This is a genomic window from Cedecea sp. AS113 (assembly GCF_037152415.1).
GTDB lineage: Bacteria > Pseudomonadota > Gammaproteobacteria > Enterobacterales > Enterobacteriaceae > Cedecea.
The window spans coordinates 167,028-224,020 of the sequence record NZ_JBBCMI010000006.1; the positions used below are offsets into that span (position 1 = coordinate 167,028).

Annotated in this window: 53 protein-coding genes and 1 pseudogene (2 of these 54 cut by a window edge); 21 read left to right on the forward strand and 33 right to left on the reverse strand. The window is 56.6% G+C overall.

Translation table 11 applies throughout. From position 1 onward, the window contains the following. The 3 genes from WFN87_RS09465 to eptA form a co-directional block, all read right to left on the reverse strand. On the reverse strand, nt 1-489 hold the start of the coding sequence (locus tag WFN87_RS09465; protein ID WP_336982638.1) for an alkene reductase. 609 nt of this gene lie to the left of the window's left edge; only the first 489 of its 1,098 coding nucleotides appear in the window; its start codon is at nt 487-489; its stop codon lies beyond the left edge, outside the window. A 53-nt stretch (nt 490-542) separates the two neighbouring features. Beyond that, complete coding sequence (locus WFN87_RS09470) at nt 543-1,142, reverse strand: TetR/AcrR family transcriptional regulator (RefSeq protein WP_008456467.1); 600 nt, start codon at nt 1,140-1,142, stop codon at nt 543-545. 71 nt (nt 1,143-1,213) lie between these two features. Then, nucleotides 1,214-2,842: a phosphoethanolamine transferase EptA gene (gene eptA, locus WFN87_RS09475; RefSeq protein ID WP_336982640.1), complete on the reverse strand. Its 1,629-nt coding sequence runs from the start codon at nt 2,840-2,842 to the stop codon at nt 1,214-1,216. 167 nt (nt 2,843-3,009) lie between these two features. Here eptA and WFN87_RS09480 point away from each other — a divergent pair, with 167 nt between their 5' ends. Continuing rightward, complete coding sequence (locus WFN87_RS09480; RefSeq protein ID WP_008456463.1) at nt 3,010-3,249, forward strand: DUF1289 domain-containing protein; 240 nt, start codon at nt 3,010-3,012, stop codon at nt 3,247-3,249. A 57-nt stretch (nt 3,250-3,306) separates the two neighbouring features. Further along, nucleotides 3,307-4,203, forward strand: a complete 897-nt coding sequence (locus tag WFN87_RS09485) for an aldo/keto reductase (protein WP_008456461.1) — start codon at nt 3,307-3,309, stop codon at nt 4,201-4,203. A 3-nt stretch (nt 4,204-4,206) separates the two neighbouring features. Here WFN87_RS09485 and WFN87_RS09490 read toward each other — a convergent pair whose 3' ends face one another. From WFN87_RS09490 to WFN87_RS09500, 3 genes are read right to left on the reverse strand one after another with little or no spacing between them, the layout of a single operon-like run. Then, nucleotides 4,207-6,228, reverse strand: coding sequence for an FUSC family protein (locus WFN87_RS09490; RefSeq protein WP_336982643.1), 2,022 nt, complete (start codon nt 6,226-6,228; stop codon nt 4,207-4,209). Continuing rightward, nucleotides 6,228-7,085 carry an HlyD family secretion protein gene (locus WFN87_RS09495; protein ID WP_336982645.1) on the reverse strand — a complete coding sequence of 286 codons (858 nt, stop codon included), beginning with the start codon at nt 7,083-7,085 and terminating at the stop codon, nt 6,228-6,230. Before WFN87_RS09495 ends, WFN87_RS09490 begins: the two co-directional genes overlap by 1 nt. A gap of 4 nt (nt 7,086-7,089) precedes the next feature. Beyond that, nucleotides 7,090-7,326: a DUF1656 domain-containing protein gene (locus tag WFN87_RS09500; protein ID WP_008456455.1), complete on the reverse strand. Its 237-nt coding sequence runs from the start codon at nt 7,324-7,326 to the stop codon at nt 7,090-7,092. Between the two features lie 176 nt (nt 7,327-7,502). Between WFN87_RS09500 and slyA the strand changes: the two genes are divergently transcribed. From slyA to WFN87_RS09540, 8 genes and pseudogenes are all read left to right on the forward strand, one after another. Next, nucleotides 7,503-7,949: a transcriptional regulator SlyA gene (gene slyA / locus WFN87_RS09505; protein WP_034808293.1), complete on the forward strand. Its 447-nt coding sequence runs from the start codon at nt 7,503-7,505 to the stop codon at nt 7,947-7,949. Nucleotides 7,950-8,168: 219 nt separating this feature from the next. Further along, entirely contained in the window at nt 8,169-9,170 is a 1,002-nt protein-coding gene (locus tag WFN87_RS09510) for an LLM class flavin-dependent oxidoreductase (RefSeq protein WP_336709528.1), read from the forward strand. Next, entirely contained in the window at nt 9,167-10,288 is a 1,122-nt protein-coding gene (locus WFN87_RS09515; RefSeq protein WP_336709526.1) for an amidohydrolase, read from the forward strand. The genes WFN87_RS09510 and WFN87_RS09515 overlap by 4 nt, the downstream gene beginning before the upstream one ends. A 47-nt stretch (nt 10,289-10,335) precedes the next feature. Continuing rightward, nucleotides 10,336-12,602: pseudogene (locus WFN87_RS09520) on the forward strand (NtaA/DmoA family FMN-dependent monooxygenase). A gap of 10 nt (nt 12,603-12,612) precedes the next feature. Next, nucleotides 12,613-13,122 (forward strand): GNAT family N-acetyltransferase, encoded by a 510-nt coding sequence (locus WFN87_RS09525; RefSeq protein WP_166874724.1) that lies wholly within the window; start codon nt 12,613-12,615, stop codon nt 13,120-13,122. Nucleotides 13,123-13,131: 9 nt separating this feature from the next. Further along, nucleotides 13,132-14,058, forward strand: coding sequence for an amino acid ABC transporter permease (locus tag WFN87_RS09530; RefSeq protein ID WP_336709524.1), 927 nt, complete (start codon nt 13,132-13,134; stop codon nt 14,056-14,058). Then, nucleotides 14,042-14,815 carry an ATP-binding cassette domain-containing protein gene (locus tag WFN87_RS09535; protein WP_166994137.1) on the forward strand — a complete coding sequence of 258 codons (774 nt, stop codon included), beginning with the start codon at nt 14,042-14,044 and terminating at the stop codon, nt 14,813-14,815. The genes WFN87_RS09530 and WFN87_RS09535 overlap by 17 nt, the downstream gene beginning before the upstream one ends. 1 nt (nt 14,816) lies before the next feature. Then, on the forward strand, nt 14,817-15,710 hold the full coding sequence (locus WFN87_RS09540; protein WP_336982648.1) for a transporter substrate-binding domain-containing protein: 894 nt from the start codon (nt 14,817-14,819) through the stop codon (nt 15,708-15,710). 47 nt (nt 15,711-15,757) lie between these two features. Here WFN87_RS09540 and WFN87_RS09545 read toward each other — a convergent pair whose 3' ends face one another. Next, complete coding sequence (locus WFN87_RS09545) at nt 15,758-16,222, reverse strand: glycine zipper 2TM domain-containing protein (RefSeq protein ID WP_008456437.1); 465 nt, start codon at nt 16,220-16,222, stop codon at nt 15,758-15,760. A gap of 291 nt (nt 16,223-16,513) precedes the next feature. On the opposite strand from WFN87_RS09545, the gene anmK reads away from it, so the two are divergent. From anmK to pdxY, 5 genes are all read left to right on the forward strand, one after another. After that, nucleotides 16,514-17,638: an anhydro-N-acetylmuramic acid kinase gene (gene anmK / locus WFN87_RS09550; protein WP_336709520.1), complete on the forward strand. Its 1,125-nt coding sequence runs from the start codon at nt 16,514-16,516 to the stop codon at nt 17,636-17,638. Between the two features lie 91 nt (nt 17,639-17,729). Beyond that, on the forward strand, nt 17,730-18,053 hold the full coding sequence (mliC, locus tag WFN87_RS09555) for a C-type lysozyme inhibitor (RefSeq protein ID WP_336982649.1): 324 nt from the start codon (nt 17,730-17,732) through the stop codon (nt 18,051-18,053). A gap of 57 nt (nt 18,054-18,110) precedes the next feature. Further along, entirely contained in the window at nt 18,111-18,767 is a 657-nt protein-coding gene (gene pdxH / locus WFN87_RS09560) for a pyridoxamine 5'-phosphate oxidase (RefSeq protein WP_008456433.1), read from the forward strand. A gap of 140 nt (nt 18,768-18,907) precedes the next feature. Then, complete coding sequence (gene tyrS / locus WFN87_RS09565) at nt 18,908-20,182, forward strand: tyrosine--tRNA ligase (protein WP_008456432.1); 1,275 nt, start codon at nt 18,908-18,910, stop codon at nt 20,180-20,182. Nucleotides 20,183-20,260: 78 nt separating this feature from the next. Beyond that, complete coding sequence (gene pdxY, locus WFN87_RS09570; protein WP_008456431.1) at nt 20,261-21,121, forward strand: pyridoxal kinase PdxY; 861 nt, start codon at nt 20,261-20,263, stop codon at nt 21,119-21,121. 171 nt (nt 21,122-21,292) lie between these two features. Here pdxY and gstA read toward each other — a convergent pair whose 3' ends face one another. The 11 genes from gstA to ydgT all read right to left on the reverse strand — a co-directional run bounded on the left by gstA (nt 21,293) and on the right by ydgT (nt 31,280). Beyond that, the gene (gene gstA, locus WFN87_RS09575) at nt 21,293-21,895 is read right to left on the reverse strand and encodes a glutathione transferase GstA (protein ID WP_166874700.1); all 603 of its coding nucleotides are present in this window, start codon (nt 21,893-21,895) and stop codon (nt 21,293-21,295) included. Between the two features lie 109 nt (nt 21,896-22,004). Further along, a complete protein-coding gene (dtpA, locus tag WFN87_RS09580; protein ID WP_336709516.1) occupies nt 22,005-23,510 on the reverse strand; it encodes a dipeptide/tripeptide permease DtpA in 1,506 nt (501 codons plus the stop codon). Nucleotides 23,511-24,117: 607 nt separating this feature from the next. Continuing rightward, nucleotides 24,118-24,753, reverse strand: coding sequence for an endonuclease III (nth, locus tag WFN87_RS09585; RefSeq protein ID WP_008456428.1), 636 nt, complete (start codon nt 24,751-24,753; stop codon nt 24,118-24,120). Next, complete coding sequence (locus tag WFN87_RS09590) at nt 24,753-25,442, reverse strand: electron transport complex subunit E (protein ID WP_008456427.1); 690 nt, start codon at nt 25,440-25,442, stop codon at nt 24,753-24,755. The genes nth and WFN87_RS09590 overlap by 1 nt, the downstream gene beginning before the upstream one ends. Continuing rightward, nucleotides 25,439-26,065, reverse strand: a complete 627-nt coding sequence (gene rsxG, locus WFN87_RS09595; protein ID WP_039302429.1) for an electron transport complex subunit RsxG — start codon at nt 26,063-26,065, stop codon at nt 25,439-25,441. Before rsxG ends, WFN87_RS09590 begins: the two co-directional genes overlap by 4 nt. Before the next feature lie 9 nt (nt 26,066-26,074). Next, on the reverse strand, nt 26,075-27,127 hold the full coding sequence (rsxD, locus tag WFN87_RS09600) for an electron transport complex subunit RsxD (RefSeq protein ID WP_336982651.1): 1,053 nt from the start codon (nt 27,125-27,127) through the stop codon (nt 26,075-26,077). Continuing rightward, nucleotides 27,128-29,299, reverse strand: a complete 2,172-nt coding sequence (gene rsxC / locus WFN87_RS09605) for an electron transport complex subunit RsxC (protein ID WP_336982653.1) — start codon at nt 29,297-29,299, stop codon at nt 27,128-27,130. It abuts the gene before it with no gap. Continuing rightward, complete coding sequence (gene rsxB, locus WFN87_RS09610; RefSeq protein ID WP_008456423.1) at nt 29,292-29,870, reverse strand: electron transport complex subunit RsxB; 579 nt, start codon at nt 29,868-29,870, stop codon at nt 29,292-29,294. Before rsxB ends, rsxC begins: the two co-directional genes overlap by 8 nt. Then, complete coding sequence (rsxA, locus tag WFN87_RS09615) at nt 29,870-30,451, reverse strand: electron transport complex subunit RsxA (protein WP_008456422.1); 582 nt, start codon at nt 30,449-30,451, stop codon at nt 29,870-29,872. The genes rsxB and rsxA overlap by 1 nt, the downstream gene beginning before the upstream one ends. Before the next feature lie 77 nt (nt 30,452-30,528). After that, entirely contained in the window at nt 30,529-30,969 is a 441-nt protein-coding gene (locus tag WFN87_RS09620) for a DUF2569 family protein (RefSeq protein ID WP_008456421.1), read from the reverse strand. A 77-nt stretch (nt 30,970-31,046) separates the two neighbouring features. Beyond that, nucleotides 31,047-31,280: a transcription modulator YdgT gene (gene ydgT / locus WFN87_RS09625; protein ID WP_008456420.1), complete on the reverse strand. Its 234-nt coding sequence runs from the start codon at nt 31,278-31,280 to the stop codon at nt 31,047-31,049. A gap of 339 nt (nt 31,281-31,619) precedes the next feature. On the opposite strand from ydgT, the gene WFN87_RS09630 reads away from it, so the two are divergent. Beyond that, on the forward strand, nt 31,620-32,660 hold the full coding sequence (locus WFN87_RS09630; protein WP_008456419.1) for an oxidoreductase: 1,041 nt from the start codon (nt 31,620-31,622) through the stop codon (nt 32,658-32,660). Nucleotides 32,661-32,695: 35 nt separating this feature from the next. On the opposite strand, the gene WFN87_RS09635 is transcribed toward WFN87_RS09630, so the two are convergent. Together WFN87_RS09635 and WFN87_RS09640 are read right to left on the reverse strand one after the other, a co-directional pair. After that, nucleotides 32,696-34,411 (reverse strand): ShlB/FhaC/HecB family hemolysin secretion/activation protein, encoded by a 1,716-nt coding sequence (locus tag WFN87_RS09635; protein ID WP_336982656.1) that lies wholly within the window; start codon nt 34,409-34,411, stop codon nt 32,696-32,698. Nucleotides 34,412-34,500: 89 nt separating this feature from the next. Then, nucleotides 34,501-35,700, reverse strand: a complete 1,200-nt coding sequence (locus tag WFN87_RS09640) for a collagen-like triple helix repeat-containing protein (protein WP_336982658.1) — start codon at nt 35,698-35,700, stop codon at nt 34,501-34,503. Nucleotides 35,701-36,144: 444 nt separating this feature from the next. On the opposite strand from WFN87_RS09640, the gene WFN87_RS09645 reads away from it, so the two are divergent. Further along, nucleotides 36,145-37,143, forward strand: coding sequence for a bile acid:sodium symporter family protein (locus WFN87_RS09645; protein ID WP_166874683.1), 999 nt, complete (start codon nt 36,145-36,147; stop codon nt 37,141-37,143). Between the two features lie 18 nt (nt 37,144-37,161). On the opposite strand, the gene add is transcribed toward WFN87_RS09645, so the two are convergent. From add to malX, 11 genes are all read right to left on the reverse strand, one after another. After that, entirely contained in the window at nt 37,162-38,163 is a 1,002-nt protein-coding gene (gene add / locus WFN87_RS09650) for an adenosine deaminase (protein ID WP_336982661.1), read from the reverse strand. Between the two features lie 118 nt (nt 38,164-38,281). Then, on the reverse strand, nt 38,282-38,743 hold the full coding sequence (locus tag WFN87_RS09655; protein WP_166994163.1) for a GNAT family N-acetyltransferase: 462 nt from the start codon (nt 38,741-38,743) through the stop codon (nt 38,282-38,284). 128 nt (nt 38,744-38,871) lie between these two features. Further along, entirely contained in the window at nt 38,872-39,702 is an 831-nt protein-coding gene (locus WFN87_RS09660; RefSeq protein ID WP_336982663.1) for a class I SAM-dependent methyltransferase, read from the reverse strand. A gap of 281 nt (nt 39,703-39,983) precedes the next feature. Continuing rightward, nucleotides 39,984-40,139, reverse strand: coding sequence for a hypothetical protein (locus WFN87_RS09665; protein WP_336982664.1), 156 nt, complete (start codon nt 40,137-40,139; stop codon nt 39,984-39,986). 84 nt (nt 40,140-40,223) lie between these two features. After that, on the reverse strand, nt 40,224-41,045 hold the full coding sequence (locus WFN87_RS09670) for a terpene synthase family protein (protein WP_336982665.1): 822 nt from the start codon (nt 41,043-41,045) through the stop codon (nt 40,224-40,226). Further along, nucleotides 41,045-41,614: an isopentenyl-diphosphate Delta-isomerase gene (gene idi, locus WFN87_RS09675; RefSeq protein ID WP_336982666.1), complete on the reverse strand. Its 570-nt coding sequence runs from the start codon at nt 41,612-41,614 to the stop codon at nt 41,045-41,047. The genes WFN87_RS09670 and idi overlap by 1 nt, the downstream gene beginning before the upstream one ends. Nucleotides 41,615-41,664: 50 nt before the next feature. Continuing rightward, a complete protein-coding gene (locus tag WFN87_RS09680) occupies nt 41,665-42,732 on the reverse strand; it encodes a methyltransferase (RefSeq protein WP_166994171.1) in 1,068 nt (355 codons plus the stop codon). A gap of 379 nt (nt 42,733-43,111) precedes the next feature. Continuing rightward, on the reverse strand, nt 43,112-44,587 hold the full coding sequence (locus WFN87_RS09685; RefSeq protein WP_336982668.1) for a peptide MFS transporter: 1,476 nt from the start codon (nt 44,585-44,587) through the stop codon (nt 43,112-43,114). 190 nt (nt 44,588-44,777) lie between these two features. Further along, nucleotides 44,778-46,208, reverse strand: a complete 1,431-nt coding sequence (locus tag WFN87_RS09690; RefSeq protein WP_166994175.1) for a CehA/McbA family metallohydrolase — start codon at nt 46,206-46,208, stop codon at nt 44,778-44,780. 132 nt (nt 46,209-46,340) lie between these two features. Continuing rightward, on the reverse strand, nt 46,341-47,513 hold the full coding sequence (locus WFN87_RS09695) for a MalY/PatB family protein (protein ID WP_336982671.1): 1,173 nt from the start codon (nt 47,511-47,513) through the stop codon (nt 46,341-46,343). 90 nt (nt 47,514-47,603) lie between these two features. Further along, the gene (gene malX, locus WFN87_RS09700) at nt 47,604-49,193 is read right to left on the reverse strand and encodes a maltose/glucose-specific PTS transporter subunit IIBC (protein WP_008456400.1); all 1,590 of its coding nucleotides are present in this window, start codon (nt 49,191-49,193) and stop codon (nt 47,604-47,606) included. 186 nt (nt 49,194-49,379) lie between these two features. Here malX and WFN87_RS09705 point away from each other — a divergent pair, with 186 nt between their 5' ends. Beyond that, the gene (locus WFN87_RS09705) at nt 49,380-50,414 is read left to right on the forward strand and encodes a Mal regulon transcriptional regulator MalI (protein ID WP_008456398.1); all 1,035 of its coding nucleotides are present in this window, start codon (nt 49,380-49,382) and stop codon (nt 50,412-50,414) included. Nucleotides 50,415-50,430: 16 nt separating this feature from the next. Then, nucleotides 50,431-51,018, forward strand: coding sequence for a GNAT family N-acetyltransferase (locus tag WFN87_RS09710; RefSeq protein ID WP_336982673.1), 588 nt, complete (start codon nt 50,431-50,433; stop codon nt 51,016-51,018). A 32-nt stretch (nt 51,019-51,050) separates the two neighbouring features. Here WFN87_RS09710 and WFN87_RS09715 read toward each other — a convergent pair whose 3' ends face one another. Beyond that, nucleotides 51,051-52,634, reverse strand: coding sequence for a YdgA family protein (locus WFN87_RS09715; RefSeq protein ID WP_336982674.1), 1,584 nt, complete (start codon nt 52,632-52,634; stop codon nt 51,051-51,053). Nucleotides 52,635-52,765: 131 nt separating this feature from the next. Then, a complete protein-coding gene (gene manA, locus WFN87_RS09720; RefSeq protein WP_336982676.1) occupies nt 52,766-53,941 on the reverse strand; it encodes a mannose-6-phosphate isomerase in 1,176 nt (391 codons plus the stop codon). A 206-nt stretch (nt 53,942-54,147) separates the two neighbouring features. Here manA and fumA point away from each other — a divergent pair, with 206 nt between their 5' ends. Together fumA and fumC are read left to right on the forward strand one after the other, a co-directional pair. Beyond that, nucleotides 54,148-55,794, forward strand: a complete 1,647-nt coding sequence (gene fumA, locus WFN87_RS09725) for a class I fumarate hydratase FumA (RefSeq protein ID WP_336982677.1) — start codon at nt 54,148-54,150, stop codon at nt 55,792-55,794. 53 nt (nt 55,795-55,847) lie between these two features. After that, on the forward strand, nt 55,848-56,993 hold the 5' portion of the coding sequence (gene fumC, locus WFN87_RS09730; protein ID WP_008456388.1) for a class II fumarate hydratase. The gene runs 252 nt beyond the window's last position; 1,146 of the gene's 1,398 nt are visible here — the first part of the coding sequence; it begins with the start codon at nt 55,848-55,850; the stop codon falls past the right edge of the window.

Consider the following 56,993-nt stretch of genomic DNA (forward strand, 5'->3'; position numbering starts at 1 on the left):
GTCATCCACGATGCCCGGAATTTCGTTCAGTTCCAGCGCGCGAGGCATGGAAGTATCTTCGCGAACGGCGTTGCCGTTTTCGTCACGCAGGGAGGTACGGGTCCCGGCACTCAGCGCGGAAGGCGCGACCGGAGCCTGCTGGCCTGGCTGGAGGGTAAAGTGGGAAATACGGCCGGTGTGCCACAGCTGCACCGCCATGTGGCCTTTTTCAGCGTGCACGCCAGCGGTGATTTTTTTCCACGCGGCGATTTGCTCTTCGCTGTGCAGGCCCGGAGCGCCGGCGTAGCCTTTAGCCTGGGCGGACATCTGGGTTGCTTCGCTGATGATAAGCCCGGCGCTGGCGCGCTGGCGGTAATATTCGCCCATCAGCGGGGTTGGGATATCCCCTGGCTCAATACTGCGCAGGCGCGTCAGCGGAGCCATAAAGATACGGTTTGGTACGGTAATAGCGCCAACTTTGAGCGGCGTAAACAGTTTATCTGCTGACATGGTGTTTCCTCAAGTAGACCGGTCGTCTAGTAATTCAGTAAATAAAAAACCTGTCAGGCGACAGGTTCTGCCAATAGGATTCTTACGTGTGCCAGCGCGCTTTCCAGCGGCAGCGCGCTGCGGGAAATTTTTGCCTGCAGGCTGGCGCCTACCCACAGCGAGTACAGCACCATGGCCTGCTCGAGCGCTTCGCCTTCAAAGCGCAGGCTTTTTTCGCTGCGGCCTTTCTCCAGGGCATCAGCAAGCAGAGAGATTAGCTGTGAGCCGCCGTTATTCAGCGCGCCACGCATATCTTCCGAAAGATCACAGACTTCTGCTGAAAGTTTCACTATCAGGCAGTTACTCAGGTTTCCGCTCTGGCAGAAGTAGCTCAGCATATCCTGGTACCACTTCAGCAGGCGCTGGCGATAATTGCCTTCACCGTGCGAAAAGTGTTCCGCCACGCGCAGATTAGAAGCCTGGTAATAGCGCTCCAGCATTGCCACGCCAAACGCTTCTTTTGAGCGGAAGTAGTGGTAGAAAGAGCCTTTGGGCACTTCTGCGGTGCGCAACAATTCGCTTAACCCCATGCCGGTAAAGCCCCGGGCAAGGCACAGCCGCTCGCCAATGGCGAGGAGATGTTCGCGAGTGTCGTGTTCAGGATGTCGATTCATGCGCTCAAATGTAGTAGACCAGTCAGTCTAATGCAAGAGGGAGCGGCCACTTTTTTGTGATCGCCATCCCATTAGCGCCTGCGGCAGTCGGCAAGAATATCCGTATCTTTTTGATAAACCGAGGTATGAATATTCATCATACCGAGTAGGGTTGAGAACAAATTGTCCTGGGACACGGCGTCGCTGGCGGCCTTATTGGCCAGGCACTCGCTGTCCAGCGCAAAGCTTCGCTGGTAATCCTGTGACAGCCAGAACAGCAGCGGGATATGTGTCTGCTGCGAAGGCGCGAGCATATACGGCGTACCGTGCAGGTAAATCCCGCTTTCCCCGAGAGATTCCCCGTGATCGGCCAGGTAAACCAGCGCCGTATTCAGTTTATCCTGATGCTGTTTCAGCTTGTCGATAGTGCGGCTCAGCACGTCGTCGGTGTGCAGGATAGTATTGTCGTAGGTGTTAATCAGCGCCTGGCGGTCGCAGTCCTGAATTTGATTACTGTCGCAGGTGGGGGTGAAGCGGCGAAAGCTGGCCGGATAGCGCTGGTAATAAGCCGGCCCGTGGCTGCCCATCAGATGCAGCACCAGGACGGTATCCCGCTGCAGGCCGTCGAGAACATTGTCCAGGCGGTGGAGCAGCGCATCGTCAAAGCAGGCGCCGTCTTTGCAGTAAACGTCCAGCTTCCACTGGGTCATATCCGTATGCGGAACACGGTCGCAGGCGCCTTTGCAGCCGCCGTCGTTATCCCGCCACAGCACGTTCACGCCGCCGTGGGCTAATACGTCCAGCAGGCCTTCCTGGTGCCGGGCGAGATCCGCATCGTAGGTTTTACGCGGCATCACTGAGAACATACAGGGCACAGAAACCGCGGTTTCCGTCCCGCAGGACGAGGCATTCTGGAAGTAAATCACGCCCTGTTTTTTGAGCTGAGGATTGGTCTCACGCCCATAGCCGCCCAGCGAATAGTTCTCGGCTCTTGAGGCTTCACCGACGACCAACACCACCAGCGTTTTCTTCGGCTGCTGTTTAATCAGCGGGCCTCTTTGCGCGTCTTCGCCAATTTTAATCAGCGTCTGATCCCCGGCAAACCAGCGTTCTTTGCTGTAGCGGCTAATGGCACTGATGTAGTTTGCGGGCGTGACCATTTTCACCACGCTTTTATTGTTCCGGAACAGCGAAGCGTAGTCTTTGTAAAACACGGCGGCGATGAGGATTATCACCAGCAGTCCGGCGAGAATGCCGACCAGGCGAGTCAGCACGGTATGCCACCAGCGCGCCGGCTGAACCTTCACCAGGGAAAGCAACAGGGCGGGGATAATACCCAGCAAGGCCAGCCAGCTGACCAGCTGCGGCGTAACCAGCGCGGTGGCTTCCTGGGAATCTGTTTCAAACACGTTGGCCATCATGTTTTTATCAATGACGGCGCCGTAGGTGAACATAAAATAGTTGCTGGCAGCGCAGCCTATGACCAGCAGCACCAGCACGGGTTTGCGCAGCCAGGGCAGGTTCACCACGCTGAAAATCATTAGCCAGCCGCAGAACAGTACCACCGGCACCGAAGCGGCAAACAGCCAGCTATGGAGCGAGTCCGGGGCAATTAGCTGCCAGCTGCGGTGGATAAAAAGAGAATTGATCAGCGTAAAGAAAAATGCGCAGCAGAGGTTAAGTTGCGCATCGTTACACTGTAACTTTTTTAAAAGGTTCATATAAGCCGTGAATACAAAACTGAATATGCGCTATCCTGGAGAGAGAAGATTAGTTGAACCTTAATTTTCAGCCGCTTTCAGTCGAGAGGCGATTTTTTAGCCGCCCCGCTTGCATCCGGGACAGACTCAGGCTTCAATTGATGCAAAGTCGTTAATGAGGCGGGTTAGTGTCTGAGCAGCTAGAGTTCTTCCCCATTCAAAGCCCCTGCCGCGGGATCTGCCAGTCGGATGAACGCGGCTTTTGCCGTGGCTGTATGCGCAGCCGGGACGAGCGTTTCCAGTGGCAGCAAATGAGCGACGCCCAAAAGCAGGACGTGCTGCGCCTCTGCCGCCAGCGCTTATTGCGCAAGTTACGAGCAAACAAGCCAAATTCTCCTGAAGAACCTGAGCAGCCCTCACTGTTTTAATCATTCACCGCCGTTATACTCGGGGAAGATTTTTTCCTTTTTTGAGGTGATTTTTTTATGGTACAGCGTATTACGATTGCCCCGCAGGGCCCGGAGTTTTCACGCCTGGTGATGGGCTACTGGCGTTTGATGGAATGGAACATGTCCCCGCGCGAGCTGGCGAGCTTTATTGAAGAGCACGTTGAGATGGGGATCACCACGGCGGATCACGCCGATATTTACGGCGGGTACGCTTGTGAAGCGGCCTTTGGCGAAGCGATGCGTCTGGTGCCACATCTGCGCGGTAAAATGGAGATTGTCACCAAGTGCGGTATCGCCACCACCGCGAAGCCAGAAAATGCTCTTGGCCACTACATTACCGATCGCGATTACATCATCAGCAGTGCAGAAAGCTCGCTGAAAAAACTGGCCACCGACTATCTGGATTTGCTGCTGATCCACCGCCCGGACCCGCTGATGGACGCCGACGAAGTGGCGGAAGCCTTCACCGCGCTGCATCACAGCGGCAAGGTGCGCCATTTCGGCGTGTCTAACTTTACCCCGGCGCAGTTCTCCCTGCTGCAGTCTCGCCTGCCGTTCACCCTGGCAACAAACCAGGTTGAGCTTTCACCGGTGCACCAGCCGTTGCTGCTGGACGGCACGCTCGACCAGCTCCAGCAGCTGCGCATTCGTCCGATGGCGTGGTCCTGCCTTGGGGGCGGCCGTCTGTTTAACGACGATGAATTCCAGCCGCTGCGCGCCGAACTGCAGAAAGTGGCGGAAGAACTTGGGGCCGACACCATCGAACAGGTGGTTTATGCCTGGGTGATGCGCCTGCCATCTTCCCCGCTGCCGATCATCGGGTCTGGCAAAATCGAACGTGTGCGCTCTGCCATTCACTCTCTGTCTCTGGAGATGACTCGCCAGCAGTGGTTCCGCATTCGTAAGGCCGCGCTCGGCTACGACGTGCCTTGATCGTTACTGACCGCCTGCCAGAGTTCCGGCAGGCGGTGCCTGTTCCAGCTGGGACAGCGAGCAGTAAAGCCGCCAGATAATGCCCGCCAGTTCCCGCGCCGCGGGGTCGTGATGATGCGACAGCGTGTCGCACATTCTTTGCAGTTCTTTCAGTGATTCCGCCAGCGGCCTTTGCAGTACACCCCGTTCACTCATCACATCCCGCAGCGTGTGCAGGCAAACGTCCCTGACCATCGACAGCGGGTCGGAGCGTGTTTCCCAGCCGCGCAGCTGCCAGACTACGTGCGAGCAGTTGAGCAGCACCACGCCCCAGCGCAGAAGCCAGCGGCGGGCCGCCTCTTCTTTGCTACTGCTAAGCTGGCTGATGTGGTGGTACACCAGCGATTCAAACTGACTCTCGCTGTGCTGCGGTTTGCGGCTGAGCTGGTCGATAAACCCGCGCCGCAGCGCCCGGATATGGCGGCGGCTCCTGCGGGTGTCGGAGCTGGGGCGCAGTACCGAAAAAGCCAGCCATGAAATGCCCACGCCGAGGACTTTGGCGAGGTTGTCATTCATAAACCCGGCAAAGTCGTACACCGGCGGGTTGCTGACCGACAGAAACGATCCCATAAAGACAATGAGCTGCCCCCAAAGCGCGGCGCGCTTTGCCTGCTGGAGTTTCAGTAACTGCATGGTGAGCAGCAGCGGCAGCAGGAAAATAAGGAACTGCCACAGCTGGGTGACCTGAATCATCAGGCCAAATTTCACCAGGAAACTGAACAGCGACAGCCAAAGCAAGGTCCGCATCAGCAGCGTGAGCGAGCCGAGCGGCGAGGCGACTGAAGAGTAGAGCACACAGCTAATGGCGGCGAGGGACAGCGCGCCGCCGCCGGACTCCCACTGGGTACCGATACACCAGGCGCCGGTCAGGACGATCGTTGCAAAAGTGCGCACGGCACTCCACAGCGCTTCGGCATTGTCGGTATGGCGCGCCAGCGGCGGGGCTTCGGGCGGCGTAATTACTGATACCGGCGTGGCGTTTTCCAGCTCTCTTAGCCAGCGGCTGCTGTTGAGATAGAGCCAGCAGAAATAGCGCAGGCGGTGCCAGAATGCCTGATGGCGATAATCGTCCTGAGAATGAGGGGCGATGTGTTGCAGCAGCCGGGCAACGGTGTATTTATCGGCGTTGGGCTTGGCCAGCTCCCGCAGCAGGCTGTCCAGCACCGACCAGATATTGGCGGGTGCCTCCGGCCAGTTGAGCAGCATCCGACGCAGACTGGATATCACGCTGGTCAGGCGCAATTGCTGGTGAAGCAGGTAGTTCAGCAGGTTGTTCTGGCGGCGGAAGCGATAGTGGCTCCAGAAAGCCTGAATACGCAGCAGATTCATGGTCAGGATCTGGCCGATAATCCCTTCATGCGCGGTGCGAATGGCGTCGGTGGTTTCCGGCTGCCAGAGCAGGCTGGCGTGTTCGAGCAGCCGGGCGTGCATGTTTTTCAGGGCGCTAACCAGAGCGCTGCCGTCCGAGGTGCTGGGCAGCACCATCATCATAAAGCCGCCGCACAATATCCCGACCACCACCTCGCACACGCGTGCCTGGGCGATATCCCACAGCTCCGTTGATTCCACGGTATTGATCATCGGGAAGGCAATAATGGCGGCGGTGTACCCGGCGAGCATGAAGGCGTAGGCCACGTTATTCTGAAAATGACTGGAGGCCCAAGTACAAAGCGCCAGCCAGCTTGCCATGGCGAAGGTGAACAGCCAGGGATCGTTCAGCGCGTTGCCGGCAATCATTAACGAGGCTGCCGCGCCGATGAAACTGCCCGCAATCCGCCCCAGACTTTTGCTTATCACGCCGCCAACGGTGGGGAAGCTCACTACGGCGGCGGAGGTCATCGCCCAATAAGGCTCATCCAGATTCAGGCCGTAGGCAATGGCCAGCGCCATGCCCATGGCAATGGCGTTACGCAGCGCATAGCACCATTGCCCGCCAGTGGCTTTTCCCCACGGCGTGTTATGCCACGCCAGAAAACTGAGATTCATCAGGGCTGAACGCTAACGGTGCAGGTGGTGCCTGACACCAGCGTCACGCCATCAGGAATGGCATCCAGGCTAATGCGCACCGGCACGCGCTGCGCAAGGCGAACCCACGGCACGTTCGGCTTAATGTCCGGGACCAGGTCGCTGTCGCTTTCGATGCTTTGGTCGTAGATCGCGCGGCCAATACTTTCTACTTTGCCGCTCAGCTTTTGGTTGCCGTTGTACAGCACGATCTGCACGGCATTACCCGGCTGAATGCGGCGCAGCTTGGTCTCTTCGAAATAGCCCACCACGTAAAACGAGTGGCTGTCCACCAGCGCGAAGACCGGCATGCCTTCGCTGGCGTAGTTCCCGACGCGGGAGGTCAGGTTGGTGACCCAGCCGTCTACCGGGGCAGTGACTGTAGTTTGCGAAAGCTGCCACTGCGCCTGCTCCAGCGTGGCCTGGGCGACTTTCACTGCCGCCTGCATCGCTTTAACGTTAATGTTGGCGGTGTCCATGTCTTCGGCAGAAATATAGTTGCGCGGCAGATTCTGGCGGCGGTTCGCCTCGTTGCTGGCTTTGGCCAGATCGGACTGGGCCTTCGCCAGCTGCGCCTCGGCGTTTAGCACCGCAATGTGGTAAGGCGTGGCGTCGAGGGTGAACAACGGAGTGCCTTTACTCACAAACTGGTTGTCTTTTACGTTCAGGGTCACGATGGTGCCGGACACCTGCGGCGTGATGCTCACCTGTTCGGCGCGCACTTTGCCGTCCCGCGTCCAGGGCGACTGCATGTAATAGTTCCATAACAGCCAGCCTGCCAGCAGCGCGGCGGCAAAAACGATGAGGGTGGAAAAATATTTTATTGTTTTGATATTCATTGCGTTACCACATCACCAAAAGAGCCATGCCGGCGCTGACGGACAGCGCGAAAAGGGATAAGTCCATTAACGTGGGATGCCAGATTTCGCCGGAATAAATCCAGTCGCGCAGCAAACGGTGGACGATCAGCCAGATAAAAAAGCCGACAAACACGGCCTTAAACAGCGGAGGGAAGTAGACCGATGCCCCGACCACAAGATCCTGAAGCGGGAAACCGGACGGGCTAAAAGTGAGACTCACGTAGTGATAATCCTTTAAAAAACGGGGGTGGCTGCCGTTTCCCCTCACTTAGATGTAGAATAAAAGTATAGCTGGTTGCATAACTTCAGTGAAAGTAAGGGATTTGTTTTTAACAATTAATGCCTGCACAATAGTCTAAAATCAGTATAATAAGTTAGCAAGCTAATTATAAGGAGATGAAATTGGAATCGCCATCGCCATTAGGTTCGGATCTGGCCCGCCTGGTACGCATCTGGCGTGCGCTGATTGACCATCGCCTGAAACCTCTGGAATTGACACAGACACACTGGGTAACGCTGCATAATATTCATCAGCTGCCGCCAGATCAGTCACAGATTCAGTTGGCTAAAGCGATCGGCATTGAGCAGCCATCACTGGTCCGTACGCTCGATCAACTCGAAGAGAAAGGGTTAATCTCACGCAAAACCTGTGCAAACGACCGCCGTGCAAAACGGATTAAATTGACCGAGCAGGCCGCGCCTATCATTGAAAAGATGGAAGGCGTAATAAACGAAACGCGGGGAGAAATCCTGTCGGGTATTACTCGCGAAGAGCAGGCGCTGTTAAGCAGCCTGATTAATCGGCTTGAGCAAAATATTATTGAACTGCAGGCCCGGGATTAATCTCCCCGGTTGAACCCAAGCCTCGCTGCTTATCCAGCGGGGCTTTTTTTTACCTGACGATCCCTTACCCGCAAAAATATTCGCCCGGTAGCAAAGAGTTGGGCAGGCGTGTGAGTTTGTTTATCTCTATTTCAGAAGTCTAAATGTAAATTAATTGTTTCTCACCGCCGTCTCCCGCTTTTAATAATGCAGGCATGTTTTTAACAATGAGCCTGCATTATGTCTTATCGCATCAGTATCCTGGATAAAAGCCCGCTTGCGCCCAACGACAGCGCGACGGATGCCCTGGCCCGTACGCTGCATCTCGCGCAGCAGGCAGAGACCTGGGGTTATCACCGCTTTTGGCTGGCCGAGCACCACAACACGCCCCAGCTTGCCAGCCCTTCGCCGGAAGTGCTGATTGCCTGGATTGCCGGGCAGACGCGCCGCATTCGCGTGGGCTCCGGCGGCGTGATGCTTCAGCATTACAGCCCTTACAAAGTGGCCGAAAACTTCAATCTGCTGTCGTCCCTTGCGCCTGGCCGCATCGATCTCGGCGTCGGTAAAGCGCCGGGGGGCTTGCCGCTCTCGACGCAGGCGCTGCAGCACGGGCAATCGCCGTCGGTAAAAGGCAGCTTCGATGAACAGCTCACGCAGCTCGACGACTGGCTCTCGCGACGTGAACCCGCGACGGACGAAAGCGTTCGCGCCACGCCGCTACCGGCCCAGCGCCCGGAAGGTTTTTTATTAGGCGCCAGCCTGCAAAGCGCCAGGCTGGCGGCCAGCCTGGACTGGAACTTTGTTTTTGCCGCCCATTTAAACGGCGATAAAACACTGCTGCGCGACGTAGTGACTGACTGGAAAAAGAACAGCCGCCGCGATGTGCTGGTGGCCGTACAGGCTATCGTGGCACGGGATGCAGGCCGCGCGGAAGAGCTTGCCCGACAGGTGGAAATCTGGGGCGTGGAGCTTGAAAACGGCCAGCGCGTGAGCGTGGCAAGCGAAGAGCAGGCCCACAGCTTTGCCCGCCAGTCCGGCAGCACGCTGCGAAGCCTGACGCGAAGAGAACCTTCGCTGTTCAAAGGCACGCCTGAAGCGGTGCGGGAAGCGCTGCAGGCGCTGCACGAAGAGTACGGCATTGATGAATTTATTATTGATACGCCGGTGGCAGAAGGAGCAGAACGTCTGGCTTCGCTGCAGCTGCTGGCCGAGGCCCATGCGGCTGCGGAGGTGGCTGTATGACGTTTGCTCAGCAACTGATCGACTGGCGTCGCGAGCTGCACCGGTTCCCGGAATTATCCCTTGAAGAAGTGGCAACCACCTCGCGCATCCGCGACTGGCTGCAAAGCGCGGGTATCCGCCTGCTGCCGTATTCGCTACACACCGGCGTAGTGGCGGAAATTGGCGAAGGCGAGAACGCGATTGCGCTGCGGGCTGATATCGACGCGCTGCCCATTGAAGAAGCCAGCGGCGTGGCCTTTAGTTCGCAGAATCCGGGTGTAATGCACGCCTGCGGGCATGACGTTCACAGCAGCGTGATGCTGGGCGCGGCGCTGTTGCTTAAACAGAACGAAGCGCAGCTTAACGGCCGGGTTCGCATCCTGTTTCAGCCCGCAGAGGAGCGTTTTGGTGGGGCCAGCACGCTGGTCAAGGCCGGCGTGCTGGAGGGGATCTCCGCCATTTTTGGCATGCACAATGAGCCAGGCCTGCCTGTCGGGGCGTTTGCCACACGCGGCGGCCCGTTCTATGCCAACGTTGACCGGCTGGTCATTCAGGTGCGGGGCAAAGGCGCGCATGCGGCGCGCCCGCATGAAGGCAAAGACGCGATATTGCTTGCCAGCCAATTAGTTACCCTGCTGCAAAGTATCACCAGCCGGGAGGTCAACACGCTGGATTCAGCCGTATTGAGTATTACCCGTATTGCGGGCGGTAACACCTGGAACGTGCTGCCGGAAAGCGTTGAACTGGAAGGTACGCTGCGCACCCACAGCGCCAGCGTGCGAGAGGCGGTTAAAGCTCGCGTTATTGAGATTGCGGCCGGTCTTGCCAGCGCCTTTGGGGCGGAAATTGACGTCACCTGGCATTTGGGGCCTGACGCGCTGGTTAACGATGAGCGCTGGGCAGCCTTTGCCAGTGAAGTTGCCGCCGCGGAAGGTTACGCCACGCATCATGCCGATCTGCATCTGGGCGGCGAGGATTTTGCGGTTTATCTCCAGCATATTCCCGGCGCGTTTGTCAGCATCGGCAGCGACAGCCGCTATGGGCTTCATCATCCGGCCTTCGATCCCGATGAAAGACTGATTGAACCCGCAGCCCGTTATTTCGCCCGGTTAGCCCAATCGGCGCTACAACAACTTTAACTCTAATCAGCGACGGCGGATTTTAACGATCCGCATAAGGATAAGGCATGTCTGCAACACGACAATTAAGACTGGGTACGATATTACATGGCGCGTCGGGAAATATGTCGGCCTGGCGCCATCCTGCTGCGGTAGCCGATGCCAGTATCAATTTTGAGTTCGTCAAACAAACGGCATTCAAGGCGGAAGAGGGGAAGCTGGATTTTATCTTTGTGGCCGACGGACTTTATATTAACGAAAAATCTATCCCGCACTTTTTAAATCGCTTTGAGCCGCTGACGGTATTATCTGCCCTGGCGAGCGTGACGAAGCATTTGGGCCTGGTGGGGACATTGTCGACGTCGTATAGCGACCCTTTTACCACGGCGCGCCAGTTTGCGAGTCTCGATCATCTGAGCAACGGCCGTGCGGGCTGGAACGTGGTCACGTCTCCGCTGGAAGGATCGGCTAAAAACTTCTCCAGAACCCAGCATCCTGAACACGCGCTGCGCTATCGCATCGCCGATGAATACCTGGACGTCGTAAAAGGGCTCTGGGATTCATGGGAAGAAGATGCTTTTGTGCGCAATAAAGAAAGCGGGCAGTTCTTCGCCCCTGAAAAGCTGCACGCGCTCAATCATCAGGGGGATTTCTTCCAGGTCGTGGGGCCGCTGAACATTGGCCGCACGCCGCAGGGCAGACCAGTTTTGTTCCAGGCCGGCGCCTCGGAAGACGGCAAAAAGCTGGCGGCAAAACATGCCGATGCCATTTTTACTCACCATGAATCGCTCGATGAGGCAAAAGCCTTTTACCGGGATGTGAAAAACCAGCTGGAAGGGCAAGGCCGTGGGGCTGACTCGCTGCACATCTTCCAGGGCGTGAGCGTCATCGTTGGCACGGATGCCAAAGACGCTGAACGGCAGTACCAAACCACCGCCGCGCTGGTCTCCGTCAGCGATGCCCTGAATTACCTGGGCCGCTATTTCGAACACCATGACTTTAGCCAGTACCCGCTGGACGAGCCTTTTCCCGATATCGGCGATCTGGGCCAGAACAGCTTCCGCAGCACCACCGATGAGATCAAACGCAACGCCCGGGAGCGCGGGTTAACCCTGCGCCAGGTCGCGCTTGAAGCCGCCAGCCCAAGGCCGCGTTTTTCCGGTTCGCCGGAACAGGTGGCGGACGGCCTGCAACAGTGGTTTGACGAGCGAGCGGCAGACGGATTCATCATTCAGGGCGGCACCCCGGACACCTTCCCGCGTTTTGTGGAGCAGGTTGTGCCGGTCCTTCAGGCACGCGGCCTGTTCCGCACCGAATACCCCGGCATCACGCTGCGCGAAAGCTTTGACCTTGCGCAACCCGAAAATCGCTACGGCAAATAAAACAAATAAAGAGAAAAACGATGCAAAAAACATCCCTGCTGCTGGCGATTGCGCTGGCGTGGACGCCGCTTACCTGGGCGAACGACGTGACCATCAACGGCACCGGCGTCAGCCTGGAAGCCAACAAAGCGCCGATCAATACCGCTAAAAATCCGCAGGCCATCGCGCAGTTGCCTAAAGATTATCGATTTGCCGTTCCCGGTAAATTTACCGTGGCAGTGGCGGCGCTCAATTCGCCGCCGCTGACGGTTTTTTCTGATGACAATAAAACCCTGCTAGGCAGCGAAGTCGACATTGCCCGCCTGGTTGCCGACAGCCTTGGGCTGGAGCTGAACGTGGTCCCGACCTCCTGGGAGGACTGGCCGCTCGGCGTAGCTTCCGGGAAATATGATGCCGCGATCAGCAATATTACCGTCACCAAAGATCGCAAAGAGAAGTTCGATTTTGCCACCTACCGTAAAGACTCGCTGGGCTTTTATGTGAAGTCCAGCAGCCCGATTAAATCGCTCACCCACGCGGAAGATATCGCCGGGTTGCGCATCGTCGTTGGGTCCGGCACCAATCAAGAAGCGATCCTGCTGGCGTGGAATGCGGAAAACGAGAAAAAAGGGCTGAAGCCGTTTACGCCGGTGTACACCAAAGACGATGCCGCGCTCACGCTGGCGCTGCAGTCCGGGCGAGCCGATGCCTGGTTTGGGCCTAATGTCACCGGGGCATGGAAAGCGGCGCTCACCGGTAAAACAAAGCTGGTGGGCAGCGTGGACGGCGGCTGGCCAAAAGCGGCACATATTGCGGTGACGCTGAAAAAAGGCAGTGGCCTGGTGGAACCGGTGCAGACGGCGCTCAACGGCGCGATTCAGCAGGGGGACTACGACAAAGTTTTAAAGCGCTGGGGCGAAGGCGTGGAGCGTATTCCAGCCTCGGAAGTTAACCCCGCCGGTTTGGGCGATTGAGGAGGCGTATATGAGCGAATATTTTCGCGTTTTGTCCCCGGAAGCGCCAGAGCTGCAGCCAATCATTAGCGGCCTGTTTGGCGAGTATGCCGCCCGCTACGGGGATTTTTTCTCCCGTGATGCCGAAGTGGAGCTGACCGAATGGTATCTGCCGCCGCAGGGTATTTTTATCGTACTGGAGCGTGAGGGCGAAATTATTGCCACCGGGGCCTACAAGCCCTACGACCAGCAAACCGCCGAGATCAAACGTATCTGGACGAAAAGTACGCTGCGCAAGCAGGGTCTGGCCGGACGAGTGGTTCGCGAACTGGAGCGCCTGGCCCTTCAGGCTGGCTACAGCCGCATCTATCTCACCACCGGCTTTCGTCAACCGGAGGCCGTCAGGCTTTATCTGAGCGAGGGCTACGATCCGCAGTTCAGCCTGGAGGTTGACCCCGAAACGTTCAGCCTGCCGCCCTACGACGGGCGGCTACGGTTCACCAAAATCTTAGCGCTGGAAAGCCTGAGTAAAACGGCCTGAGGAGTGACGATGAAAACGTCTGAAACCATTAAAGTGGTGCCCGCGCGTTACCCGTTGCGCACCGTGGGGGCAGTGATTGCGCTGTTTGTGCTCGCGGTGGTGGTGCAATCCGTCGCGTTTAACCCTCGCTGGGAATGGGGCGTTTTTGCCCACTGGTTTTTTGATCCGGTCATTCTGGAGGGATTGGGGCAAACGCTGTTGTTAACGCTGCTGGGCACGGCGCTGAGCGTGGTGCTCGGGGGCTTACTCGCGCTGGCAAGACTCTCTTCTTCCTGGCTGTTGAGCAGCCTGGCCTGGAGTTACATCTGGCTGTTTCGCTCCCTGCCGCTGATTGTCGTGCTGATCGTGCTCTACAACTTCTCCTACCTGTACGACACGCTGTCGATTGGGGTGCCTTTCACCAGCATCGTCTGGGGCAGCTACGACACGATTAACGTGCTGGGGCAGTTTTCGACGGCAGTAGTGGGGCTGACGCTGGTGCAAAGCGCCTACACTGCAGAGATTGTTAGAGGTGGTTTTCTGGGGGTGGATCACGGGCAATACGAAGCCGCCGCAGCGTTAGGTTTGCCCGCGTGGCGGCGTACCGTGCGGATTATTTTGCCGCAGGCGCTGCGCACGATCCTGCCCGCCGGGTTCAACGAAATCATCAGCCTCGCTAAGGGCACGGCGATGGTTTACGTGCTGGCGATGCCGGAGCTGTTTTACACCATCCAGATGATCTACAACCGCACGCAGCAGGTGATCCCGCTGCTGATGGTGGCGGCCGTCTGGTATCTGGTGATCACCAGCGTACTGTCGGTGATTCAGTACCTGGTTGAACGCTCGCTGGCCCGCAGCGAACGCCGCTCCGCCATCAACCAAACGCGCACCGCCCGCAGCGCTGCGCCGTCCACAGCCCCCGTTGCCCAGGAGCCGGTCCATGCCAACCTCTCATAACGGCCATATTTCCATTACCGGCGTCAGCAAATATTTCGGTCGCCATAAGGCGCTGGATGATGTTTCGCTTGAGATCCCGCCTGGTACGGTGACGGTGATCCTCGGGCCATCCGGATCCGGTAAATCTACGCTGTTGCGCACCATCAACCACCTTGAGCGGGTGGACGAAGGCTACATCCAGATTGACGGCGATTACATTGGTTACCGTCTGAAAGGGGACAAACTGTACGAGCTGAAAGAAAAGGAGATCCTGCGCCAGCGGGCCAACGTGGGCTATGTCTTTCAGAACTTCAATCTGTTTCCCCACATGACGGTGCTGGAAAACCTGATTGAAGCACCGGTGGCTCATAAACAGCTGAGCCGCAAAGAGGCGATTGAGCGTGCGTATGATCTGCTGGACATCGTCGGGCTGCGCAATAAAGCCGATGCCTGGTCGCGGCACTTATCCGGCGGGCAGCAGCAGCGTATTGCCATTGCCCGCGCGCTGGCACTGAGCCCACGGGTGATGCTGTTTGATGAGCCAACGTCAGCGCTTGACCCTGAGCTGGTCGGCGAAGTGCTGGACGTGATTAAAAGACTGGCCCGTTCGGGCACGACGCTTGTAGTCGTCACGCATGAAATCGGCTTTGCACGGGAAGTGGCCGATCAGGTGGTGTTTATGGTCGACGGCAAAATTGTCGAGCAGGGAAGCAGCGACGAAGTGCTGAATCGCCCGCAGCACCCGCGCACCCGTCAATTTTTATCGAAGGTGCTGTGAGATGAAATATGGCTTTATCGCGCTGTTGATCTCTTTTTCCGCTTTGTCCGCGCAGACGAATATTGACCTTGTTGCCAATGAAAAGCCTTTGAGCGTGGCGCGGGATGAAAAGGCGATTGCCAAAATCACCGCAGGCTACAGGTTTGTCGAGCCCGGTACATTAACGGTGGCGATCTCCGCGCTTAACTCTCCGCCGCTGGCGCTGCTGGCCAGCGATAACCGCACGCGCATAGGCAGCGACCCGGACATAGCCCGCCTGCTGGCCGGTAGCCTTGGCCTGAAACTGAAGCTGGTGCCGACCGCGTGGGAAGACTGGCCGCTGGGCATCACCTCCGGGCGCTATGATGTGGCGCTGGTAAACATTGCCGTGACGGAGCAGCGGAAAGAGAAATTTGATTTTGCCACCTATCGCGTGGATTCGCTCTCTTTTGCGGTGAAGGCCAGCAGCCCGATTCAGTCTATCGCTAAGGCAGAAGATCTAGCCGGGCGGAAGGTTATCGTCGGGTCAGGCACAAATCAGGAGCGTATTTTGCTAGGCTGGAATGCAGAAAACGAAGGTGCCGGGCGCGAGCCCGCCTTGCCTGTGTATGTGACCGACGATGCCTCCGCCAACCTTTATATTCAGTCTGGCCGGGCCGACGTATTTTTTGGACCGCAGTCAATCACCGCCTATAAAGCCGCGTTAACCGGCACTACGCGTGTGGTTGGGCTGGGGCCGAAAAAGGCCTATGTGGCGACGACAACGAAAAAGGGCAACGGGCTGGTGTACGCGCTGCAGGCGGCGCTGGATGGCGCTATTCAGCGGGGAGAGTATCAGCAGGTGCTTGCGCGGTGGGGGGAGCAGGGGGAAGAAGTTGCCCAGTCGGAGGTGAATCCGCCCGGCATTACTTACTAACAGAAAAGGCCCGCTATGCGGGCCTTAATTCATTTGGCGATGTTGTCTTAGCGAGGAGCAACGGTGATGTTGTTGCCGCTGCCGGAGATGGCTACACGCTGGCCAACGGAGTAACGGGTGTCACCCTGTTTCTGCACGGCGATGATGGTCTGGCCGTCATCTTTACGGATTTCCAGCTCAACGCCTTTGCTGTTGCCCATTGCGCCGCCGACGGCATCACCCGCCAGGCCACCGGCTACGGCGCCGCCTGCGGTGGCCAGAGTACGTCCGGTGCCGCCGCCGACGGTGTTACCCAACAGGCCACCCAGTACCGCACCGCCGATAGCCCCGATAGTGCTATTGCTGTCGCTGCCTTTGATGGTCACCGCGCGAACGTGGGTAATGGTCCCGTAGGTCACGGTTCTTACCTGTTTAGCTTCAGACGCGTTGTACACATCGCCGGACAGCCCTTCGTTGGCGCAGCCAGCAAGGGTGAAAGCAACCAGTGAAACTGCCAAAATACGTGAAATCATTTGTACCTCTCCTGTGAACCATCAACGCTCGGTGAGCATCCGTTATGACTAAATTATATGGCAATTCCTGGCCATAGTTCATGTTTGTTCTACAACAATCCTGTAAAAATAGTAAATCAAATGTCTTTAACAACAATTAAACCGCCGCGCTGTGCGAGTTTGGCTTAAATGCCGTACTGCTTTCTGCCGCGACTGACACAGATTATTAATTAATATTATTAATAAATCATAATATTGCGTGCTAGTTTAACCACATTAATTTACCGCCCCGGCGAGAATAAGGAGTGACGGATGAAGTCAGGTCGTTATATAGGCGTGATGTCAGGCACCAGTCTGGATGGTATCGATGTGGTGCTGGCTGCTATCGACGAACATCTGGTCGTTCAGCAGGCGAGCTACAGCCACCCGATGCCGCTGGCCATCAAAAACGCGGTTCTTGCCGTTTGCCAGGGGCAGCAACTCACGCTGTCCCAGCTAGGCCAGTTGGACAACCGGCTGGGTAAATTGTTCGCCGAGGCGGTGCAAATCCTTATTAAGCGCGAAGGGCTGCGGCCTGAAGACGTCACGGCCATTGGCTGCCACGGGCAAACGGTGTGGCATGAGCCGCAGGGCGAGGCCGCCCACACTATGCAAATTGGCGACAACAACCATATTGCCGCGCTGACCGGTATTACCGTCGTCGGTGATTTTCGCCGCCGCGATATGGCGCTTGGCGGGCAGGGCGCGCCGCTGGTGCCGGCGTTTCACCAGGCGTTGCTCGCTCATCCGGTTGAGCGCCGAATGGTGCTCAACATCGGCGGCATTGCCAACCTCTCTTTGCTGATCCCAGACCAGCCGGTCAGAGGCTACGACACCGGGCCCGGTAATATGCTGATGGATGCGTGGATCTGGCGGCAGCGTGGAAAAGGCTATGATAAAGACGCCGAATGGGCGAGCCAGGGCAAAGTCGTTCTTCCTTTGTTGCAGCAAATGCTGAGCGATCCTTACTTCGCCTCACCTGCGCCCAAAAGTACGGGCCGCGAATACTTTAACTATGGCTGGCTTGAGCGCCAGCTTGCGATGTTCCCGGCGCTTGCCGGAGAAGATGTGCAGGCCACGCTGACTGAGCTGACGGCGACGACTATCGCCGAGCAGGTACTCCTGAGCGGCGGCTGTGAACGACTCATGGTGTGCGGCGGAGGCAGCCGTAACCCGCTTCTGATGGCGCGCCTCGCTGCGCTGCTGCCGGGTACGGAAGTGACGACGACCGATGAAGCCGGGATAAGCGGGGACGATATGGAAGCGCTGGCGTTTGCCTGGCTGGCCTACCGAACAATGTCCGGCCTGCCGGGCAACCTGCCTTCGGTAACCGGTGCCTCTGAGCCGACCATCCTCGGTGCCATTTATCCTGCTAATCCGCGTCATAATAAGAGTTAACTGAAATTATCTTCATCCCGCAGCCGCTAAACTGCTAGCGTTAAGGAGGGCGCATGCCCTCCAGGGATAACAAGATCTTCAGGATACTCAGATGAAAAAACTGCTCGTTGCCACCTTGCCAATACTGCTCGCCGGCTGTAGTTACTACAACGCTTTTCTCGAAAAAATGCATACCGATACGCTGGCGTATCAGTGCGATGAAAAACCGCTCACCGTGAAGCTGAATAACGACAAACAGCAGGTTAGCTTTGTCTACGATAACCAGATGCTGACCCTGACGCAGGGGCTTTCCGCGTCCGGCGCACGTTATACCGACGGCGTGTACGTCTTTTGGTCGAAGGGCGACAGCGCAACCGTCTATCGCAAAGACACAATCGTGCTGAATAATTGCCAGCTACAGACGGCCAAACGTTGAGATTTCTCAGGGTGGAGAGCACAATAGCTCCACCCGAGGATAGCCTGATGTAACGCCATGTCTGATAACGACTCTTTGCAACAGATTGCGCATTTGCGCCGCGAATACACCAAAGGTGGCCTCCGCCGCCACGATCTCACCGACACCCCGCTGCCGCTTTTTGAACGCTGGCTGGCTCAGGCCTGCGAAGCCAAACTTGCCGACCCGACTGCCATGGTCGTGGCCACGGTTGACGAAAACGGCCAGCCGTATCAACGCATCGTCCTGCTAAAGCATTTTGATGAAAAAGGGCTGGTGTTTTACACCAACCTGGGCTCCCGCAAGGCGCACCACATCGAACACAACCCCCGCGTTAGCCTGCATTTCCCGTGGCATATGCTGGAGCGCCAGGTGATGGTGCAGGGCACCGCCGAGCGGTTATCCACCCTCGAAGTGTTGAAATACTTCCACAGCCGCCCGAAGGACAGCCAGATAGGCGCCTGGGTATCGAAGCAATCGAGCCGCATATCCGCGCGCGGCGTGCTGGAAAGCAAATTCCTCGAGCTGAAACAGAAGTTTCAGCAGGGGGAAGTGCCGCTGCCGAGTTTTTGGGGCGGCTACCGCGTCAGCATCGACCAGATGGAGTTCTGGCAGGGGGGCGAACACCGTCTGCACGATCGCTTCCTCTACCAGCGCGACGGAACTGCCTGGAAAATAGACCGCCTCGCGCCGTAAAGTCAGGATTTTCACCTTAAGCGCTGGTGCTAACTGCGTCAGCCCTTTATTCTATGTCCCCTAAAAAATGAATTCTTTCGCCAGTGGGCGAAAAGCCGTGTACCGGCAAAGGTGCAGTCGTATTAGAGATGGAGAATTTGATGTCGAACATCAATTTGATCAAACAATTGCAAGAGCGGGGCCTGGTGGCCCAGGTGACGGATGAGGATGCGTTAGCAGAGCGACTGGCGCAAGGGCCAATTGCACTCTATTGCGGCTTCGATCCGACCGCCGACAGCTTGCATTTGGGCCATCTGGTTCCACTGCTGTGCCTGAAACGCTTTCAGGAAGCAGGCCATAAGCCGGTTGCCCTCGTGGGCGGCGCCACCGGTCTTATCGGCGACCCAAGCTTCAAAGCCGTTGAGCGTAAGCTGAACACCGAAGATACCGTGCAGGAGTGGGTGGAAAAAATCCGCCGTCAGGTTGCGCCGTTCCTCGACTTTAACTGCGGGGATAATTCTGCCGTCGCCGCAAACAACTACGACTGGTTCGGCAGCATGAACGTGCTGACCTTCCTGCGTGATATCGGCAAGCACTTCTCTGTTAACCAGATGATTAACAAAGAAGCGGTAAAACAGCGTCTGAACCGCGACGACGTGGGGATCTCTTTCACCGAGTTCTCTTACAACCTGCTGCAGGGTTACGACTTCGCCTGCCTGAACAAACTGCACGGCGTGGTGCTGCAGATTGGCGGTTCTGACCAGTGGGGCAACATCACCTCCGGTATCGATCTGACCCGCCGTCTGCATCAGCAGCAGGCTTTCGGCCTGACCGTGCCGCTGATCACTAAATCCGACGGCACCAAATTCGGAAAAACCGAAGGCGGCGCGGTCTGGCTTGATCCGAAGAAAACCAGCCCGTACAAGTTCTACCAGTTCTGGATCAACACCGCGGATGCCGATGTGTATCGCTTCCTGAAGTTCTTCACCTTTATGGACATTGCAGAGATCAATGCCCTGGAAGAAGAAGACAAAAACAGCGGGGCTGCACCTCGCGCCCAGTACGTGCTGGCCGAGCAGGTCACCCGTCTGGTGCACGGTGAAGAAGGTCTGACCGCGGCCAAGCGCATTACTGCCAGCCTGTTTAACGGCAACCTGAGTGAACTGAGCGAAGCCGACTTTGAGCAACTGGCTCAGGACGGCGTGCCGATGGTCGAAATGGATCGCGGTGCCGACCTGCAACAGGCGTTGGTGGATTCCGAGCTGCAGCCATCCCGTGGCCAGGCGCGTAAAACCATCTCGCAGAACGCAATCACCATCAACGGTGAAAAACAGTCTGACCCGGAATACTCCTTCACCGAAGGCGACATCCTGTTTAACCGTTACACCCTGCTGCGCCGCGGTAAAAAGAACTACTGCCTCGTCTGCTGGAAATAAGTTATCGGAATAGAAAAGCACGGCTTATGCCGTGCTTTTTTTTAGCAAGCACAACACCTGGCGATACCTGAGTCGAAAATGAAAAACATTCTTGCCATCCAGTCCCACGTGGTATTTGGTCACGCCGGTAACAGCGCCGCCGAATTCCCGATGCGCCGCCTGGGCGCCAACGTCTGGCCGTTGAACACGGTGCAGTTCTCCAACCACACGCAATACGGGCAATGGACCGGCACGGTGATGCCCGCCAGCCACCTGAGCGAGATTGTGCAGGGGATTGCGAATATCGGCCAACTGGAGCGCTGTGATGCGGTTCTTAGCGGATATCTGGGCTCGGCTGAGCAGGGCGAACATATTCTTTCCATTGTGCGTCAGGTAAAAGCGGCTAACCCGAAGGCAAAATACTTCTGTGACCCGGTGATGGGTCACCCGGAGAAAGGCTGTATCGTGGCGCCTGGCGTGGCGGAATACCACACGCGCTACGCCATGCCTGCCAGCGATATCATCGCGCCGAACCTGATTGAGCTGGAAATTCTCAGCGGCCACAGCGTAAACAACGTGGACGAAGCCGTGGCGACGGCCCGGGAGCTGATTGCTCAAGGGCCGGAAATTGTGCTGGTGAAGCACCTGGCGCGCGCAGGCTACCAGCAGGATCGTTTTGAAATGCTGCTGGTGACGGCGGACGAAGCCTGGCACATCCATCGCCCGCTGGTGGATTTTGGCGAGCGGCAGCCGGTTGGCGTGGGTGACGTGACCAGCGGCCTGCTGCTGGTTAAGCTGCTGCAGGGGGCAACGCTGCGTGAAGCGCTGGAGCACGTTACGGCGGCGGTGTACGACATTATGGTCGTCACCAAACGCATGGCCGAGTACGAACTGCAGCTGGTCGCGGCTCAGGACGGGATTGCCAAACCCGAACACTATTTCACCGCGGTGAAGCTCTGAAATAAAAAACGCCCTCAGCAGAGGGCGTTTAGTTTCTGACAAAGAGGAAAAAAACGTGGTTTTTCCCTCTTTGTAGTTATCAGCCGAAAATCAATGAATTGATTTTCCTATTCTTTTACCGAACTGACTGGTATCACTTCTCTCGCCGACGTTTTGCTATCCAGACCTGATTTAAATCCCTTCGGCGGTCAGCGCCGCAGACACAGCCGGGCGCGCCTTCATGCGCTCAACGTAGGCTTCGATGTTTGTCAGCCCGGCCAGATCCAGCTTCAGGCCATAGGCCCAGCGCAGCACGGTAAACAGGTAGGCGTCCACCACGGTGAAGCGGGTCCCCATCAGCCACTGCTTATCCTGCAGCGACTCGTTCACATAGTGGAATTTCTTCTCCATCTGCTTGCGAACCACGGCCTTGAACTCTTCAGGGGTTGCCGGGTTGAACAGCGGAGAAAAGCCTTTATGCAGCTCGGTTGCCACATAGTTCAGCCACTCCAGCGTGTGGTAGCGAGTCATGCTGCCTGCTGGGGCCAGCAGATGGCGATCGGGCACTTTATCCGCCAGGTATTGCACGATAGCCACGCCCTCGGTCAGCAGAGAGCCGTCATCCAGTACCAGAGCGGGCACCTGTCCTTTGGGGTTAATGGCGAGAAAATCGTCACCGTTTTCGGTGCGCTTGGTCGCGAGGTCAACTTTCACCAGCGAAAAGTCCAGGCCAGATTCACGCAGGATAATGTGTGGGGAGAGGGAACAGGCACCGGGCTTGAAATACAGTTTCATGACGAACTCCTTTAGGGCGCTAAGATAACTTATGTTAGTGCGGACACAGGGAAAAAAAAAGCCGCCAGCTGTGAGGCCGGCGGCTAAATAATCATTTTTCCTGGAGAAATTACGCGGTAGCGGTTTCGTTAACCTTTTCGGCTTTGTCTTCGCTCAGCGTCATGCGGTTCAGCTTCGGCGCGGTCAGCAGCATCAGCACGGCAATCACGCCGGTGACGATACCGATCTGCATGAAGACACGACCGTACACTTCCAGAGACTGCAGCGGGTCAGTCACGTTTTCCGGCACCGCCATTAGGCCTGCAACTTTACCGGCGATGATTGCTGCACCCGCAGTCGTCAGGAACCAGCTGCCCATGATGAAGCCCATCAGGCGCTGTGGTACCAGCTGTGCCACCATTGCGAGGCCCAGGCCGGAGATCATCAGCTCACCAATACTCTGCAGCGCATAGCTCAGAATCAGCCAGTTTACGGACACAATACCCGCTTCGTTAGCGAACTTCGCGCCAACCGGCAGAACCAGGAAGGCGAAGGAGCACAGCACCATCCCGATTGCGAACTTGTGCGGCATCGGCAGGCGGTCGCCCATTTTGTTGTAGATAGCGGCGAGAATCGGGCTACCGATCATGATCCAGAACGGGTTCAGCGCCTGGAACTGCTCGGCTTCGAAAGTGATGCCCAGAATTTCGTGGCCCACGTTGCGAATAGCGAAGAAGTTCAGGGAGGTTGGCATCTGGCTGTAAAGCACGAAGAAGACGATAGCTTCAACCATCAGGATGAAGGCCACGATCATCTTGCGGCGAGCCGCGCCTTTCATCGCAAAAGCTTCTTTCGCGAAGATAATAACGATACCCAGTGCAACGAAGCCCAGCACGGCGCGAGCAATGCCCTGGTTGTGCAGCAGCCAGGTTGCCACGGCAATAAGCACTACAACGCCTGCGATGGTTGCCATCAGCTTACCGAAGTGCACCGGTGCGAAGTCAGGCTTAGAGCCATAGTTCTTCACCCACCTCTTACAGAAGATGAAGTTCACCAGCGTAATCAGCATGCCCACGAAGCTCAGGGAGAACGCGGTGCTCCAGCCATACTGCGCCGCAAGCCATGGGGTGGCGAGCATAGAGAAGAAGGAGCCGATGTTGATGGACATGTAGTACATGGTGAATGCACCGTCCAGACGCGGGTCGTCTTTCTCATAGCAGGTTGACAGCAGCGCGGAAGGGTTAGCCTTGAACAGGCCGTTACCTACGGCGATGGTCGCCATCCCGATATACACCACGCTCACGTCGTGGCCGGAGTAAGCCACAAGGGCGTAACCGATAGCCAGTACGACGGTACCAAGCATGATAACGCGTTTGGTGCCGAGGACTTTATCGCCCAGCCAGCCGCCAATCGCGACCAGGCCATAAACAAGGGCGCTAAAGGAGGAGAACAGCGTGATGGAGTCCGCTTCGGACATGCCCAGCATTTTGACCAGGTAAACGGCCATGATGCCTTGCAGGCCGTAATAGCCGAAACGCTCCCAGAGTTCGATAGAGAAAATCAGGTAGAACGATTTAGGTTGCTTAAAGGCGTTTAGACTAACGCTTTCTGCTGGTTCTTTGTTTGCAGTCGACACATATACCTCTTTTTTTACATCCCGCTTTAATTAAGGGGCTTACTTATGTCTTACCGCATGGGTAAGCATTTTTCTTGTTATTAGGAAGGAAAAACGGGGGGTAATGTTCACTATCCAGGGGTTGCAGGCAAGGGGTTTGTAATATTCTGTTACATATATCCATGGCAAGATAATACGCCATCAGGTGAATTGTTATTCAGCGTTAAATTTTACCAATTCATTTATTAACGATTTTTTGTCTTTTTTCAAAGCGATTTTTTAACATTATAGTTATATATTCTGCTTATGAAGCTGTGACGCAGTGTTAATGACCACTATATTCAATATGTCTGGCCTATTGTATGGCCGTAGATCCATTATTGCTAACGATAGCAAGGCGTTAGTGGTGATTTCGTTACCTTTACGCAACCTCAGGTTATCAAAGTGATGCAGATCACAAATTTATAGAAATTTCTTATCGCAAAAAAACGATTAACCTGGTGAGCCGATTATTGAGCGGACAATATAAAATCATCCCGCGTTATTTCTGGCATAAAAGTGTGCAAAAAGGGCGTTTATAAGGCAGGGAAGTACAGAGGAAGCCCGAGGCTGGCCCCGGGCGAGGCGATCAGGCGTCAACCTTCTCTTTAAATTCGCAGAGATCTTCGATAATGCATGAGCCACAGCGCGGCTTGCGCGCGATGCAGGTATAGCGGCCATGGAGGATCAGCCAGTGATGGCAGTCGACCTTAAATTCTGCCGGAACCACCTTCAGCAGTTTTTCCTCTACCTGCTCAACGTTTTTCCCGGCAGCAAACTGAGTGCGGTTACACACCCGGAAGATATGGGTATCGACGGCAATCGTTGGCCAGCCGAAGGCCGTGTTCAGCACGACGTTGGCAGTTTTACGGCCTACGCCCGGCAGCGCCTCAAGCGCCGCCCGGTCCTCAGGGACTTCGCCACCGTGCAGGTCAAGCAGCATGCGGCAGGTTTTGATCACATTCTCCGCTTTGCTGTTAAACAGGCCGATGGTTTTGATGTACTCCTTTACGCCGTCTACCCCAAGCGCCAGCATCGTCGCCGGGGTATTGGCGACAGGGTACAGCTTTGCCGTCGCCTTGTTGACGCTGACGTCGGTGGCCTGAGCGGACAGCAGAACCGCAATCAGCAGCTCAAAAGGGCTGCTGAAATTGAGTTCGGTTGTCGGATGAGGATTGTTGTCTCTCAGGCGGGTGAGGATCTCAACTCGCTTGCTGTTATTCATTAAGCCTTCTCTGCATTGCCTGCTACGGCGGCGGCGCTTTCGCGGGCGCGACGTGCCTTCATTTTTTCATCAATGAGGTATTTTATCGCCAACAGCATACCGAGGCCAATAAAGGCGCCCGGCGGCAGCATGGCGAGCAGGAAAGGCGTGTCGGTATGGAAGACTTCAATGCGCAGCACTTTCGCCCAGTTGCCAAGCAGACCGTCCGCGCCGTCAAACAGGGTGCCGTTACCAATAATCTCGCGAATCGAGCCTAAAACAAACATTGCGCTGGTCGCGCCCAGCCCGGTGGCAAACCCATCCAGCGCGGCATAAGGCACGCTGGCTTTTGCCGCGTAGGCTTCGGCTCGCCCGACGACGATACAGTTGGTGACGATGAGCGGGATAAAGATCCCCAGCGACTGGTAGAGCCCAAATGCATAAGCGTTGATCAGCATCTGCACGATACTGACCACCGAGGCGATGATCAGCACGTACACCGGAATACGAATCTCAGCGGGCACCCAGCGGCGCAGGGCGGAAATTGTCCCGTTGGTCAACGTCAGTACCAGCGTGGTTGCCAGCCCAAGCCCGAGGGCGTTGGTGGCGGTGGAGGTGACGGCCAGCAGCGGGCAAAGGCCCAGCAACTGAACCAGCGCCGAGTTATTTTTCCACAGCCCGTTTACCAGGACGCGTTTTGTTTCGCTCATTGTTGTTCTCCACAGGCCGGCAATTCGTTGAGCTGCGCGGGCAGGGTTTCTGCAAACAGGCCAGCGCGCTTAACGGCATTGACTACCGCGCGCGGGGTAATGGTTGCCCCGGTAAACTGCGTGAACTGCCCGCCGTCTTTTTGGACCGCCCAGCTCGGGTCATTGCTGCCCTGAATGCGTTTGTTAGCAAAGTGGGTGATCCAGTCGCTGAGACGCAGTTCTATTTTATCCCCAAGCCCCGGCGTTTCGTGGTGTTCGGTCACGCGGGTGCCGAGGATGGTGCCGTTAAAATCGGCGGCAACCAGAATCTGTATAGCACCAGAATAGCCGTCCGGCGCGGTGGCTTCCATGACAACGGCAACGGGCTTATCGCCTTTACGCGCCACATAAATATGTCGGGCGCCTTTGCCGAGCGGGGAGTCCTTCACCACCAGGCAGCTGTCTTGAATAGGGTTATCGTAGACGTCATCGGCAATCACCTGATCAAATAACATTTTTTGCTGCAGCGCCGATTGCTGGGCAATTGTCGGTTTGGTGAGTTCGTTGACCAGCGCCGTCAGCCCGGTAAACAGAGCGGCAAACAGCGCCAGGGCTACGCCATGCTTTTGCATTGTTTTAAACATAGCGTCTCCTTAGCGGTGGCCGTACGCGCGAGGGCGGGTGTAGTAGTCGATAAGCGGCACGGTAATATTACCAAGCAGCACGGCGAACGCCACGCCGTCCGGGTAGCCGCCGTAAGTGCGAATCAGCCAGACCAGCAGGCCAACCAGCATCCCGAAAATCAGTCGTCCACGGTTGGTCGTCGAGGCGGTGACCGGGTCAGTCAGGATAAAGAACGCGCCGAGCATGGTCGCACCGGAGAACAGATGCACCATCGGCGACAGGCATTTTTCCGGGGCAATAACCCAGCCGAGCGTGGAGCAGACGACCAAAGCTACCAGGAAGCCCGCCGGGATATGCCAGCGAATGGTGCCGCGCCACAGCAGGAACAGACCGCCCGCCAGATAAGCCAGGTTAACCCACTGCCAGCCGAGGCCCGCCAGCGCGCCGCCATAGATTGGCGCACTCAGAAGTTGCTCTGCGGAGTGCCCCGCGTGCAGACCGGTTTTGAAGGTGTCCAGCGGCGTGGCCTGGCTGATGCCGTCCACGCCCATGCGCAGCGTATCCATGGTACCGCCGGTGGCGGTTGCGCCGTGGAAAATCACCTGCAGGTTGTCAACAAAACCCGGTACGCTAGCGGCAATGGACTGCGGCGGCAGCCAGGAGGTCATCTGCACCGGGAAAGCAATCAGCAGCACAACGTAGCCAATCATCGCCGGGTTAAACGGGTTGTTGCCAAGGCCGCCATAGAGCTGCTTGGCAATGATGATGGCAAACACCATCCCGACAACCACCATCCACCATGGCGCGAGAGGCGGAATACTGATCCCCAGCAACAGGCCGGTGAGCAGCGCCGAGTTATCGGCAAGGTGGTTTTGTACGGATTTTTTGCGCAGACGCAGCACCAGCGCTTCGGCGACCATAGCGCTGACGATCCCCAGTACAACCTGAATCAGCGTTCCCCAGCCAAACCAGTACCACTGCATCGCGATGCCGGGCAGGGCTGCGAGACAAACCAGCATCATAATCCGCGCGGTGCTGCGCTGATTATGGGTAAACGGGGAGCTTGCGATTTTAAAAACCATTTATTCCTCTGGAGACATCTGAGCGGCTTTACGCGCCTGAACGCGGGCAATTGCCGCAGCCACTGCAGCTTTGCGTGGATCTTGTTCTTCTTGTGGGGCTGATTGTTCGCTTTCCGCTTTCTGCGCCGCTTTGCGAGCTTTGGCTCGGGCAATGGCAGCTTCAACGGCGGCTTTGCGCGGGTCAACGACTTCTGGCTCAACGACAGCTGGCTCAGGGCTTTCTGCGTTTTGCGCCGCTTTGCGAGCCTTGGCTCGGGCAATGGCGGCCTCAACGGCGGCCTTACGCGGGTCAACGGCTTCTGGCTCAACGACAGCTGGCTCAGGGCTTTCTGCGTATTGCGCCGCTTTGCGGGCCTTGGCTCGGGCAATGGCAGCTTCAACGGCGGCCTTACGCGGGTCAACGGCTTCTGGCTCAACGGCAACTGTCTCAGGGCTTTCTGCGTTTTGTGCGGCTTTGCGAGCCTTGGCACGGGCGATCGCGGCTTCAACGGCAGCCTTCCGCGGATCGGTTTCGGTGCTGCTCGCCGATTCTGCCTGTAGCGCTTTCTCTGCCTGGCGCGCGCGCGCTTCAGCTTTACGGGCTTCGCGGGCAGCAATCATTTCGCTATTGTCCGGCGTACTGCCGGCTTTCACCACTATAGGTTCGTCGCTTGCCTGCGCTTTTTTGCTTTTTACGCGGGCAAGTGCGGCCTGAATGGCATCGTTATCTTTTGCCGTCGGCTGAACCGCGGCATTTTTATGGCGCTCAAGGCGAGCAGCTTTCTCACGCTCCAGCCTTTCCTGCCGTGCCTCAAAGCGAGCCTTAGCCTCAACGGTGCGTTTGGCTTCCAGCTCAATCTCACGGATTTCGGCCTTTTCCTGGCGGAAGTACTGCACCAGCGGAATATTGCTCGGGCAAACGTAGGCGCAGGCCCCGCATTCGATACAGTCAGACAGGTTGTAGGCGGTGGCTTTGTCGTGCTGCTGGCCTTTGCTGAACCAGTACAGCTGCTGCGGCAGCAGATCGGCCGGGCAGGAGTCCGCGCAGGCGCTGCAGCGAATACAGCCTTGTTCTTCTTCCTGCTCGCCCATTTCAGCCGGAGACGGGGCCAACAGGCAGTTGGTAATTTTCACTACCGGCACATCAAGCCACGGCAGGGTGAAGCCCATCAGCGGCCCACCCATAATCACTTTCTGATCCTGTCCTGGGCGGAAGCCCGCAAAACTGAGCAGGTGGCTGACCGGCGTGCCCAGACGCGCCCAGACGTTGCCCGGCTGAGTTATGGATTCACCAGTTAAAGTGACGACACGCTCGGTCAGCGGTTCGCCGTCGATGACCGCACGTTTAATGGCATACGCGGTGCCGACGTTCTGCATCAGAATGCCAATGTCGGACGAACGGCCCCCGTGGGGCACCTGCTTGCCGGTTAAAATCTGCGTCAGCTGTTTGGCGCCGCCGGACGGGTATTTCGTCGGGATGACCCGCAGCTGCATATCGTGGCTATTAGCCAGCACCGCCCGCATCATGGAGATCGCCTGCGGCTTGTTGTCCTCAATGCCAATAAGAATGCGCTGTGGCTTTAGAATATGGGCCAGAATGCGCACGCCTTCGATAATTTGCGCGGCACAGTCCTGCATCAGGCGGTCGTCGGCGGTAATGTAGGGCTCGCATTCGGCGGCGTTCACGATCAGCGTGTCAATTTTATCGCCGCCGCCCTGCAGTTTGCTGCCGGTCGGGAACCCTGCGCCGCCCAGCCCGGCCACGCCGAACTGGTGAATGCGTTCAATAAGGGCTTCACGGCTCTGGCAGCGGTAGTCGCTCCAGCCGTCTCGTTCAATCCAGCGGTCCTCACCGTCAGCATCAAGAATGACGCTAAGTTCGGCGAGGGCAGAAGGATGCGCGGTTGAGTGCGGCTCAATAGCCTTAATGGTGCCGGAGGTTGGAGCGTGTACCGGCAGCATACGCCCGCGTCCACGGGTCAGAGGCTGGCCGCGCAGCACATAATCACCGGGTTTGACGCACAGTTCACCTTCCGCGCCGATGTGCTGCTTCAGCGGAATCACGAGCTGGGAGGGCAGCGGAACCTGGCGCAGCGGCGTGCCGTTGGACTGGGTTTTCATCTCCGGGGGATGAATGCCGCCGTCAAAGTCCCAAATTCTGTCTTTTTTAAAGCGATTGAAGATATTAAGCATGGTTATCCGCCGGGATCATACGCACCGGGATGGTCTGCAAATCCCATTTCCAGCTTTCGGTCGTCGGGCTGACGGGGATCAGGTCGATGCAGCGGGTAGGGCAAGGGTCGACGCAAAGGTTACAGCCTGTGCACTGGTCGCTGATCACGGTATGCATGGCGCGGGTCGCGCCTACAATCGCGTCAACGGGGCAGGCCTGAATGCATTTTGTGCAGCCGATGCAGTTTGCTTCGTCAATCACGGCGAGCATGCGCACCGGCTCTGCGGCGGTGGCATCGCCGTCAATCGGCTGGGGCTCCACGTTCAGGGCGCTGGCAATCTTCAGCATTACGGCTTCGCCGCCCGGCGCGCAAAGGTTGATTTTCGCGCCCTGGTTGCCAACGGCCTCTGCGTAAGGACGGCAGCCTGGGTAACCGCACTGGCCGCACTGGCTCTGGGGCAGCAGTTCGTCAATGCGGTCAACAATCGGATCTTCTTCTACTTCAAAGCGGCGAGAGGCATAGCCCAGGATCAGGCCGAACAGCAGCCCCATCAGCGTGACCGAAATAATGGCCATCCACAACGTTGTCATCAGAACTTCACCAGCCCGCTAAAGCCCATAAAGGCGAGGGCCATCAGGCCTGCGGTTACCAACGCGATAGCGTTGCCGCGAAACGGGGCTGGAATATCGGCTACAACCATACGCTCGCGAATGGCCGCGAACAGCACCATCACCAGCGAGAAGCCAAGCGCGGCGGAAAAGCCGTACACCGCCGACTGCAGGAAGTTATGGCCCAGATTGATGTTGAGCAATGCCACGCCGAGTACGGCGCAGTTGGTGGTGATCAGCGGCAGGAAGATCCCCAGCAGGCGATAAAGCGCGGGGCTGGTTTTACGCACCACCATTTCGGTGAACTGCACGACAACCGCGATAACCAGGATAAACGCCAGGGTGCGCAGGTAGATCAGGTCCAGCGGCACCAGGATAAGTTCGTCAATGATCCACGCAAAAATAGAGGCGAGCGTCATCACGAAGGTGGTCGCCAGCCCCATGCCGATGGCGCTTTCCAGTTTTTTGGAAACCCCCATAAACGGACACAGACCAAGGAACTTCACCAGCACGAAGTTATTGACCAGCACGGTACCCACAAAGAGCAGCAAATAATCTGACATGATTCGACCTGAAACAAAAAAAGCCGCCTATTATCGACGAATCGGCGGGCGGCGACAACGGGCTATCTATAGGGTTATTACGGGTTAATGAAGGTCTGCTTCACTCGCTTCGAACGCTTCAAATAAGGCACCAGTAATGCCGCTGCAAGCAGAGAAGGCAGCAGCAGTTGAACCGCGACCTTGTCGCTGACCGGCGAAAATGCGAAGGATTTAATCGCCAGCAGCACGGTGAGCAGCAGCCACAAAATATAATGACGGACCACATTCTGGCGGCGTTTAAAGAACGCGATAGTCAGCCAGAGGGTATAGGCCCACATTGCCATCGCACAGGCGACGGACAGGCTGAACAACAGCGTTGTTTTTGCGTCTGCGCTGCCCAGCGCCTCGCGGGCTGCCGGGGACAGAATCATCATCAGGAAACTTAACAGCGCCACCGAGCTGCTGAGCAACGACATCAGCAGCCAGGCCAAAGGGGCAAGGAGCCAGCCGGCAATGCGCGGGGGTTGGGGCGTCGTCATGTGTCCTCCCGATTTTAAATAAGGTGAATAAAGCGGGGGATTATAAGGGATTTTGCCGCTAATGCTACCGGCAGCGGCTATACAACGTAACGCCAGACCGTTTTCGGCACACATCCAAGGTCAAAAAGACGTCCGCCGGAGGCCAGTTCGGCCCTGCGGTGATCGGCCGCGCGGTACATATTCATGATTTCCTGGCTGTCGGTCAGGGTGTAATTCAAGTGATCAAAAAGCTTTTCCAGATTTTCCTGCGAGCTTATTTTGCGGAATTTCATCAGGTAGTCCAGGGCACTGAGAGGTGTTGCATTTTCCATGGCGGGTATCAATTAATCACGGTCGGCGGATTGAGAGGCGATGATAATCGCAAACTCGGTCGCGACTTAGCGCTATTATTACTCAACGGAACAATTAGGAGTTTTCTTTGCAATATCCAGGAATATCGCGTCCTGGACTACATAAAAATCTTCTTAATTTTAATTTACCCTGGCCGTTCGGGCTAAATGAAGACAGTTATTTAAAGCCATAATAACTGTCTGGATGATTAGCAATAATGGCGGTCTTATGCCTGGGCAATGCGCAATCCAGAAACTTGCTGTTGTCGCCCACCGGGGGATAAGGTGAAATGCCGGAGTTCATTAAAGAGAGGAAAACACATGAGTGATACCATCCGCGTCGGGCTTATCGGTTACGGTTATGCCAGCAAGACTTTTCATGCACCGCTGATTTCCGGTACGCCAGGAATGATCCTCGCCGCAGTTTCCAGTAGCGATGCTGAAAAAGTGCACGCTGACTGGCCGGGGATGACGGTCGTGTCCGATCCTCAGCACCTGTTTAAAGATCCCGCCATCGATCTGATTGTCATTCCTACCCCGAATGACACCCACTTCCCGCTGGCTAAAGCTGCGCTGGAAGCCGGAAAACATGTCGTCGTTGATAAGCCTTTCACCGTCACGCTATCCCAGGCGCGGGAGCTGGATGCGCTGGCTAAAAAGCTCGGCCTGCTGCTGTCCGTGTTCCACAACCGCCGTTGGGATAGCGACTTCCTGACGGTGAAAAATTTGCTGGCGGAAGGGACGCTCGGCGAAGTGGCCTATTTTGAATCCCACTTTGACCGCTACCGCCCGCAGGTACGTAACCGCTGGCGTGAACAGGCGGGCGTCGGCAGCGGTATTTGGTACGATCTTGGGCCGCATCTGCTTGATCAGGCCATCACTCTGTTTGGGCTGCCAGTCAGCCTGACCGTGGACCTCGCGCAGCTTCGCGCCGGGGCGCAGGCGACCGACTACTTCCACGCCGTGCTGGCTTATCCGCAGCGTCGTGTCGTGCTGCATGGCACGCTGCTGGCGGCGGCGGAAACGGCGCGTTACATCGTGCACGGCACGCGTGGGAGCTACATTAAATACGGCCTTGATCCGCAGGAAGATCGCCTGAAAGCGGGCGAACGACTGCCACAGGAAGACTGGGGTTACGACATGCGCGACGGCGTGCTGACCCTGGCACAGGGCGAGATAATGGACGAGCAGACGCTACTGACCGTGCCAGGTAACTATCCGGCTTATTATGCGGGAGTGCGTGATGCTCTGGCCGGTAAAGGTGAGAACCCTGTCCCGGCAGCCCAGGCGATTCAGGTCATGGAACTGATTGAGTTGGGCATCGAGTCCGCGAAAAAGCGCGCGACGCTGAACCTTGTCTGAGAATGCCCCTCACCGTGCCCGGTGAGGGTTAACCGTTAATGCAGATTGTTAAAGTTGTAGGTGAAGGTCAGGCTGAAGCGGACATCGCGGCGGCTGCTGTCGCTGGGTAAATCAGCCAGTGGCCTCGCCGCCTCAACGGAGACAGTATAGTGGCGGCTGTCGCCCACCGTTACCCCGGTTGCAATCGAGGCCAGACGCTGATGACGGAAGCCCGGCTGATTGAACCAGGTCTGGGCGGTATCTGCCACGACATAGGGCTGCACCGTGTTAATCCACACGCCCTGATCGAGACTATGGAGATAGCGCATTTCAACCTGCCCGCCGTAGCCGTAATCTCCGCTGGCCTCGCCATCAGGATATCCCCGGCCAAAACGCTGCGCCCCGAAGCTTACTCGCTCAGCTTCGGGCAAATTATTGTTTGACCAGTCCCCCTCCAGCGACGTACTCAATCGCCATTTAGGCGCGACCAGCCAGGCGGCATCGACGTTGCCCTTCCAGCGCGTAAAGTTGAGATTAGTGTTTAATCCCGGCGTGACGCTGGCCCCAAAGGCATCAATACCCTTACGCAGGGTCAGGCGTGCGCTCCAGTTGGCGGTGTCGTACTCGCGGTAGCCCCAGGCCGAAAACTCTGCCGCCGGGTAGCGAGCGCGCTGGCTGACGCCGGGCAAATCAATGGTATTGCCGAAGCCGCTGGCGCGCAGCGCATAATCGTCGCGCTTATCGACATAATCCAGCCCGCCGCTGACCGAAAACTGCTTCTTGCGCTCAAGCAGCAGCGGGTAGCTGAAGGCTATTCCCCCGGTGTACTGGGTGGTTTTTTCCTTTGCATCGATAGAAATGTTCTGCGGCAAATAAAGCAGCGGCGTGAAGTCGCTGGGGTTTTCACGATAGAAGCTGCCTTTCAACTGCATCAGCAGGCCGTTATCGGTGAGGTATTGCTGATAGTTGGCCCCAAAGTAGGTTTTTTTCGTGCTGCTATCCAGCGGCACCAGCGTGGCAAGCCCCAGCTGATCGCCGTGGCTGGTGAGGTTGCTGAGCGTGCCGTTAATCAGCGCCAGGTTTGAGCCTTTGCGCGTGTCTATCGTGGAGGAAATATCCCAGATATGCGGCTGCGTGGCGTCGACTTTCATATCCGCCGCGCCATAAATGTTGTCAGGTAGCGCGGCATTGGCCTCCACTTTTGTCGCCGGCGTGCGCTGCATCAGCAGGCTGTAGCGGTCAAATGTGGCCTGACTGAGGGGTTTTTCATTCATCATTAGCGCCGACAAACGGCTTAAGCGTTCGCCCGTATTAGCGTTATCGCTTTTGATGTTGCTGTGCGCAATATAGCCTTCAACCAGCACAATACGCACCGTGCCATCATGGAAATTGTCGCTCGGCAGGTAAGCGTAGGACAGCGGCAGGCCATCCTGCTGATAGCGCTGGGTAATGTTATTGGTCAACGTTATCAACTGGGCCAGCGGGACTGTTTTGCCGACCAGCGGCATAAACGGCTGAACCAGCGAGTCGAGTTTATAGCGCGTGCCGCCAATAAACTGCAGATGTTTCACCGTAATCGGCGTCTGCGGGGTTAACTTCGGAACCGGCAGCGGGGTTTTTACTTCTGGCTGTTTTTGCGGTGCAGCAGGTATGGCAAGAGAACGAGCAGCTTTTGCGGGGTTATTAGGGTCGATAAGCGTGGGGGACATATCGGCATAGCTGATACTCAGCGTAGCGCCATAAAGCAACACGATACCCAGACGAGTGTCCATAGTGATCTCCCTTAACTGCGCAGCGAAGAAGATGCTGTGAAAAAAGTGCTCCCGCCGTTACCACGGGAGCACATGTGCCATAGTGAGCACTATTTGGTTTTCAAAAGACCGCTGACCGCGCCGGTAAGCCCGACTTGCTGGCCTGAACTTGTGCTACTGCCTGTCGCACTGGCGTTGACATTGGTGGTTAGCGAAGAGGTCAGGCCGCTCACTGTGGTGCCAAGGCCGGTCACCAGGCCATTGCTCCCCACGCCGAGCGAGCCAGAAGCCCCCGCTGAAACGGAGCCTGAGCTGCTGCCGGTTTGTACTGGTTTCACCAGCGCTCCGCTGTCAGTCACCACCTGCCCGGTATTCTGGACAACCTGCCCCACGCCGCTGAGAGAAGGGTTGCTGCCGCTTATATTGGTCCCCAGACCGCTGACGGCTCCCCCTGTGGTGGTCAGCAGGTTACTGACTGGCGTACCCAGCCCGGTAGCCCCGCCCACGGCCTGAGTGGCTTTCTGCGTATCTGAAAGGGTGGTGTTAACCAGCCCCGTAGCGCCAGTTGTCAGGTTGGACACGCCAGGGCTTTGTACCGTTTGAGTCAGGGCATTCCCTGTACCGGTCACGACTTGCCCCGCAGTATTGACCAGTCCACCTGCGGCCCCAGTTACCCCGCCGACTGGCGTATTGGCTGTGGAGCTTGCGAGATTAGTCCCGACTGCTGAAACGGTTGTCCCAAGGCCAGATACGGCATTGGTTGCACCGGTCACGGTGGTGCCCACCCCGTTAGGGTTGTTAGCATTGCCAAGGCCATTCACTACGCCGTTGCCGACGGTTGAAATGGCGCTGCCGGTGCCGTCCACGGCCACGGCAACCGTGGAGGTGACAGGATTATTCACCGGTAACTGAGAACCTACGCCGCTGACGGTACTGCCAACGCCGCTTACGACGCCGCCGGCATCGCCGATAATGTTATTACCTGCACTATTAGCGACGGTTGTTCCGCCTCCTGTGCCTCCACCAGTACCGCCACCGGTTCCACCTCCGCCCGAACCGCCACCTGTTCCAGTACCTGTTCCAGTACCTGTTCCAGTACTGCCACCCGAGCCGGTTCCTCCACCGGAACCGCTACTCCCCGAGCCGCTACCGCCATTGCTTGCGGTGTCTGTGCCCGTGGTGCCGGCAGACCCGGCTGTTTTCGCCGTATTGTGCGAACTCCCGCCGCCGCCGCTACAGGCCGACAGGGAGAAGGCAAGAAGTACCGCCATCGCAATAGCGCTGAGGCGGCCAAAGTTATTTGAGCGCATAGCAATACTCCACTATTAGCACGCCGGACGGCGTATTAATAAGTGTATGGCGTATTTGAATCACTGCCACATCACGGCTCATATAATATGAATTTAAATTTACAAATGAGATTTTTGTCGTATTTCTGCATTTTGAAATTGAATGGTTTTGATATTAAATTTTTAATTATCATTAGGTTATATTTTACCAAAAGGTAAAAAAAATTTTATGACAATTACCTTGATTTACGATGAAATGTCTTCTTTAAATAGCTATAAAATTAAGCCGTGCTGTATTCATATTTTAGTTTCAGTTTCGCTTAATCGATAACGTTTCGCTTTAAGATAAAGCGACATGAACCCACTGTGCATTTTTTGGAAGTTTGCATAATTGTTAACTCGCCAGCGCGGCCGATTTGTTGCAAAGTAACAGCCAAAATGATGTCTGGCAGGTAGAGGAACAGGATGGGTTGGCTACAAAAACTAAAAATTGATAATTTTTTACTGATAATGATTGGCGTGGTGATCGTGGCATCGCTGTTCCCGTGCGAGGGGATAGTGAAAACCGGGTTTGAATACCTGACGACGTTCGCCATCGCGCTGCTCTTCTTTATGCATGGAGCAAAACTCTCCCGCGATGCCATTGTGGCGGGCATGGGGCACTGGAAACTTCATTTAGTGGTGTTTCTCAGTACCTTTGCGCTGTTCCCGCTGCTGGGGCTGGCGATGGGCTTCCTCTCTCCGGCTATTCTGAGTCAGCCGCTGTATATGGGCTTCCTCTATCTTTGTGCGCTGCCCGCCACGGTGCAGTCAGCCATCGCCTTTACTTCGGTTGCCGGGGGTAACGTGGCGGCGGCGGTGTGTAGCGCTTCTGCATCCAGCATCCTGGGGATCTTCCTCTCGCCCGTTCTGGTCGGGGCGCTGATGCAGACTCAGGAAGGGACAACCGACACGCTGCATGCCATTGGCAAAATCATTATGCAGCTGATGGTGCCGTTTGTTATCGGGCATCTTTCCCGGCCGCTGATTGGCAAATGGGTGGATCGTCATAAAAAGCTGATTGGCCTGACCGACCGGTCGTCCATTTTGCTGGTCGTCTATGTGGCGTTTAGCGAAGCGGTAGTCGAAGGCATTTGGCATCAGGTCAACGGTTTCTCGCTGCTGATGGTGCTGGCCTGCTCGCTGGTGCTGCTGGCGATTGTGCTGGTGGTGAATACGCTGGCGGCGCGCCTGCTGGGCTTTAATACGGCTGACGAGATTACTATCGTGTTTTGCGGGTCGAAGAAAAGTCTGGCCAACGGCGTGCCGATGGCAAATGTGCTGTTCCCGGCAAGTGCGGTGGGGATGATGGTGCTGCCGCTGATGATTTTCCACCAAATCCAACTGATGGTTTGCGCCGTTCTGGCTCAGCGCTATGCCCGCAAAACGGCCGAACAAAAACGGCAGCTGGAATCCGCGTCCTGACGCCAGCCGCCGGTATTTTTACGCCGCCTTAACCTTAGCGATAAGCGCCTGTTTTTCGGCTTCGCTCAGGAACGCAATATTCAGTCCATTCTCCTGCGCGGTGCGAATGTGCGCCGCGCTGAGGCCGGCCTGAGGTGCCGCGACGTTATACTCATGAATAATATCGATGCCCTGAACCGCCGGGTCATCGGTATTGATCGTGGCCAAAACGCCGCGATCGAGGAAGGCGATCAGCGGGTGTTTGTCCAGGGCCCCAACGGTGCTGGTCTGAATATTCGACGTCAGGCAGGACTCAATCCCGATTTTATGTTCCGCCAGGAAATCCATCAGCGCCGGATCTTCAACTGCTTTTACGCCGTGACCGATACGCTCCGCGCCCAGCTCGCGGATAGCCTGCCAGATGCTCTCCGGCCCGGCAGCTTCGCCGGCATGCACGGTGATCCGCCAGCCAGCATCCCGCGCACGATTAAAGTGATTCAGGAACAGGCTGCCCGGGAAGCCAAGTTCGTCTCCGGCTAAGTCCAGCGCGGTAATGCTGTCGCGGTGGGCGAGCAGGGCGTTCAGTTCCGCTTCACAGGCGGCTTCACCAAAGGTTCGGCTCATAATGCCGATCAGGCGGGCTTCAACGCCAAAGTCGCGGCAGCCCTGGCGTACACCTTCAATTACGGCTTCAACCACGCCGGCCACCGGCAGGTTATGGCTCATCGCCATATAGCCTGGGGAGAAACGCAGCTCCACGTAGTGCAGGCCGTTGCGAGCGGCATCTTCAATATTTTCCCAGGCGACGCGGCGGCAGGCCTCGAGATCGCCCAGCACTTTTACGCCCCAGTCCAGCTTCTGCAGGAAACTGACCAGGTCCGGTGCAGTCTCAACGACCTGAACGTGTGGACGCAGGGTTTCGAGGGTGTTGGCAGGTAAAGATAAATTAAACTGGCGGCCGAGATCGAGGATAGTTTGCGCACGAATATTGCCATCAAGGTGGCGGTGCAAATCGGTTAACGGCAGGGTGGTATCAATCATGGTCGCACTCTTTTTTTGATTAAAGTGCGGCGTATTATAAAAAGAAATGGGGGGCAATTGCTACGGCTGTCAGCATTTTGTTGCGCAAACGTCCCTGTCGCGCTTTTGCCGAGAAAAATTACTGCAGCGTTAGCTTGTAGCCAAGATGGCTGGCCTCAAAACCAAGGTTGTCATAAAAGCGGTGCGCATCCGTCCGTGTTTTGTCCGTAGTGAGCTGTACGAGGTGACAGCCTCTTTCTTTGCACTGCTGGACGGCCCAATCCACCATCTGTTTGCCAAATCCCGTCCCTCTCTGTGAACGCGCAATGCGTACCGCTTCAATCTGGCCGCGCCACGCGCCTTTGCGCGCTAAGCCCTGAATAAAGGTCAGCTGTAACGTCCCGATGACCTCATCTCCGGATACGGCTACGGCAAGTAGCTGGTTTGGGTCGGCATCGATGGCATGAAAAGCCTCAATGTAGCGCTGATCTAAGGGAAGGCTGGGATCTTCTCTCAGGCGGCCCAGAATGTCGTCGGCTAACAGCGTGATAATGGCGGGAACATCGGCAAGCTGTGCTTTACGAAAAAGTATCTCGTTCATTGGCTGGTTTCCATCAGGGGAAAGAAGGCTTGTGCCGGCAAATGTTAGCACAGCCAGCTTTAGGGGCTGGCTGTTTTTGGGTTTTATAAAAAGTTGTTTGTAAGCATATTTAAATAAAAAAGATCTTTTTATTCGCCTGTTTCACTGACGGCTGCCAACCCATATTTAATCGCGCAGGTAGCTATAAACGTCGGCATAAACTGGTCAATCAAGAAACGCGGGTTGGGCTGCTTATCTTCATAAAAACCGGCCAGTGCGAAACCCGCTTCAAGCTGTCCGCCGATCTGCTCTTCCAGTGAATGGCCGAAGACGAACGCTTCTCCCCGAGCCTGTTTCGCGGCCAGCTCGTCGGCCGTGAGATCATTGACGTCAGAATAGGGCAGGCTGAATCTTGGACGGATAACGCCTTGTTCGGCATAGTTGGCTGCACGATCGCCGATGAAAACAACCGGATTAAAAAAGCTGGATAACAGCTTTCCGCCGCTTGCTAAAATCCGGTAACAGCCGTGCCAGATGGGGCGAATATCCGGCACGTACTGGTTAGATATCGGGTGGATAATGTAGTCAAAGCTTTTATCCGCGAAACGGGACAGATCGCGCATATCGCCCTGGACAAATGTCAGCTTCAGATTGTCCCGTTGCGCAACAAAGCGGTCTTTATTGAGCTGCTCCTGCGATAAATCATATACGGTGACTTCCGCCCCGGCGGCGGCGAGCACCGGTGCCTGCTGCCCCCCGGCAGACGCCAGGCAGAGAATGCGTTTTCCCTGCACGTTCGGTAGCCAGCTGGCAGGGAGCTTGCCTGGCGTTAAATGAATCTGCCACTCGCCGCGGCGGGCTTGTGCAATGATGTCGGCACCGACAGGCCGGGACCATTCGCACTGCTGGCGGGCAAGGGCATCCCATGCGGCGCGGTTGTGCTCGAGTAAGTCGGAAGAGTGGGTAAATGTATCAGGCATCTTATTTTCCTCTGGGGAGTGAAAAGCAGAGCCAGGGAATAGCGGCGAGATGTGCGGCATAAGCCGCAGCCGAAACTGCAATAATAAACAGCAATGCGTATTCACACTGGCATAAGTCAGGCAGAGCGCATTAGTTGTTCATTTCGTTGCAAACCTCGGGAGGGATTCAATAAAAAAACTGAGTCTAGTTTCGGCAGGCGGGACTGTCAACGGCCTTACGTGGGTAAAGCGTTTGGTTATTCCCGGTCGGGCTCAGGCACTTTTGCACCTGAGCCACCCCCTCAATCTTTCCGTAATGGCGCCTGGAACAGCTCGTGCTGCATGGCGCTTATATTCTCCAGCCAGCTGAGCGGTTTTCCCGCCCGGCTGTCTTCAATCTCGGCATACCGCGGCGTCGAGAGTGAAAAATCGAGGTTGGCCCGCATCCAGTGCGCCATCCCCTCAACGTACCGACGAATGCTTTCCCGCTGCGTCTGCGTCAGCGGCGTCTCTTCCAGCAGCGTTTCAAGCCGATGGCGTGTTTACATGAACAGGTTCTGTCGGTCGAGAACGAGACCATAAATGCGGGTCACGGCCTCTGCGCGGGAGCAGCCTGCGTTTTGCTCCAGGACCAATACCAGGTTATTCACATCCCCGCGTGATCGCTCTTTCTCGAAAGAGAAGAGGTCATTACTCATGCAAATCACGTCGATGGTGCAGTTTTTTAGCAACTGTAGCTCGAGGCTGTCGGCAATGATGGCCGGAATTTCATCATTGAGGCAGAACTCAATGATATCCAGCACGACCCTCACGGCACCGGTATCACGGCGTATCTCAACAAAAGTCAGCAAGCCCGGTAAGGCACTTTTATTTCTGGCCGTGACTTCCCAGCGCAGCGAGCTGAGATAGTTACGAATATTTTGGCTAAAGCGCCGCTGCTGTTCTGTACTCAGGCGCCGGGCATATTCCTGCCAGAGTGAAACAAAAGCGCGTTCAACCGGGCTTTGCGGCGAGAGTTTGCCTTCCGCGTTCGGCAGGGCAAGTCGCAGCAGACGGTCGAGGATCAGATCGGCCTGATCTTTCTGATGGCCCAGGCAGCACTCATCTAACTGATCGTCGAATAAAAATAGCCATACCAGCCAGTTAATCGCTACCTTCAGATCGTCTTGTGCGGCGTATGGATAAGCTTTGGCGGTAAGTTGTGAAAACCCTGAGCGATCAAGTCGCTCGATGGCCTGTTCCCCCTGGACTAAACCCATCTCGACTAACCAGCGGCGGGATTCCGCCCAGCTGTTATCGTGGCTGGGATTCATATGGGTGGTGAAAGGGCAATAGAATTCGGGGAGAGGAAGTGCGCTCATCATTATTTTTCCAAAAGTAAGTCTGAGTCAGCAGTCTGGAGCTGGTTATGCCAGTTTTCAGGGCGTAATGAACGGGACTTCTCCATGATGGTCATAAACCAGGCGGCAAACGTTTCTGGTCGCTGAGCCATCTGACGCTGAAGGTTTTCGAGCGTCAGCCATTGCCAGGCGTCGACTTCTACCGGATTAGCATGAGGCTGCCCGCTGAACAGCCCGATGAACAGATGATCAAATTCATGCTCCACCATCGTCGGGGAAACCTCGACTCTATAGGTAATGTTCCCAACGGAAAGCAGGGGGCAGTCAAACCCCATTTCCTCTTTTAGCCTACGCCGTGCGGCATTGACGTTCGTTTCGCCCGGGCGGGGGTGGCCACAGCAAGTGTTAGCCCATAGCCCGCCAGAATGGTATTTACTTTTCGCCCGCCGCTGGAGCAACAGCTCCCCCGTTGGGTTAAAGATAAAGATCGAAAAAGCACGATGCAGCTGTCCCTCAAGGTGCGTTTGTATCTTCTCGCCTTCACCCGTTGGCCTGTCGTGGCTGTCCACCAGAATCATTTTCTCTGTCGGCATTATTATATCTCCCTGTCGGAGCCTTTCGGCGCCCACACGATTGGCTGAGGTTACCGAGGCTTGACGATTAGCAGAGTATGGAAGCCTGGCGTTTTCACTAGCCGCTCAATGCGTAAATCTGCCTTTTCAAGCAAATGCCGGTACTCAGCCTCGCTGCGCTCTCTACCGTGCAGGAACGTTAACATGACCAGATCCAGAAACTTGGCGTAATCGGGCTGGTTATCGCCGGTAAGCAAATGTTCGAAGATCAACAGCTGTGCGCCCTCATGCATAGCCTGACGGCAGTTGCGCAGGATCTGCAGTGCCTGTTCGTCTGACCAGTCATGCAGGACATGCCGCAGAATGTAGGTGTCCGCCCCGGCAGGGATCTCATTGAAGAAGTTTCCGGCCTGCCAGGCCAGGCGAGGATTACGCTCGCTGGTTTGGTTTTCAATCTGAGCAATCACCTCAGGCAAATCAAACAGCGTGCCAGTCAGCTGCGGATTTGCATCGAGAATGCCGGACAGAAATTTACCTAATCCGCTGCCGATATCGAACAATCGGCCAGCGTGGCAGAAATCAAAGGCCGCCAGGGCATCGTCAATGCCCGAGGCCGAATAAGAGGTCATGGCGCGGGCAAAAATGTCTCTGGCTCCGGCGTCCTGGCCCAGATAGTCAAAAAAGGGCTGACCATAGATTTTATCAAATACGGGGCCGTCCTCCGTCAGGGCGACATCCAGCTGTTCAAAACAGCGGTTAACCTGCTCTGACCCCATAAAGCAGGCCCATCCGTGCAAAGAATCCGGTCGCTCGCTGTTCAGCATGGCACTCAGCGGCGTGTTGCGATACCCCTCTCCGGTTTCAAAAAAAATGCCGCAGCCCGCAAGGGCGCGCAGCAAACGTTTTAGCGCCTGAGGTTGGCAACCGCTTTGCCGAGCCAGCGCCTCCAGACCGAGGGTTTGATCTCCGAGAATATCTGCCAGCTTCAGCCGGGCTGCGGCCGTAATGGCATGCACCAGCAAAGACTGCATGCCCAACAGGGCCAGCAGATTATTACGTGGCGTGGCGGGGACCGGTGTGTTTTGCTGCTCTGGCGACGTGCTGTCGGCAGCAGAGGGGAAGGCAAGGGTTTGGCTCATACAGCAGTAACCTGAAAGAGTACAACAAACATTGGAAATGGCCCGCTAATGACAAAATGCATTAACCATGGCCGTCGTATCGGCTTATCCTTGCAGACTGAGGATCCTGAACGTATACCGCGTCGTGACAAAATAAAAAATCATTAAAAATAGAAGGTTAGGAACTTGTCAAACACGCGGTGACAAGCTACTTCAGGCCCTGTCGGGCAGGTAATAGCGTTTGTTTATGGCTTGAGGTGAGTCGCAAAATTGCGCGGTAAGTTCCGCTTAGATGAACATAAAACAGTCATCCACACGGGTTCAGGCAGGAACAACAACGGGTGAATCAGAAAATGGTGAGCAATAAAATCTGGCGCGAGTCACACCCGCGCCTTATGTGTTAAGCGTGCGGGGTACGTTTTTCTTCGATCAGGCGGCGCAGCAGCGGGATCAGCAGCAGTAAAATAACGCCGGTAGCGACGGAGCCCCAGCCCAGCTGGCTAAAGACTTTGCTGTAGCCCGGGTCGGTCAGTATCGGCGTGCTGCCGCTGTTTTGCGGCATGCGGCCCGAAACATAGCCCGCCAGCACGGAGGCCACGCCCGTGACCATCATCCAGCAGCCCATCATCAGGCCCTGCAGGTTGGCCGGGGCCAGTTTGCCGATCATCGAGTAGCCCACCGGGGAAATCAGCAGTTCGCCGATGCTTTGCAGAATGTAGCTCAGCACAATCCATTTCAGCGCCACCATGCCGTCCGCACCTGCCATGGCGATACCCAGCGGCAGCACCAGCATGCCAACGCCCATACAGAACAACGAAGAGGCAAACTGGGCGGGAATGTCGATGCGCACGCCGCGATCGCGCAGGCGTTTGAACAGCCAGGCCATCAGCGGGCCGCCGATCACGATGACGACAGTGTTGATGTTTTGCAGCCACTGCGGAGAGACTTCCCAGCCAAAAGCGTTCAGGGTGACGTTATGCTCGGCGAACAGCGTCAGCCCCATGGGTGCCAGCTGGTACAGCGACCAAAACACCAGCGAACCGGCGGCCAGCAGCAGGTAAGCTGCCATGCGGCGACGCTCGTGCTTGCGAGGGTGTCGGACGGTCATGACGCACAGTGCCAGGAAGACCAGCGCCCCCAGCACGATAACAAACGTGCTGCTGAATTCGGTATGGCCAAGCAGCAGGCGCAGGACAGGGACCAGAAGAATCAGGATCAGCAGCCCAAAAGCCATGCGCAGATAAAACCCTTTCCCCTTGATGTGCTGCAGCGGCGTGCTGATATCTGCCAGCACCGGCCAGCGGAGCAGGGTAATGACTACGGCGGCGACGTTTCCGAGGGTGGCAAACAGGAACAGCGCCCGGTAGCTTTCGGTCAACTGGTAGTAGCCCGCCACGGTAAAGCCGATAAAGAAGCCCAGGTTCATCCCGGCGTAGTTCCACAGGAAGGCGGCTTCACGGCGATCGTCGTCCGGCGCAAAACGCTGGGTCAGCATCATGTTCAGGCAGGTCACGTTCAGCCCGCTGCCGCTCAGGAACATCGCCAGCCCCCACCACAGGCCCGTCAGGCCCGCGTCGGCAATCAGATAACAGCCCGCGACCTGCAGCAGCATCCCCAGCACAAACAGGTTCCGGTTGCTCAGATAGCGGCCCCCGAGGCAGCCGCCAAACAGGTGCAGCCCGTAGTTGAATGCCCCGAAGATCCCCATCATGGCATCGGCCTGGCCTTCGCTAAAGCCCAGTCGCTTGGTGACGTACAGCACCAGCGTGGAGTAAAGCACCGCAAAGCCCAGGGTGGCGAACATCTGAATAAAGAACAACGCGCCTGAGCCGGGAGGAATGGCCTGATGCGAGGCGTGGCCGGAAGATAAACTCATATTGTCTCTCTCAACAACAAAAAGACCCGGGAAGCGCGGCGTCACCGGGTCTTAATTTCTATGACTATGATGAGGGAGCATTTTCGTCGCTTTTAGCGGTTTTATGCAAAGCAGAACGACTAAATATTCACATTAAATAATTTCAAAATTTTACAAACCAAAAAGATAACCAGACGAAAGTGCTTAAAAATCACTCCGAATCGGTGCTGCGGGGAAATTCAAGGTGGCCGGTCACCTCGCCCCAGGTGGCGCCGACAGGCGAGAGAAACAGCGGATGCTTAGCACAGTAAACCGGGTTGATCATGCCCTCCAGCGAGCCGTCCTCACGGCGGATATCCCAGCGAATCCACGCATGTTTTTTCATATCTGCGTGAATGTCTTGTGGTGTGTTTTCCAGGGGATATTCAGCCAGAATACCCGCTTCCGACACGACCTGGAGCGTGTAGCGCCGTTCGCTATCTTTTACCGCTACAGTCAATACGATCTGTTTGCCGTCAGCAGCGTCGCCCGGCAGCAGCGCGCCGTCATTCAGGCTGAATGTCAGGCCGCAGCGGCGCTCAAAGTAACAATGCCCGCTTTTGATGGCGGCAAGAATGGCCTCTCCGCTGAGCGCCTCGGCATAAACCCAGGTTGCCGGGTCGCCGTAAATAGACGGCTCTGTCGCCTGCGGATAGCGCTCGTGGGGCTGCATATGGCAGTCGCTGCCGCCGACGGCATAAATCCGGTGCCCCGCGTTCCACAGCGTGGTGAAGATCTCGACCACCTGCTCGTTCGCGGTGGTGGCGTTTTTCCAGGTTGGGTCGTTGAGCACTTCCAGTACGTCGATATCCGCCATCGGCATGTCGTTATAGAGCCAGCTCCACGGGTGCAGCATGGCGTGGTTTACGCTCAGTACGCTTTCTGGCCGCTTGAGCGCAATGCCCTGAGTGAGCAGACCGCGGCTACTGTAATCCGCATGGAACATATTCAGCGTGGCGGCGGGGCCGTGCACGTTCAGGTGGCCTTTGTCGGCGGTGACTTCAATGCTCGGCAGCAACAAAACGCTGTCGTGGCGTGGGAGACAGGCGTGGGACAAGTTGTGCTCGGTCAGGAAAAAGAAATCCAGCCCCTGCGAAGCCATGATATCCAGCGCTTCAGGCAGCGTGTTGTTGCCGTCGGACAGCGTGGTATGGCCGTGCAGGTCGCCGCGATACCAGCCGGGACGATCGCTGAGCGTGCGCTGGTAGTCAAAAATGACCTGGTGATCCGGGCGTAAAACGTCTTGTTTTTCAAAATCAACGGAGGCGGCCAGGGCGTCGAAAGTCACATCCAGCCGATAGCTCATGGGCTGCGGCGAACGGCTTTCACCGATGACGTTATAGATATGCAATTGCCATTCTCCGGCGGGGAGTTCGCCGGGGAGAGCACCGATGGAAGCCCAGTCCGCGCAGACTGTCAGCACCTTTTCCGGTTTTTGCAGCATCACCGAGGCTCTTAGCTGCCGGCGGCTGTCGTAAAGGTAGCAGTAGAGGTGTCCGGTACGCAGCGTCGTGCCGGTCAGGCTAATCGCCGGGGCATTGTCTGCTACAGAGAAGGTGTGGACGGCATGACCGAAGGGAATTTCACCGGTAAAAACGTGCATGATTTGCTCCTGTTCTTAATTGTCACGAGCTTAAGGGGAGCGAGTGAAGATTGTGTGTCGATTGGGTGTCGGAAACATGACGAAGTGATGAATGCCGCAGGAGAGGAAGGGGAGCTGGCTCCCCTTTACGGGCTATAACAGCGAATGGATCCCGGCAATAAGCCGCTCAACGCCAGCCTCAAGTTTGACGCGCGGGCACCCGGCGTTCAGGCGCACAAAACCGTTGCCTTCAGGGCCGTAGGTGTAGCCCGGCATGATGGCGACTTTCTGCTCTTCAATAAGCACTTGCTGCAGCGCTCTGTCGTCCAGCCCCAGCGGGCGTAAATCAATCCAGGCCAGGTAGGTTGACTGCGGCGGCTGCCAGTCCAGCTCCGGGAACGCCTGGTTCAGCCTGTCGGCCACGAACTGTAAATTGCTTTGCAGGTAGTCCCGCAGCGCGTCAAGCCAGGGTTGGCCCTCACGGTAGGCGGCAATATGAGCCACAATCGCCAGCACCGCCGGAGAGGAGAGGCCATCCTGCCCTTTGAGCACGTTCAGGTATTTTTGGCGGTCGTCTGCATGATTAATCAGCCCGTAAGCGCCGGTAAGTGCCGGGATGTTGAAGCTTTTCGAGCCGGATGTGAGCAGCGCCCAGCCGCCGAGGCCAACTTCGCACCACGGAATGTGACGGTTATTGCCCCACACCATATCCATATGAATCTCATCGCTGATAACCCGCACGCCGTGGCGTGCGCAGAGTTCAGCCATGGTGGTCAGCTCTTCCCGTGTCCAGACTTTGCCCGTTGGGTTATGCGGGCTGCAAAGCAGCATGATTTTACATTCAGGCCTGGCGAGCAGGGTTTCCAGCTCCGTCATATCACAGTGCCAGCCTTCCGCTGTTTTATGCAGCGGCGCGCTCAGAACCTGACGCTGGTTGCCTTCAATTGCTTTGTAGAACGCATCGTACGCGGGGGTATGAATCAGCACGCCGTCGCCCGGCTGCGACCACTGGCGTATAAGCTGCGAAACCATGTAAATCACCGAAGGACCGTAGACTACGCTCTCCGGATCGATGCTGTTGCCGAAACGCTGCAGGTACCAGTGGGCGATGGCGGAGAGAAAATCGTCGTTCTTCCAGCGGCTGTAGCCGAGTACGCCGTGGGCCAATCTTTTTTGCAGGGCAGCAAGAATGCAGGGCGCGGTAGAGAAGTCCATATCGGAAATGGTGAAGGGCAGCAGGTCAGCGGCGCCGAAGCGGTCGGCCACATAATCCCACTGGGTGCACCAGGTGCCGTGGCGGTCTACCGGAACAGAAAAATCAAACATAAAACCTCACAGCTTTTAACCACAAAGAGGGAAAACCGCACTTTCCCTCTTTGCATGATAATGAAGAGCGCCGAAGCGCTCCTGGGTGAATTAAGCCTCGACGGTACGCATCAGGCCGACCATCTCATCTTTTACCGACTGAACCTGTGGCCCGATAACCACCTGCAGGTTGTGCTCGTTGAGCTTCACTACGCCGATGGCGCGGTTGGCCTTCAGCGCCGCGGTATCCACCAGCGACATATCTTTAACCGACAGGCGCAGGCGGGTGATGCAGTTATCCAGCGTCGAAATGTTATCGCTGCCGCCCAGCGCCGCCAGAATCGCTGGTACGTTGTAGCCAGATTTGCCCGTGTGGCCGCCAACCGGTTTTTCTGCAGTGGTGGTTTCAATATCACGCCCTGGGGTTTTGATATTGAAGCGGGTAATGGCGAAGCGGAAGATGGCATAGTAGCCAGCAAACCATACCGCGGCCACAACCGGGACCATATACCATTTGGTGGACAGGCCGTGCAGCACGCCGAAGACGAAGAAGTCGATAATGTTGCCGTCGGTGTTGCCGATAGTCACGCCCAGCACGGACATCATGGTGAAGCCAATCCCGGTCAGCACGGCGTGAATCAGGTACAGCACCGGCGCGACGAACAGGAACAGGAACTCGATAGGTTCGGTGGTGCCGCCCACGACGCAGGCAATCACGCCAGAGATCAACAGCCCTTTAATTTTATGGCGGTTTTCCGGGCGAGCACAGTGGTACATCGCCAGCGCTGCACCTGGCAGGCCGCCGAGGAACGCCGGCATTTTACCCTGGGACAGGAACTGCGTTGCGCTTTCAGAGAAGCCGTGGGTGGTCGGGCAGCTCAGCTGCGCCTGGAAGATAGTCAGCGCGCCGCTCACGGTATGACCGCACACGTCCATGGTGCCGCCCGCTTCGGTGAAGCGAATCAGGGCCACCAGAATATGCTGCAGGCCGAACGGCAGCAGCAGACGTTCCCCGGTACCGAAGATCATTGGCCCAAAGATACCTGCGCTGTGGATCATGTAGCCCAGGGCGTTGATCCCGGCGGCAAAAATTGGCCAGATCAGCGGGATAACCAGGCCAACCAGGCCCATCACCAGGGTGGTAATAATGGGCACAAAGCGGGTGCCGCCGAAGAACGCTAATGCGTCCGGCAGGCGGATATTGTGAAAACGCTCGTGCAGCAGATAAACGATAATCCCGGCAATGACCGCGCCGAGAATACCGGTATCAATTGACTGCACGCCGAGCACGCTTTGAATGTTATTGGCTTTGAGGATTGCCGCATCGGTCGTTGGCAGGATGCCTTTGGCGGTCAGCCAGAAGTTAACCGCGAGGTTCATCACCATATAGCCGACAAAGCCGGCGAAGGCGGCCACGCCTTTATTTTCACGCGCCAGGCCCAGCGGGATGGCGATACAGAACATCACTGGCAGGAAGCTGAACGCGAATGAGCCCATTTTGCTCATCCAGGTAAAGATCAGCTGTAAGACCGGGTTGCCCAGCCACGGGATCTCGGTAACAACGTCATGGCTGCTCAGCGAACTGCCAATCCCCAGCATGATGCCGCAGAACGACAGCAGCGCCACCGGCAACATAAAAGTTTTGCCGAGGTTCTGGAAAAACTCCCAAAGCGATTTTTTTTGTGGTGTATTAGCCGCCATCACGACTCCTTGACCCGGTTAAAATGAAGTGTTGTGTAAGTAAAGTTTGAAAATGATAAAACGTTTTACCCAATTTTATCGTGAGGACGATCGCAGAATTACCGCGCATAATGACGTTGAATATGCCAGCATAAGTAAAACGTTTTATCTTTATATTTATCGATTCACGGAGGATCTGACTTAACGATGTCGACGCTGACCAAAAGAATCACTATCAACGAGGTTGCCGAGGCCGCAGGTGTCTCGGTGACCACGGTATCGCTGGTGCTTAGCGGTAAGGGGAGGATCTCCACCGCCACCGGTCAGCGGGTGAATGAGGCTATCGAAAAGTTAGGCTTTGTGCGTAATCGCCAGGCCGCTTCGCTGCGCGGTGGCCAGAGTGGGGTGATTGGCCTGATTGTCCGCGACCTCTGCAATCCTTTTTATGCGGAGTTAACCGCCGGGTTAACGGAAGCGCTGGAGCAACAGGGCCAGCTTCTGTTTCTCACCCAGAGCGGTAGCCAGGGGCAGCATATGCAGCGCTGTTTCGACACGCTGGTGGCCCAGGGCGTGGACGGCATTATTATTGCCGGTGCGGCAGGTCAGGGCGCGGATCTGCGGGATATGGCAGTACAGAATAAGGTGCCGCTGGTGTTTGCCTCACGAGCAAGTTATCTGGACGAGGTTGATATCATTCGCCCGGATAATATGCAGGCGGCGCAACTGGTGACCGAGCATCTGATTAAGCGCGGGCACCAGCGTATTGCGTGGCTGGGCGGGCGTAGCTCGTCATTAACACGTGCGGAGCGGCTGGGCGGCTTTTGCGCCACCCTGATGCAGCATGGGCTGCCTTTCCACAGCGACTGGATCCTTGAGTGCGAGCCGAGCCAGAAGCAGGCGGCGGATGCCATCACCGAACTGCTGCACAACTTCCCGACCATCAGCGCCGTGGTTTGCCACAACAGCACCGTGGCGATGGGGGCGTGGTTCGGCCTGACCCGCGCGGGTTGGCAGATGGGCGGCGGCAGCGTGGACAGTTATTACGACCGGCACATCGCGCTGGCAGGCTTTGCCGAAGTCACAGAAGATGACCTGGACGACGTACCAATGACGTGGGTGACGACGCCTGCGAGAGAAATTGGCCGCAGCGCGGCACAGCGTATTCTCCAGCGAGCCCAGGAAAGCGACGTCGTGTTCAGCAATCAGATTATGCCCGCCCGGTTAATCACCATTAAAAACTAACTTTTTCAGGAATTACATGAGCGACTTTCCTACACTTACCGGCCAGCGTATCAAGCTCAGGCCCCTGGCGCTGAGCGATGCCCCGCTGCTGGTTGATGCCGCCTCGGACGGTGAGCTGTGGAATTTGCCGTTTACCGTTGTGCCGTCCGCACAGACGGTAAACGACTACATCCAGCATGCGCTCAATGGGCGGCAGGCAGGAACTATTTTGCCGTTCGTGACGACGGATATTGAGTCTGGACACGTGATTGGCTGCACGCGGTTTTGGAAAATAGATATGAAAAACCGCAAGCTTGAAATCGGCAGTACGTGGCTTGCCGCCCGCTGGCAGCGAACCTGGGCCAATACCGAAGCCAAATTTCTAATGCTGCAATATGCGTTTGAGACACTGGATTGTGTTCGGGTGCAGTTCACCACGGATGTGATTAACGAAAAGTCTCGCCGGGCTATTCTAAGATTAGGCGCGAAGCAGGAAGGGATAGTCAGGCACGAGCGAATCATGCCGGATGGCCGCAAGCGTGATTCGGTAAGATTTAGCATTATTGACGATGAATGGCCAGAGATTCGGGATTCACTTGCGGCGCTGCTGGCCGACAGAAACTAAAAAACCCGCCAGATGGCGGGTTTTTGTATGGCTTACTGCTGAGGTGCCGGGGCGGCGTCCAGAGATGCATCATCCCCCGGTGCTTCGTCCTGCGGCTGCGGCACGGCATCGCTGTCGTTATCCTGCAGCGCCGGGCCACCCATGCCTGCCGGCAGGGCGAACATGCTGAACAGCTCGCCCAGCGACATCTGCTCGCCGTTCAGGGAGGCTTTGCCGTTGCCGTATTGCAGGCTGGTGGTGATGTTATCGCCGTCAACTTTGGTGACGCGGAACATCTGGCCCATGGCAGCGAGGCCCTTGATCTGCTGGCTGGCGAGTTTGTCTGACTCTTCCGGACTATAGCCTTCCAGCTGCGCCACCTGGGACATCAGCCCCGTAGCCATTGGCATAGGGATAACCAACTTCGCGTCGAGAGATTTCACGTAGCGATCCAGCTGTTCTTCCGCCGAATTGGCCGGGCCGGTTGCGCCCTGCGGATCCTTCATAAACAAGGACAGGTTAAAGGTCGATTCGCCTTTCGCGTTCTTCCAGCTCAGTGGGGCGACGGTAATGATTGGGTTGCCCTTCAGCAGCAGCGGCAGGTTAGCGCTAATCAGCTCCACGGATTTTTGCTGGTAGAGCTCAGGGTTTTGCTGCAGCGCTGGGTCGGCCATCAGCTGCTGTACGCCCGCGTTATATTTCTGGGTAAACTCGCGCAGCGCGGCGGCATCAATATTGCCGAGCTTGAGCGTCAGCTTGCCGCTGCCCATGTTCTGGTTCTGGACTTTCAGCGCATCAAGGCTGTAGTCGAACTGGCCGGTGAAGTGTTTTTTGTCGTCCTGCACGTCAGATTTTGCGTTCAGGTTAAAGCCTTCCACGACGGCAATTTCTTTGCCATCCACAACCATAGACAGCTTATCGATGGTCGCTTTCTGAGAGCCTACGCGCTGGTCAAACAGGCTGCGTTTGCTATCGCCGTCGGTTTTGATCCCGTTGAAAGAGAGCTGCACGCGCTGGCCGTATTCGTTAACGGTGTTGACAAGGCCGCTGTCGGCCGAGCCGGACAGGGCGATTTCATTGCCCGCGCCATCAACGTCGGCGGTAAATTTGCCGCCGCTGAAGCTGAACTTGTCTTCACCCTCGGTGGCATCAATGGCCGCCAGGGCGATATCCGAAGACGTTGCCCCGCTGTAGCCCACGCGGGTTTCCACGCCGATAAGCGGCTTATCTTTGGTGAGCGTGAAGAGGTGTTTGGTGGTGTCGTTATTCACCAGTTCGGTGTGGATCGACGCCATGCTCGGGATCAGGTTGAATTTCTTCAGCTGTGCGAACGGGAAAGGACCATGGTCGATGGTTTCGTTGAATAACACGCTTTGGTCTGGCGTGAGCAGGGCGTTTTTCGTCCCGGCAGCCTGTTTAACCACCAGCTGTACCGAACTGTGGAAAAGCCCACGCTTGTAGTCCTGATAGCTGAGGACCAGCCCTGATTCCGGTGCTGAATTTTTGATTTCAGCATTGGCGTTATCAATCATTTCGGCCATACGGCCTTCGAGCTGTTTACCCGTAAACCAGGCCCCACCGGTCCATACCACGCCTAGCGCAACAATTACCCCAACCGCAACCAGAGATTTTTTCATCGTGTCATTATCCATGTCATGTATAGAAGCCGGCAGCCGTCCCCCACCGGGCGAAAGAAAAACGCCTGTTATCAGGCGTTTTCGTCAACATGCTTACTAGCTTAGCAATACGCGCTAAAAAGATCAGTAAGTTAAAGTTTATTAAACACTCGTGCTACCCGGCCAACGCCGCTGACGGCAATCGGGGATTCTGCGGCGCTAATAAAGGCTGACTCGCCCGGCTTCAGCACCAGGCGCTGGGCGTCTTTGGTTAGCACGGCTTCACCTTCAACGCAGAATACAATGGCAGCGCTTTGTTGTGCCAGCGCGGCTTCCTGCGTGCTCAGGTCGTGCAGGGAGAAGGCAAAGTCATCCACTGGAATAGGGAAGTCCAGTTCGCTGCCGTTTATCTGCGGCTCGGTCAGTAGTTGATTGGCCGGTTTTGGCTCAAATTTGACGTTGGCCACCAGTTCAGGGATGTCGATGTACTTCGGCGTCAGCCCGGCACGCAGCACGTTGTCAGAGTTAGCCATCACTTCCAGCGCGACGCCGTTCAGATAGGCGTGTGGGGTTTCGGCGAACAGGAACATCGCTTCGCCCGGCTCAAGCTTAACCACGTTCAGCAGCAGCGGGGAGAAGAGGCCGCTGTCGTCCGGGTAGAACTCGGAAATCAGGCGAATGGTTTCCCACGGCTCGCCCTGCTGATTATTCAAGGCAGCTTTTAGTACGCCAAGGGCCAGGGCTTTTTCTTCGCCCTGCATATTTAGCAGGCCGGCAAACAGCTGTGCCAGGGTTTCGGCCCCAGGCTGCTGGAGGAAATGCGCAATCAGCGGATGTGCGCCAGAAACCGGCTGCAGCAGCGACACAATGTCGGAGAATTCGCGGAAAGCGTTCATCGCGAGGAACGGCGTCAGGGCAAAAACTAGTTCAGGTTTGTGGTTAGGATCTTTGTAGTTACGCTCTGCGGCATCAAGCGGAATACCCGCTGCATTTTCTTTCGCAAAGCCGATTTCAGAGGCTTTTTTGTTCGGATGAACCTGAATGGAGAGAGGCTGGGCGGCGCAAAGGACTTTGAACAGGAAAGGCAGCTCGCCAAAACGCTCGGCAACGGCTTTCCCCAACAGCGCTTGCTTATCGGCGTCAATCACATCGCGCAATGCGTGCGGTTGCCCGTTGGCATCGAGCACTTTTGAACTACTCTTTGGGTGAGCGCCCATCCACAGTTCGGCCATGGGCTTATGCTGCGGGTTGGCGATGCCGTACAGTTCCGTTAGCGCCGTTTCACTTCCCCAGGCATAATTTTGTACCGCATTGATCAATTTTTGCATCTCAGGTCCCTGTCATCATTGAATCGAAGTTTCAGTTATTAAACCAATTATCCGCGGGGAAGTAACCAGGGCAACAAAAAGTCGTATTAGTCTCAGTTTCTGTTAAAAAATTGTGTAGCATGTTATGACTTGTTTTTGGAACGCAGCGTAAGATCCTGCGCTGAAATATAAAAATTAACGTTACTGTTGTCGCAAGTGAGAGAAATATGTCGAATAAACCCTTCCATTACCAGGAGCCTTTTCCGCTCCAGAAAGACCCGACCGAATATTACCTCCTGAGCCCCGACTATGTTTCCGTCGCCGAGTTTGACGGCCAGCAAATCCTCAAGGTTGATCCTCAGGCCCTGACGCTGCTGGCTCAGCATGCCTTCCACGACGCTTCGTTTATGCTGCGCCCGGCGCATCAGCAGCAGGTGGCGGACATTCTGAGCGACCCGGAAGCCAGCGAGAACGATAAATACGTTGCGCTGCAGTTCCTGCGTAACTCAGATATTGCCGCCAAGGGCATTCTGCCGACCTGCCAGGACACCGGCACCGCTATCATCATGGGTAAAAAAGGCCAGCGCGTCTGGACCGGCGGTGGCGACGAAGAAGCGCTGTCTCGCGGCGTCTACAACACCTTTATTGAAGATAATCTGCGCTACTCCCAGAACGCCGCGCTGGATATGTACAAAGAGGTGAACACCGGCACCAACCTGCCAGCGCAGATCGATCTCTACAGCGTGGACGGCGACGAGTACAAATTCCTGTGCATCGCCAAAGGCGGCGGTTCGGCTAACAAAACCTATCTCTATCAGGAAACCAAAGCGCTGATCACCCCGGCGAAGCTGAAAGATTACCTGGTGGAGAAAATGCGCACCCTGGGCACCGCGGCCTGCCCGCCGTATCACGTGGCGTTTGTTATCGGCGGAACCTCTGCCGAAGCGACGCTGAAAACCGTGAAGCTGGCATCAACCAAGTACTACGACGGCCTACCAACCGAAGGTAATGAATACGGACAGGCGTTCCGCGACGTGCAGCTGGAAGAAGAGTTGCTGAAAGAAGCGCAGAATCTTGGCCTGGGCGCGCAGTTCGGCGGCAAATACTTTGCCCACGATATCCGCGTTGTTCGTCTGCCTCGCCACGGCGCATCCTGCCCGGTTGGCATGGGCGTGTCCTGCTCAGCCGACCGCAATATCAAAGCCAAAATTAACAAAGACGGCATCTGGCTTGAGAAGCTGGAGCACAATCCGGGCAAGTACATCCCGGAAGAGCTGCGTCAGGCGGGCGAGGGGGAAGCCGTTAAGGTCAACCTGAACCGTCCGATGAAAGAGATCCTCGCCCAGCTGTCCGACTTCCCGGTGTCCACCCGTCTGTCGTTAACCGGCACCATTATTGTGGCGCGTGACATCGCTCACGCTAAACTGAAAGAACGTCTCGATAACGGGGAAGATCTGCCGCAGTACGTGAAAGATCACCCGATTTATTACGCAGGCCCGGCCAAAACGCCGGACGGCTACGCATCCGGCTCCTTAGGGCCGACAACTGCGGGCCGTATGGACTCCTACGTGGATCAGCTGCAGGCCAACGGCGGCAGCATGATCATGCTGGCGAAAGGCAACCGCAGCCAGCAGGTGACCGACGCCTGTCACAAACACGGCGGGTTCTACCTGGGCAGCATCGGTGGCCCGGCGGCGGTGCTGGCGCAAAATAGCATCAAGAGCCTGGAGTGTGTGGAGTACCCGGAACTGGGTATGGAAGCTATCTGGAAAATCGAAGTGGAAGACTTCCCGGCGTTCATCCTGGTGGATGACAAAGGCAACGACTTCTTCCAGAAAATTCAGGCCTCACAGTGCTCTCGATGCGTTAAGTAATACTCAAGCCGCCGCCTATAGTGGCGGCTTTTTTTATCGCAAAGGAGAAAGGCATGACATCCAGTCGCAGTGAAAAAGACTCAATGGGCCCGATCGACGTCCCGGCAGATAAGCTGTGGGGGGCGCAGACCCAGCGTTCACTTGAGCACTTCCGCATTTCTACCGAGAAAATGCCGACCGAGCTGATTCGAGCGCTGGCGCTTACCAAGCGCGCGGCGGCGAAGGTCAACGTTGACCTCGGCCTGCTGCCTGCAGAGCGCGGTACGGCCATTATCGCCGCCGCAGATGAAGTGCTGGCAGGAAAGCACCCCGGTGAGTTCCCGCTGGCTATCTGGCAGACCGGCTCCGGCACCCAAAGCAACATGAACATGAATGAAGTGCTGGCGAACCGCGCCAGTGAAATTCTGGGTGGCGTACGTGGGATGGAGCGACTGGTGCACCCTAACGACGACGTGAACAAAAGTCAGAGTTCGAACGACGTTTTCCCGACCGCCATGCACGTGGCGGCCATTATCGCGGTTCGCGAGCACCTGCTGCCGCAGCTAAACGTGCTCAGGCAAACGCTGGCCAAAAAAGCCGATGCGTTTAAGGATATCGTCAAAATTGGCCGTACCCACCTGCAGGACGCCACGCCGCTGACGTTGGGGCAGGAGATCTCCGGCTGGGTGGCGATGCTTGAGCATAACCTGAAGCACATCGACCATAGCCTGCCGCATCTGGCGGAGCTGGCGCTGGGCGGTACGGCGGTGGGCACCGGGCTGAATACCCACCCTGAATATGCGGTGCGCGTGGCAAAAGAGTTGGCTGACTTCACGAAGCAGCCTTTCGTCACGGCGCCAAACAAGTTTGAAGCATTGGCCACCTGCGATGCCCTGGTTCATGCGCATGGCGCGCTGAAAGGGCTGGCCTCGTCGATGATGAAAATTGCCAACGACGTTCGCTGGCTGGCTTCCGGCCCGCGCTGCGGCATTGGCGAGCTGTCGATTCCTGAGAACGAACCGGGCAGCTCCATCATGCCGGGCAAAGTGAACCCGACCCAGTGCGAGGCCGTCACCATGCTGTGTTGCCAGGTGCTGGGGAACGACGTGGCGGTGAATATCGGCGGTGCGTCCGGTAACTTCGAGCTGAACGTTTATCGCCCGATGGTCATCCATAACTTCCTGCAGTCCGTTCGCCTGCTGGCCGACGGCATGGAAAGC

Bases quoted from the DNA above. Each gene is read 5' to 3' on its own strand.
- WFN87_RS09470 (WP_008456467.1), bottom strand. From the start codon at position 1,142: ATGAATCGACATCCTGAACACGACACTCGCGAACATCTCCTCGCCATT.
- eptA (WP_336982640.1), bottom strand. From the start codon at position 2,842: ATGAACCTTTTAAAAAAGTTACAGTGTAACGATGCGCAACTTAACCTC.
- WFN87_RS09485 (WP_008456461.1), top strand. From the start codon at position 3,307: ATGGTACAGCGTATTACGATTGCCCCGCAGGGCCCGGAGTTTTCACGC.
- WFN87_RS09490 (WP_336982643.1), bottom strand. From the start codon at position 6,228: ATGAATCTCAGTTTTCTGGCGTGGCATAACACGCCGTGGGGAAAAGCC.
- WFN87_RS09495 (WP_336982645.1), bottom strand. From the start codon at position 7,085: ATGAATATCAAAACAATAAAATATTTTTCCACCCTCATCGTTTTTGCC.
- slyA (WP_034808293.1), top strand. From the start codon at position 7,503: ATGAAATTGGAATCGCCATCGCCATTAGGTTCGGATCTGGCCCGCCTG.
- WFN87_RS09510 (WP_336709528.1), top strand. From the start codon at position 8,169: ATGTCTTATCGCATCAGTATCCTGGATAAAAGCCCGCTTGCGCCCAAC.
- WFN87_RS09515 (WP_336709526.1), top strand. From the start codon at position 9,167: ATGACGTTTGCTCAGCAACTGATCGACTGGCGTCGCGAGCTGCACCGG.
- WFN87_RS09525 (WP_166874724.1), top strand. From the start codon at position 12,613: ATGAGCGAATATTTTCGCGTTTTGTCCCCGGAAGCGCCAGAGCTGCAG.
- WFN87_RS09530 (WP_336709524.1), top strand. From the start codon at position 13,132: ATGAAAACGTCTGAAACCATTAAAGTGGTGCCCGCGCGTTACCCGTTG.
- WFN87_RS09535 (WP_166994137.1), top strand. From the start codon at position 14,042: ATGCCAACCTCTCATAACGGCCATATTTCCATTACCGGCGTCAGCAAA.
- WFN87_RS09540 (WP_336982648.1), top strand. From the start codon at position 14,817: ATGAAATATGGCTTTATCGCGCTGTTGATCTCTTTTTCCGCTTTGTCC.
- WFN87_RS09545 (WP_008456437.1), bottom strand. From the start codon at position 16,222: ATGATTTCACGTATTTTGGCAGTTTCACTGGTTGCTTTCACCCTTGCT.
- anmK (WP_336709520.1), top strand. From the start codon at position 16,514: ATGAAGTCAGGTCGTTATATAGGCGTGATGTCAGGCACCAGTCTGGAT.
- mliC (WP_336982649.1), top strand. From the start codon at position 17,730: ATGAAAAAACTGCTCGTTGCCACCTTGCCAATACTGCTCGCCGGCTGT.
- pdxH (WP_008456433.1), top strand. From the start codon at position 18,111: ATGTCTGATAACGACTCTTTGCAACAGATTGCGCATTTGCGCCGCGAA.
- tyrS (WP_008456432.1), top strand. From the start codon at position 18,908: ATGTCGAACATCAATTTGATCAAACAATTGCAAGAGCGGGGCCTGGTG.
- pdxY (WP_008456431.1), top strand. From the start codon at position 20,261: ATGAAAAACATTCTTGCCATCCAGTCCCACGTGGTATTTGGTCACGCC.
- gstA (WP_166874700.1), bottom strand. From the start codon at position 21,895: ATGAAACTGTATTTCAAGCCCGGTGCCTGTTCCCTCTCCCCACACATT.
- nth (WP_008456428.1), bottom strand. From the start codon at position 24,753: ATGAATAACAGCAAGCGAGTTGAGATCCTCACCCGCCTGAGAGACAAC.
- WFN87_RS09590 (WP_008456427.1), bottom strand. From the start codon at position 25,442: ATGAGCGAAACAAAACGCGTCCTGGTAAACGGGCTGTGGAAAAATAAC.
- rsxG (WP_039302429.1), bottom strand. From the start codon at position 26,065: ATGTTTAAAACAATGCAAAAGCATGGCGTAGCCCTGGCGCTGTTTGCC.
- rsxD (WP_336982651.1), bottom strand. From the start codon at position 27,127: ATGGTTTTTAAAATCGCAAGCTCCCCGTTTACCCATAATCAGCGCAGC.
- rsxC (WP_336982653.1), bottom strand. From the start codon at position 29,299: ATGCTTAATATCTTCAATCGCTTTAAAAAAGACAGAATTTGGGACTTT.
- rsxB (WP_008456423.1), bottom strand. From the start codon at position 29,870: ATGACAACGTTGTGGATGGCCATTATTTCGGTCACGCTGATGGGGCTG.
- rsxA (WP_008456422.1), bottom strand. From the start codon at position 30,451: ATGTCAGATTATTTGCTGCTCTTTGTGGGTACCGTGCTGGTCAATAAC.
- WFN87_RS09620 (WP_008456421.1), bottom strand. From the start codon at position 30,969: ATGACGACGCCCCAACCCCCGCGCATTGCCGGCTGGCTCCTTGCCCCT.
- ydgT (WP_008456420.1), bottom strand. From the start codon at position 31,280: ATGGAAAATGCAACACCTCTCAGTGCCCTGGACTACCTGATGAAATTC.
- WFN87_RS09630 (WP_008456419.1), top strand. From the start codon at position 31,620: ATGAGTGATACCATCCGCGTCGGGCTTATCGGTTACGGTTATGCCAGC.
- WFN87_RS09635 (WP_336982656.1), bottom strand. From the start codon at position 34,411: ATGGACACTCGTCTGGGTATCGTGTTGCTTTATGGCGCTACGCTGAGT.
- WFN87_RS09640 (WP_336982658.1), bottom strand. From the start codon at position 35,700: ATGCGCTCAAATAACTTTGGCCGCCTCAGCGCTATTGCGATGGCGGTA.
- WFN87_RS09645 (WP_166874683.1), top strand. From the start codon at position 36,145: ATGGGTTGGCTACAAAAACTAAAAATTGATAATTTTTTACTGATAATG.
- add (WP_336982661.1), bottom strand. From the start codon at position 38,163: ATGATTGATACCACCCTGCCGTTAACCGATTTGCACCGCCACCTTGAT.
- WFN87_RS09655 (WP_166994163.1), bottom strand. From the start codon at position 38,743: ATGAACGAGATACTTTTTCGTAAAGCACAGCTTGCCGATGTTCCCGCC.
- WFN87_RS09660 (WP_336982663.1), bottom strand. From the start codon at position 39,702: ATGCCTGATACATTTACCCACTCTTCCGACTTACTCGAGCACAACCGC.
- WFN87_RS09665 (WP_336982664.1), bottom strand. From the start codon at position 40,139: ATGGCGCACTGGATGCGGGCCAACCTCGATTTTTCACTCTCGACGCCG.
- WFN87_RS09670 (WP_336982665.1), bottom strand. From the start codon at position 41,045: ATGATGAGCGCACTTCCTCTCCCCGAATTCTATTGCCCTTTCACCACC.
- idi (WP_336982666.1), bottom strand. From the start codon at position 41,614: ATGCCGACAGAGAAAATGATTCTGGTGGACAGCCACGACAGGCCAACG.
- WFN87_RS09680 (WP_166994171.1), bottom strand. From the start codon at position 42,732: ATGAGCCAAACCCTTGCCTTCCCCTCTGCTGCCGACAGCACGTCGCCA.
- WFN87_RS09685 (WP_336982668.1), bottom strand. From the start codon at position 44,587: ATGAGTTTATCTTCCGGCCACGCCTCGCATCAGGCCATTCCTCCCGGC.
- WFN87_RS09690 (WP_166994175.1), bottom strand. From the start codon at position 46,208: ATGCACGTTTTTACCGGTGAAATTCCCTTCGGTCATGCCGTCCACACC.
- WFN87_RS09695 (WP_336982671.1), bottom strand. From the start codon at position 47,513: ATGTTTGATTTTTCTGTTCCGGTAGACCGCCACGGCACCTGGTGCACC.
- malX (WP_008456400.1), bottom strand. From the start codon at position 49,193: ATGGCGGCTAATACACCACAAAAAAAATCGCTTTGGGAGTTTTTCCAG.
- WFN87_RS09705 (WP_008456398.1), top strand. From the start codon at position 49,380: ATGTCGACGCTGACCAAAAGAATCACTATCAACGAGGTTGCCGAGGCC.
- WFN87_RS09710 (WP_336982673.1), top strand. From the start codon at position 50,431: ATGAGCGACTTTCCTACACTTACCGGCCAGCGTATCAAGCTCAGGCCC.
- WFN87_RS09715 (WP_336982674.1), bottom strand. From the start codon at position 52,634: ATGAAAAAATCTCTGGTTGCGGTTGGGGTAATTGTTGCGCTAGGCGTG.
- manA (WP_336982676.1), bottom strand. From the start codon at position 53,941: ATGCAAAAATTGATCAATGCGGTACAAAATTATGCCTGGGGAAGTGAA.
- fumA (WP_336982677.1), top strand. From the start codon at position 54,148: ATGTCGAATAAACCCTTCCATTACCAGGAGCCTTTTCCGCTCCAGAAA.